The 57,671-nt window shown below is 42.3% G+C and carries 39 protein-coding genes (2 of these 39 only partly in view); 20 read left to right on the forward strand and 19 right to left on the reverse strand.

Translation table 11 applies throughout. The annotated features are described in order from the left end of the window. The 12 genes from B9Y69_RS08100 to rhaT all read right to left on the reverse strand — a co-directional run. Positions 1 to 976 carry the 5' portion of a hypothetical protein gene (locus B9Y69_RS08100; protein WP_085472427.1) on the reverse strand. 776 nt of this gene lie to the left of the window's left edge, so the window shows 976 of its 1,752 coding nt (coding positions 1-976); it begins with the start codon at positions 974 to 976; its stop codon lies off the left edge, out of view. A gap of 9 nt (positions 977 to 985) precedes the next feature. Continuing rightward, positions 986 to 2,797 (reverse strand): hypothetical protein, encoded by a 1,812-nt coding sequence (locus B9Y69_RS08105; protein ID WP_200811762.1) that lies wholly within the window; start codon positions 2,795 to 2,797, stop codon positions 986 to 988. A 12-nt stretch (positions 2,798 to 2,809) separates the two neighbouring features. Continuing rightward, positions 2,810 to 4,306: a hypothetical protein gene (locus B9Y69_RS08110; protein ID WP_144036526.1), complete on the reverse strand. Its 1,497-nt coding sequence runs from the start codon at positions 4,304 to 4,306 to the stop codon at positions 2,810 to 2,812. 41 nt (positions 4,307 to 4,347) lie between these two features. Then, a complete protein-coding gene (locus tag B9Y69_RS08115) occupies positions 4,348 to 6,624 on the reverse strand; it encodes a RagB/SusD family nutrient uptake outer membrane protein (protein WP_085472429.1) in 2,277 nt (758 codons plus the stop codon). A 13-nt stretch (positions 6,625 to 6,637) separates the two neighbouring features. Next, positions 6,638 to 9,709 carry a SusC/RagA family TonB-linked outer membrane protein gene (locus tag B9Y69_RS08120; protein WP_085472430.1) on the reverse strand — a complete coding sequence of 1,024 codons (3,072 nt, stop codon included), beginning with the start codon at positions 9,707 to 9,709 and terminating at the stop codon, positions 6,638 to 6,640. Between the two features lie 20 nt (positions 9,710 to 9,729). After that, the gene (locus tag B9Y69_RS08125; protein ID WP_085472431.1) at positions 9,730 to 11,550 is read right to left on the reverse strand and encodes a RagB/SusD family nutrient uptake outer membrane protein; all 1,821 of its coding nucleotides are present in this window, start codon (positions 11,548 to 11,550) and stop codon (positions 9,730 to 9,732) included. A gap of 20 nt (positions 11,551 to 11,570) precedes the next feature. After that, positions 11,571 to 14,705, reverse strand: coding sequence for a SusC/RagA family TonB-linked outer membrane protein (locus tag B9Y69_RS08130; RefSeq protein ID WP_085472432.1), 3,135 nt, complete (start codon positions 14,703 to 14,705; stop codon positions 11,571 to 11,573). A 526-nt stretch (positions 14,706 to 15,231) separates the two neighbouring features. Continuing rightward, positions 15,232 to 16,641: a sialate O-acetylesterase gene (locus B9Y69_RS08135; protein WP_234991140.1), complete on the reverse strand. Its 1,410-nt coding sequence runs from the start codon at positions 16,639 to 16,641 to the stop codon at positions 15,232 to 15,234. Between the two features lie 29 nt (positions 16,642 to 16,670). Beyond that, on the reverse strand, positions 16,671 to 18,026 hold the full coding sequence (locus B9Y69_RS08140) for an FGGY-family carbohydrate kinase (protein WP_085472434.1): 1,356 nt from the start codon (positions 18,024 to 18,026) through the stop codon (positions 16,671 to 16,673). A gap of 12 nt (positions 18,027 to 18,038) precedes the next feature. Then, positions 18,039 to 19,313, reverse strand: coding sequence for a sugar isomerase (locus tag B9Y69_RS08145; RefSeq protein WP_085472435.1), 1,275 nt, complete (start codon positions 19,311 to 19,313; stop codon positions 18,039 to 18,041). Positions 19,314 to 19,412: 99 nt separating this feature from the next. Beyond that, complete coding sequence (locus tag B9Y69_RS08150; RefSeq protein WP_085472436.1) at positions 19,413 to 21,527, reverse strand: bifunctional aldolase/short-chain dehydrogenase; 2,115 nt, start codon at positions 21,525 to 21,527, stop codon at positions 19,413 to 19,415. A 14-nt stretch (positions 21,528 to 21,541) separates the two neighbouring features. Then, entirely contained in the window at positions 21,542 to 22,615 is a 1,074-nt protein-coding gene (gene rhaT / locus B9Y69_RS08155) for an L-rhamnose/proton symporter RhaT (RefSeq protein ID WP_085472437.1), read from the reverse strand. 361 nt (positions 22,616 to 22,976) lie between these two features. Here rhaT and B9Y69_RS08160 point away from each other — a divergent pair, with 361 nt between their 5' ends. The 5 genes from B9Y69_RS08160 (at position 22,977) to B9Y69_RS08180 (ending at position 30,813) form a co-directional block, all read left to right on the forward strand. Then, complete coding sequence (locus tag B9Y69_RS08160) at positions 22,977 to 24,806, forward strand: alpha-L-fucosidase (RefSeq protein ID WP_085472438.1); 1,830 nt, start codon at positions 22,977 to 22,979, stop codon at positions 24,804 to 24,806. A 260-nt stretch (positions 24,807 to 25,066) separates the two neighbouring features. Further along, positions 25,067 to 25,981, forward strand: coding sequence for an AraC family transcriptional regulator (locus B9Y69_RS08165; RefSeq protein WP_085472439.1), 915 nt, complete (start codon positions 25,067 to 25,069; stop codon positions 25,979 to 25,981). Positions 25,982 to 25,988: 7 nt separating this feature from the next. After that, positions 25,989 to 28,541, forward strand: a complete 2,553-nt coding sequence (locus tag B9Y69_RS08170; protein ID WP_234991142.1) for a glycosyl hydrolase family 95 catalytic domain-containing protein — start codon at positions 25,989 to 25,991, stop codon at positions 28,539 to 28,541. A gap of 157 nt (positions 28,542 to 28,698) precedes the next feature. Next, on the forward strand, positions 28,699 to 30,237 hold the full coding sequence (locus B9Y69_RS08175) for a sulfatase family protein (protein ID WP_085472440.1): 1,539 nt from the start codon (positions 28,699 to 28,701) through the stop codon (positions 30,235 to 30,237). A gap of 75 nt (positions 30,238 to 30,312) precedes the next feature. Beyond that, the gene (locus B9Y69_RS08180) at positions 30,313 to 30,813 is read left to right on the forward strand and encodes a hypothetical protein (RefSeq protein ID WP_085472441.1); all 501 of its coding nucleotides are present in this window, start codon (positions 30,313 to 30,315) and stop codon (positions 30,811 to 30,813) included. Between the two features lie 90 nt (positions 30,814 to 30,903). Here B9Y69_RS08180 and B9Y69_RS08185 read toward each other — a convergent pair whose 3' ends face one another. Together B9Y69_RS08185 and B9Y69_RS08190 are read right to left on the reverse strand one after the other, a co-directional pair. Further along, on the reverse strand, positions 30,904 to 31,803 hold the full coding sequence (locus tag B9Y69_RS08185; protein ID WP_085472513.1) for an alkaline phosphatase family protein: 900 nt from the start codon (positions 31,801 to 31,803) through the stop codon (positions 30,904 to 30,906). Between the two features lie 157 nt (positions 31,804 to 31,960). Then, positions 31,961 to 32,542 carry a helix-turn-helix domain-containing protein gene (locus tag B9Y69_RS08190; protein ID WP_085472442.1) on the reverse strand — a complete coding sequence of 194 codons (582 nt, stop codon included), beginning with the start codon at positions 32,540 to 32,542 and terminating at the stop codon, positions 31,961 to 31,963. 184 nt (positions 32,543 to 32,726) lie between these two features. Between B9Y69_RS08190 and B9Y69_RS08195 the strand changes: the two genes are divergently transcribed. From B9Y69_RS08195 to B9Y69_RS08205, 3 genes are read left to right on the forward strand one after another with little or no spacing between them, the layout of a single operon-like run. Then, positions 32,727 to 33,812 (forward strand): zinc-binding dehydrogenase, encoded by a 1,086-nt coding sequence (locus B9Y69_RS08195; RefSeq protein WP_085472443.1) that lies wholly within the window; start codon positions 32,727 to 32,729, stop codon positions 33,810 to 33,812. A gap of 6 nt (positions 33,813 to 33,818) precedes the next feature. Continuing rightward, positions 33,819 to 35,069 carry an MFS transporter gene (locus B9Y69_RS08200; RefSeq protein ID WP_234991144.1) on the forward strand — a complete coding sequence of 417 codons (1,251 nt, stop codon included), beginning with the start codon at positions 33,819 to 33,821 and terminating at the stop codon, positions 35,067 to 35,069. Further along, positions 35,062 to 35,796, forward strand: coding sequence for an HAD family hydrolase (locus B9Y69_RS08205; protein ID WP_085472444.1), 735 nt, complete (start codon positions 35,062 to 35,064; stop codon positions 35,794 to 35,796). The genes B9Y69_RS08200 and B9Y69_RS08205 overlap by 8 nt, the downstream gene beginning before the upstream one ends. A gap of 186 nt (positions 35,797 to 35,982) precedes the next feature. Here B9Y69_RS08205 and B9Y69_RS08210 read toward each other — a convergent pair whose 3' ends face one another. The 5 genes from B9Y69_RS08210 to B9Y69_RS08230 form a co-directional block, all read right to left on the reverse strand. After that, positions 35,983 to 37,413 carry a c-type cytochrome domain-containing protein gene (locus tag B9Y69_RS08210; protein WP_085472445.1) on the reverse strand — a complete coding sequence of 477 codons (1,431 nt, stop codon included), beginning with the start codon at positions 37,411 to 37,413 and terminating at the stop codon, positions 35,983 to 35,985. Beyond that, a complete protein-coding gene (locus B9Y69_RS08215) occupies positions 37,413 to 38,291 on the reverse strand; it encodes a sugar phosphate isomerase/epimerase family protein (RefSeq protein ID WP_085472446.1) in 879 nt (292 codons plus the stop codon). Before B9Y69_RS08215 ends, B9Y69_RS08210 begins: the two co-directional genes overlap by 1 nt. A gap of 10 nt (positions 38,292 to 38,301) precedes the next feature. Beyond that, positions 38,302 to 39,789 carry a DUF1501 domain-containing protein gene (locus B9Y69_RS08220; RefSeq protein WP_234991145.1) on the reverse strand — a complete coding sequence of 496 codons (1,488 nt, stop codon included), beginning with the start codon at positions 39,787 to 39,789 and terminating at the stop codon, positions 38,302 to 38,304. 16 nt (positions 39,790 to 39,805) lie between these two features. Continuing rightward, positions 39,806 to 42,559 carry a DUF1553 domain-containing protein gene (locus B9Y69_RS08225; RefSeq protein ID WP_085472448.1) on the reverse strand — a complete coding sequence of 918 codons (2,754 nt, stop codon included), beginning with the start codon at positions 42,557 to 42,559 and terminating at the stop codon, positions 39,806 to 39,808. Between the two features lie 220 nt (positions 42,560 to 42,779). Continuing rightward, positions 42,780 to 45,026: an alpha-L-fucosidase gene (locus B9Y69_RS08230; RefSeq protein WP_085472449.1), complete on the reverse strand. Its 2,247-nt coding sequence runs from the start codon at positions 45,024 to 45,026 to the stop codon at positions 42,780 to 42,782. 338 nt (positions 45,027 to 45,364) lie between these two features. On the opposite strand from B9Y69_RS08230, the gene B9Y69_RS08235 reads away from it, so the two are divergent. The 12 genes from B9Y69_RS08235 to B9Y69_RS08290 all read left to right on the forward strand — a co-directional run. After that, on the forward strand, positions 45,365 to 45,961 hold the full coding sequence (locus B9Y69_RS08235; RefSeq protein ID WP_085472450.1) for a hypothetical protein: 597 nt from the start codon (positions 45,365 to 45,367) through the stop codon (positions 45,959 to 45,961). 224 nt (positions 45,962 to 46,185) lie between these two features. Further along, positions 46,186 to 47,688, forward strand: coding sequence for a F0F1 ATP synthase subunit beta (gene atpD / locus B9Y69_RS08240; RefSeq protein ID WP_085472451.1), 1,503 nt, complete (start codon positions 46,186 to 46,188; stop codon positions 47,686 to 47,688). Between the two features lie 9 nt (positions 47,689 to 47,697). Next, a complete protein-coding gene (gene atpC / locus B9Y69_RS08245; protein WP_085472452.1) occupies positions 47,698 to 47,946 on the forward strand; it encodes an ATP synthase F1 subunit epsilon in 249 nt (82 codons plus the stop codon). Positions 47,947 to 48,312: 366 nt separating this feature from the next. Continuing rightward, positions 48,313 to 49,203, forward strand: a complete 891-nt coding sequence (locus B9Y69_RS08250; protein WP_085472453.1) for a branched-chain amino acid transaminase — start codon at positions 48,313 to 48,315, stop codon at positions 49,201 to 49,203. Further along, a complete protein-coding gene (gene ilvD, locus B9Y69_RS08255; protein WP_085472454.1) occupies positions 49,187 to 50,887 on the forward strand; it encodes a dihydroxy-acid dehydratase in 1,701 nt (566 codons plus the stop codon). Before B9Y69_RS08250 ends, ilvD begins: the two co-directional genes overlap by 17 nt. A gap of 88 nt (positions 50,888 to 50,975) precedes the next feature. Further along, positions 50,976 to 52,718 (forward strand): biosynthetic-type acetolactate synthase large subunit, encoded by a 1,743-nt coding sequence (gene ilvB / locus B9Y69_RS08260; protein WP_085472455.1) that lies wholly within the window; start codon positions 50,976 to 50,978, stop codon positions 52,716 to 52,718. 27 nt (positions 52,719 to 52,745) lie between these two features. Further along, a complete protein-coding gene (gene ilvN, locus B9Y69_RS08265) occupies positions 52,746 to 53,336 on the forward strand; it encodes an acetolactate synthase small subunit (protein ID WP_085472456.1) in 591 nt (196 codons plus the stop codon). A 6-nt stretch (positions 53,337 to 53,342) separates the two neighbouring features. Then, positions 53,343 to 53,807: a DinB family protein gene (locus B9Y69_RS08270; protein WP_085472457.1), complete on the forward strand. Its 465-nt coding sequence runs from the start codon at positions 53,343 to 53,345 to the stop codon at positions 53,805 to 53,807. A 47-nt stretch (positions 53,808 to 53,854) separates the two neighbouring features. Further along, entirely contained in the window at positions 53,855 to 55,336 is a 1,482-nt protein-coding gene (ilvC, locus tag B9Y69_RS08275) for a ketol-acid reductoisomerase (protein ID WP_085472458.1), read from the forward strand. A 91-nt stretch (positions 55,337 to 55,427) separates the two neighbouring features. Further along, positions 55,428 to 56,825, forward strand: a complete 1,398-nt coding sequence (gene leuC, locus B9Y69_RS08280; protein ID WP_085472459.1) for a 3-isopropylmalate dehydratase large subunit — start codon at positions 55,428 to 55,430, stop codon at positions 56,823 to 56,825. Positions 56,826 to 56,950: 125 nt separating this feature from the next. Continuing rightward, positions 56,951 to 57,535: a 3-isopropylmalate dehydratase small subunit gene (gene leuD, locus B9Y69_RS08285; protein ID WP_085472460.1), complete on the forward strand. Its 585-nt coding sequence runs from the start codon at positions 56,951 to 56,953 to the stop codon at positions 57,533 to 57,535. Beyond that, on the forward strand, positions 57,535 to 57,671 hold the 5' portion of the coding sequence (locus tag B9Y69_RS08290; RefSeq protein ID WP_200811763.1) for an ATP-binding cassette domain-containing protein. Its footprint extends 1,336 nt past the window's final position; 137 of the gene's 1,473 nt are visible here — the first part of the coding sequence; it begins with the start codon at positions 57,535 to 57,537; the stop codon falls past the right edge of the window. The genes leuD and B9Y69_RS08290 overlap by 1 nt, the downstream gene beginning before the upstream one ends.

Below are 57,671 nucleotides of genomic sequence, written 5' to 3' on the forward strand. Positions count from 1 at the left end.
CATCTTGGCTGATTGCGAAATCCCATTGCTCCTGAATATTGTAACCATAGGCGATCTCCTTATCGGGATTCCCTGGGTTATTATTTCGGAAACTACGTCCCCAATTTCCAGCTTTACCATAAAATGCCGATCCTCCCATAGAGGCATCTAAATTAGGGTGTTGTGAAGCAGAAACATTGACAATCTCACGCTTTCCTTTGTTGTTGGTGTATACCTTTTGAGGCCTTTGAAACTCGATCCAAGGCCAGCCATCTACTTTCTCTGGCTCATTAGGCCATTGCGATTCACGGATCGTGAAAAATTTCTCGTAAGTACGGCCTTTTGCCTCTTTAGAGAGACCAATGATTAAAGGCTTCCCATCGAGATAATACCAATTGTCTGCCACTCTTTCTGCCGCATTCGGGCTATAAAAAGTATCATAGATTTCCTGCATTGCATCCCCTGATGCGGTATTGGTATAGAAAACAATTTTTGGCGCTGGTTTACCCTGCTTCCGGACGGTCATCATTGCCCGCATAAGTTCTTTAACTTGCTTCGGATAAGTTAACCGATTGGTTGCGTCCAAGACCAAAAAATCTACCTGAGCATCTGCTAGTAGCTGGATATTTTTGAGATGTACCCAATAATCATCTCCTCGATAATAACCATAGATCGGTTCGCCCCAAAAGTAATATTTCCCCGGCCCAGCAGCCCCTCCACCCCAATTAGGATGATGGAAATCGTGAAATACTTCTGGATAATCTTGGTATATCTTGGTGAGGTCCCAATTTTTTTCAGATGTTGGAGACCCAGCATCTCCTTGCCACAAAAAATAGAAAATACCGACCTGCTTATTTGCTTTCTTACTCCCAACTTCAGCCTGCTGTGTTATAACTCGACCTAAGTCATCAACACCACTAAAACTCTGTGCAGCAACACCCTGAATAAACAAAACGGAACCAACAACAAGAAATGATTTACAATATTTTAGTATCATCACATTTAATTAATTGACTTTGTATACAAAATTAAAACGCCCACCTGGCGCGGTATCTCCATTCACATAAAAATCCATGATATTGCCATTTTCTTGCATATTATCATTCCACTTAAACTCAAAGTCTAATGCCTCCCCCTTTACGCCAAGCCACTGCTTTGGCAGCGCAATTTCTAATTTATCGTGACGAACCTGCATCGGAGCCACCCCAACTTCAGCCCATTCCCAACGTCCACCGACATTTTTCTCTACAACAGCCTTGTTTCCTCGGGGATTCTGACGATTAATTATATAGTCATAACCATTCCAACCGGTCTCTTTATTTCGATCAATATCGATAAATAACATCATCCAGTTTCTATCCCCCGGGGAAGATAACTTTTCAGCCGTTTCCACATAAAAAAATAAAGTGTTGGCATCACGAGCTACTTTTGCACCCACGATATCATTTCTTCCTGTTGTATTCTTATAGTACGAGCTATAGCGTCCGCGATGATCACGATGCATCGTGTTACCTTTGTAATGGGTATAGTAAGGAAGCACATTATCCCATTCACCGACTTTACCCAACTTTATCGTTTTAACTGCGGAAACCTGATCGCGAGGCTCCATCCCCTTAAACTTGCGCACATTATCAATTAGCTGTAAATAATATACATCCCCCTTATCTCCCCATCCTTTATTGGGTTCAATATCTCGACTATGTTCCCAATCGTATTGGTCCACAAAAGAAAAAGGATCTCCCGTCCAGCTATGCACGGGAAGCCATTGTCCAGCAGTGTATTCATTCCACCCCGTGATAAACACCAGTTCTGGATCCAACTCAAAAGCTCGGTTCCACTGTTCTTGAAAATTCCATCCATAGAGGTAGCCATCGACGCGCGGGTCAAAACCATGTTGTTGACTATAGCTTCGCCCATATGTTCCCGGTAGGTTAAAGGCGCTACAATGGCCATTGGTCGAAGGTCCAGCATTTTGGGCAACACCTACGGTAACCTGTTCAAACTTACCTTCGTTATTCCGAACATATCCTTTTTGCGGATAATTTTCCAGCCATCCCCAATGGTCCTTACGAGAAGGCCCGTCGACATAGTCTGGCTGTCCAGGTCGAAAAGTGAAAAATTCTGCAATCTCCTTGTCTACTCCGGTTTTTTCCAAATTATCGGGGTAAGCCATAATACAGGGCTTTCCTTTCCAGTTAAACCATAGATTCTGATAGCGTCCGGGCTTATATAAATCCTGATATAATTGCCGAAGCGATACCGCAGAATGTGGCACTGGACCAAAAGGGAGCATGAACGCGATCTTAGGTACTTTTACGCCATCTTTTTGAGCCTGATCCCACGTTTTTAACAATGCTTCATAAGATTCTTGCCATGTTAAGCTTCCATTGGTACAGTCAAAAAACACAACATCTACCCCTGCATCGGCAAGCATTTCAGCGTGACGTCGTAGCACCCAGGTATCGGTCGTTTTATAATATCCAAACAAGGGTTCCTCCCAGAAAAAGAAACCAGGCTTTTTTGTACCCCAACCACGGTGGTTATAATCCTTCATGGCTTCCGGATTTTTGCGGACTATTTCGGTTATATTTTTTACCTGATAAGTCGTATCATCGTTACCCTGATGCCAAGTCCAGTAAAACATAGCCACCACCTTATCCCCCTTCTTTCCTGCAATCTCCTCTTGTTCAACCGCTTTTCGGCCCAATGCGTCGGTCATTGACCATTGATCACTATTAACCTTAGACACCTGTTGCGCAGATCCTAATTGACACAACAATCCGCCTGCGATTAAGGATATTAACTTCTTTTTTATCATCACTATAAATTCTTATTTACCGTTGGTGAGTTTTATGTTACTCACTTTTGCATGTCCGTCATTTAAAAACTTTATTCGTAAACTCTTCATCGCCCCGTTATACCCTGTAAGGGTTGATAGATCGATCCGGTATTTTTTACGTTCACCATCTGCAGAAAGCGTTTGCTGGAGGGAAAGAGCAGCTTTTTTCGAGAAAGAAGTTGCTTTGGCCTTATTTTCCGCTTCCACACTAGATGCCCCTTCAGACCAATTTAACCAATCCGTAAAATCCGAATTACTGACCGGTTGAATCTCCACCTCAACAAGCACCTGACCATCTGTACTCTTAAAAGTTCCATCAATTTCTAAATGCGAATGTGCCGTAGCATTCCAAAAAGTGACAGGGCCAACTAAGGCTGCATTTTTCTTAAATGAAATATCTAAACCACCTTGCAGCGGAAAACCACTGTCTTTAATCTCTCCGTGATAATACCAGTTGTTCCGATTTTGTAGAAAAGACCACTCCATAGCACCAGATTGCTGTCCATGTTTTTTGGCGTACCCTCGAATATCATTAAGCGTTCCAAGGATAAGAGCCGTTTCATAGGCCCATGTAATATTATAGTCTAGAATTTGTCTTCCTATGGGAGCTACGTGTCCTGTTTGTACGCCCTTCTCTCCACCGAATCCCTTGTGTGCATCATTGGGATGAAAACCGCCATTAAACGTCAATACTTCCGGTTGAAACACACCTATGCCATATCCCTTTTCGTCTAATAGCGCAACCCACTTTTCTGGTGTATAAAAGTGTACCCAAGGCCATCCCTTTTTATCATTTTTATCCACAATAGTCGTTACTGGTTTATCTTCAAAAGGCTTATCTCCAAGGTACGAGACCAACTTGTACCATTTCCCATTCGTATATACGGCAGGCATTTCCTGAGATCCTGCCATATATTGTGTCTTATCTGATCTATTGTTATGAATCGTTGCTTTCATATCGATTACATTATCCCTTAATGTATAGAGACATTCAAAGACACACTCGCCTGGGACACCCGTTTTATGCGGCCATTGCATGGGAATACTTCGCACGAGCATCGCATTTTTCCCTTTGTATTCGAAAGAAATAATTCGAGATCTGTGCCCACCTGCATCGCCCGATTGAATTGGATTCCATCCCAACCCTTCCCACTCCGGAGTTGGTCTCTCGCCATTGGGGCCAATGTATGGCCAAGGACCACTGTAATAAGACATCTGAATCTGGCGCCCCCAGTCATAACTATTTATCATATTCTCACCACCATTGGCTTTATCGCTGAGATACGTAACAGCTCCGCCCAAAGCGAGGTCTATCCCTAACTTTAATCGTCCGTTAGAAATGTAACGCATCGAAGTATCGGAACTGTACTGCTGTTTTCTGCCTGTATTCATCTTCTCCTTACTGCTTACAGTATTGGAGCAGCAAACGATTAGACATAGAAACAACAGCATATAGAGAGATAAAGATTTAGTGGCATTCATTTTCATAGCATAAATTGTTAAACAAGTATCAAGCGGACCGCAGCATTTTACCATCCTGGATTCTGCCAGTTCACTCCCGTAAAGGATAACATCTTAGAAACCTCTGATAATTTTATCGGCGATAATAGGTACTTATCGACATTCGTTCCTCTATCTTGGAGTTTAAAGCGGTTATAGATGTAACTATTCCCATTTTTTGTAATCCGCATTCCGCTTACAAACTTATCCGTTTCGCCAAGTATCTTCCAGCGCCTAACATCAAAGAAACGATGCTCTTCGAAAGCTAGTTCCACCTGTCTTTCATTACGATATCGGATTTGAAAAACCTCCTTAGAAAGCCCTGTCGGAAGGGCTGGCATACCCGCTCTTGCACGGATAATATTCACCGCTTCCCGCGCTGAAAGCGCAGCCGCTCCGTTTGCTTTACTCGCAACAGCCGCATCTGCCCCAACAGAATTAGAGGCTGCTTCGGCAAAGTTTAGATAGAGCTCCGCCAAGCGAAAAATCTTCATTAATCCGTCGCCGTCTACGTTGACGCCCGATTTATAGTTATTAAACTTCCGCAGGTAATATCCTGTACGTGTAAATCTAGTTTGTGTAATATTAGATGAAATACCACAATTCCCACCGACAAAGGTCTCCACCGCGACAGGCGCCGGAGGAGGAGTAAAAGATTCGATTTGGAAATTCCGGATCGTAATTTCATATCCTGCTCCACTTGTTAAATCAAAACGTAGGAAATGATTCTGGGGCGCTTGACCACCGTTGGAGTTTACTCCAAACCCCCACTTCGTAATTGCCGACGACAAGTCGTACTCAAACCTCGTCCATTCACCAGCTTGTTGGATGGTAATATTTTCTCCGGTAGATACGCCACCCTGAGGCCCCCCAGCTACACAAAAGAAAAACTCCGCGTTGTTCACCGTTTTATTACTCTTATACTCAAAACTTATTACCCGTTTCTGGCCGGCCGCAATTGCCTTTCCCAAAGTGGTTGTGTGGACCCAAGGATCACTACTTGTCGTAACAAGCTTTACCTCGTTCGTACCGCTAACTGTTACATTATTCTTTGTCGCCGCAAAATTTAAGGGATAAAGAGTCTTCTCAATAACTCCAGAAGTCAATGAACGTGGCGAATTATTGTAATAAACACTAGCGTAAAAGCGCGGATCGCGACCAACATAAGGATTCATCGGATCATATCCGGCAGCGGTATTGATAATCGGTTGTACGTGATCTCCATCCGTATAACCGAGTACCGGCATCTCACCCGTCGCCTGCATACCATACGCATCTACTAGTTCCTGCGATGGTCCAAAACCAGCCTTTTCTGCTCCTTCTGTAATAGGCGTCCCCGCAAATTTCCAAACATTTGTTCGTGCACTGAGGGATTCAAAAATCGTTTCTTTATCCACAGAACGACTTGGATCTGAGCGTAAAATAAAATAATACGCATAGGCATTTTGTGCAACATCTTCTGGTGGTTTGGTCGTAAACAATTGAAAACCGTGCGTCAAACACTGGTCTAATGCTTCTTTGGTTATCTCCGTTGCGCGCTCCCATGTATATTTTGTGCCTCCTGTGCTCCATAAAGGGCTCGCTGCATACAAAGCTGTTTGAGACTTTACCGCATACGCAAATGCACGTGTAATCACCCCTCGTTCGTTATCATTGATGTTCCACCGAAAGCCAGTGTTGGCCGATCCTCCCTCTGGCAAAGCTAAAGCAGCATCACAATCTGCAATAATAAAGTCCGCACACTCTTCGAAGGTCGCGCGACGATCTTTAGAAAAGTCGTGATTCACCTCATACGGTGTATTTATGATCGGAACACCTCCGTACTTTTTAATCAGCTGTAAGTAGTAATATGCACGCAACACAAGGACTTCACCAATCCATCCATTTTTTTCATCCTCATCAATGTATGCGGTAGCGATATTTGGATCTTTGATACTCGTTAAAAAAGTATTACACTTCCGTATGCCCTGAAAATAATGCGTCCAGCTGTAACTACCTTCTATTGGATTATTTGTTGCCGAAGTACGGTTATTATACCAGTCGTTCACCGCCCCATTCACCCCATCACTAGCATCGTGACCTTCATCCGTAAAGGAAGCCAACGGCGCCCTACTTCCTTGGTAGGTAAATCCCTTTTCGGGAAAAAAGGAACGACAGGAGTGATAGTAATTTCTTGTTCTTTGATAACTACTGAACATATCTTCTAACGTTAACCGACCATCTGATGGTAAGTCAAGATCGGCGCACGACTCCATGCTTAAGAAACATGCGGCCATTATTAAAACTCGAAAAACATTCTTTTTCATGATCTATATTTTATTAGAAGTTAGCGCTTAATCCAATGTTAAAAATTCGATAGGGTTGAAACGTGTTCATACTTCCGATTTCAGGATCTATATATTTTGACTTCATATGACTAACGGTAAACAGATTTTGTACACCCAAAGCGACGCGAATTCTTTCCGCTTTAATTTTTTGTGCGACAGCAGTAGGAAGACTATAGGCCAACTCCACATTTCTTAAACGGAGATAGGATCTGTTGCTCACGAAGAAGTCATTGGAGACGTGATTGGTTGACGGTAATAAAGACAAAGCAGGATAATTAATTTCTTCTCCGGCAGCATAGCGTTCAGGAGTCCAGGACGCCATATGTAAATCGGTAAAAATTCCTTTACCTTGATTCTCAAAGGCACCAATACCACTTAAAATCTGTGTGCTGCGAGCAACCCCGTGCAACAAGAAAGAAAACTCCCAACTCTTCCATGTCGTGCCACCGGCAATACTATACTCTTGCTGTGGTGCTCTTGTATATCCAATTGGCGCTACATCTTTCTCATTAATAATCTTATCCCCATTTAGATCTTGATATTTTAAATCTCCTACACGAGGAGTTCCAAATGAATAAGAAAGACCGGAATTAGTCAACTCCTCTTTCGAGTTAAACATGCCGTTGCCGTTGGAATAATCAACCAAATATCCCCACTGCTGCCCTAGCGCAAAACCTTGCGAACGGTATGGGTAGGCATAGTCTTCTCCCAACATAGCTTCGTTTATATTGATGACTTTATTCTTCACCTGCATAAAGTTTCCTTGCAGAAAAACAGAAAGGTTTTGATTGATGTGTTTATTGAACCCTAGTCCAATCTCAAAGCCCTTATTTTCCATTTCACCGCCATTGAGTTTCGGATAGTAGTTCAAAGGAATCCCTTGATATTCGGGAATCGTAGCACTTGTGTTGATCAACATATTGTTCACTTTGTTCGTGAAATAATCGAAGTCCACAGTAAACATATTCAAGAATCCCAAGTTTAGACCTAGGTTAAGCTTTTTGATTTTCTCAGCTTCCAAAAGCGGATTCCCGCGCGCTAACTCCGAACCATCTGAACGAATATTATCGAGGAATAAAAATCGTGCTCCACCTAACTGATCGCTCCCATTGATACCATACGAAGCGCGCAGTTTTAATAGCGTGAGAACCTCGGACTGAAGAAATTCCTCTTTAGAGGCGATCCACGCGGCAGATACCGCCGGAGTAAACGTGTATCGATGATCCTTATGGAATTGCTCTGAACCAGAGTATGCCATATCTGCCTTTAAGAAATAACGATCCTTATAGCCATACAATGCTGAAAAACCAAAGTTCTGACGCTTGTAAGGTAAGACGCTATTGGAGGAGCCTGACGCCTCTGTTTCTTGTTTCAGATAATAAGTATGTGCACTCGCATCAATGCTATGATCGCCAAAACGTTTATTGTAATCCAAACGAGCCAACAGGTTCAAATAATAGAAAAAGAGGGATCCCTTATTGTAACTTAGTGGGGTATTTTCAAATGTTTTATACTGCGTAAAATTAGTAAGACTTGAAAAATCGTCCCCTCGAATCAGACGTTTATAGGATTGATTCGTACCTGTCTCATTACGAACATAGGTTTGGTAAGCCATTCCACCGCTAGCGGAAAGACCATCGAGAAGAAAGCCCATATCCATTTTCAAACCCGCTTGAGCCAGGATATTCGTTTCAATAACATTTCGATATCCAGACCGGTTAAGCATACCATATGCCGTATTATCCATTCCGTCTACCGTTACGACCTGATTGCTTAACTCCGGATCCTCCTCATTAATTGGAGATAACGGACCATACATTGTCGGTGGTTGGTTAAGGATCTGGCTATAGATCGTCCAGCCCATATTTCCGCCAGCCAGCACTTCACGTTTGACATTACCCGCCAACCGCATATAGCCCGATAAGTATTTGTTGAACTTCACATCCATATTTGTACGGAAGTTTCCAATATTCACTTTAGGTGTAGGATCATACTTGCGATCAGGCTCATCAGCAATCTTAAAAGGTTGCGTCTGGTTAACAAAGCTTAGGTTCGAATAATATCGAAACTTATCTGTACCACCAGAAACATTCACCCCTGCGCGTTGTCTGTTCGCATAATCTTTCATAAACTGACTGTACCAATTGTTATTCGGGTAGCCCGCGTTCTCCCCTGATTTAAACAAGTCGATATCCGATTGCGTAAACTGTGAAAACTTACCTAATCCGCCACGTTCGCCAGCCTCATTCCGCAATTCTGCGTATTGACCGGAATTTACAAACAAAGGTTTACGTGTAAGTTGTTGCAAAGAGTAGTCGAGATAACCTTCCACATCTATTTTCCCATTATGCCCTCGCTTGGTGGTGATCACGATGACGCCCGAAGAACCTTGAATACCATATGCGGAGGTACTAGCTGCGTCCTTGAGTACTGAAATAGTTTCTATCTCTTTCGGAGAGATAAATTCAATATACTGGGTCGGCGCAACAACACCGTCAATAATAACCAATGGGCTACTACCGTTAACCGATGAGCTTCCTCGTATAGTTTTGGAATAGTTTCCATATCCAAAAAAGGTCAATTCAGCAATGTTATTTATCACAGTAAGTCCAGGTAGCCTTCCCTCATAAGTATCTGAAAGTACATTGGAAGGTGTCTTATCCAAAACTTTCCCCGTAACAGAAGAGACAGCTCCTGTTATAGATTCCTTGCTATACGACAGATAGCCGAAATCAACCTCTCCCCCCATGTTATGCGCATCAAATTGAAGAGTAAAATCTTTCTGATTTATAAACTGTTCCGGAGCAATACGTGCATTCAGGTAACCATCCGCAGTCAGGAGCACATGTCCCTTCAAATATTCGGTTGGAAACTCAAATGTACCTTCCCGGGTGGTTACCGTTTCGTACGTACCATCCTGGGAGCGAACCTTAGCATGCTCCACGGGTTGGTTATATATATTCACAATCCTGTACACCAGTTTATCTGCCTGTTGGGCGGAAAGAGGGTTATATATCATCAAGCAAATAATACATAACACGATATGTGTTGCTATTTTTTTCATTGTTTTAATCCTTGCTTAAATTACCAACCTGGGTTCTGCCATTTTTGTCCCGTTACAGATTCTAACGTGGCGGCCTCGTTCAACGGAAGAGGCAGTAGTAGATCTCTATTTTGCCAGCCTCCTCGAGCATTGTTCGAGATATTTCGGCGGGCGTAGCTGAATGTACCGTTGTTATTTTTCGTAATAACCATTGCGGTAAACCACTTACTCGTTTCACTCAGATCGCCTGTTGGAGCCTGCCATCTCCGTAGATCGAAATAACGCTGCTCTTCCCAAGCAAGTTCAACCCTTCTCTCATTTCGAATACGAAGAATAAGATCCGCTTGTGATAAGCTCGCAGATAAGGGCGGCATCCCCGATCGAGCCCTCACCTCATTGGCAGCGGTTCGTGCCTCATCAAGGTGACCCGCCTCAGCAGCAGCCTCAGCAAGATCAAGTAACGTTTCCCCTAAGCGGTAATACTTCCAGTTCGCGTTATTAATACCATTGTTTCCACTTGCGCCCGGTGTTACCATTTTCGTATGATAGTATCCCGTCCGTGAAGAAACACGGTTAGTAATATCAAAACTTGGGGCATGTGGTCCCCCGGTAAAAGTTTGTACTTCGACCGTTTTATTATCGAAAAGAATCTTACTACCATTATGTAGCACCGTTTGATAAAAACGTGGATCTCTATTTGCATAGGGATTGTTTTTATCGTACTGTGTATTCTCCGTATTGTAGTTCGGTTGTAAGTGCTTTTCATCTAAGTATGGTTTTTTGAGATCCAGCACTGGTAGTCCATTAATAGTTTCGAAGGCATCTACAAGTTCTTGTGTGGGGGTAGTTCCACACTTATACGTATTGGCCATGTTGCTACCGATGTATCCAATGTGCCACACAAACACGCCGCCGGAGCGCACCTGATAAAGTGTTTCTTTGTCTCGCGGGGTAGCGGAATAATCAGCACTCTGTGTAACCAACTGACGTAACGCCGCAGCAGGTCCTGTACCATAAAGATTGGGCTGTGTTGTTTTGGTAAACAGCTCAAACCCGTTTGATTTGAGATTTGTTACTGCATCCTTGGCTATTGTGTAAGCTTCCTCCCAATAGTTTTGTCCTTGATTATGCAATGGGCTCGCAGCAAAGAGCATAGCTTTCGCACGTAGTGCATGTGCCAATGCTTTAGTCACACGCATCGCATCATTCCCATTATCTAAACGCCAAGGGAGATTCGGTTCGGCCAAAGCAGCATCACAATCAGCAATAATAAACTTTGCGACGTCATAAACCGACGAGCGGGTTAACGTGGAGAAGTTTGCATCAAAAGGTACTGTTTCATTTAAAACAGGGACTTTTCCAAACCATTTAACTAACTCCATATAAAAGAAGGCACGCAACACTCTCGCTTCAGCCTTAAACCGTCCTCGATCCGTATCTCTATTGACTGCAGCCTTATCAATGACTTCAATAAACTGCGAACACAATCGAATCTGCTGCCAGGCCCGAGTCCAGTAACCGGTATTATTGCCTCCATGCCCATCATGTGCATCCCTTATATTATGGGAGCTTGCATTGTTATTATCTTGATAGATTGCGGTGGTCGGAACCCCTTGTCCTTCATCTGAGGTATAACCATCGTCGCTCGATGCAACGACAATATTATCAAAGAACCAATAGCTATATCCTTTCTGCGGAATATTATTGTAGCATCTATTTAATAATGCCTCTACTTTGTCGGGGTCAGCCAATACCTCATCCATTTGCATATTCCCATCCGGTGCCATATCCAATACATCAGAACAGGATGTAAACCAAAGGGACAAGGAAAGCATGATCAAACTTAAATATTGTATTTTCATGTCAAAGTTTTGTTAATTGGTTAAAAGGTTACGTTCAGTCCGAAATTATACATCCTAGTCAACGGATACACCAAGGCATCATTTTGTTCAGGATCGATTGTGTCAATCGGCAACTTCTTAAAAGTAAATAGGTTATTACCATTAACATACATACGTATTCTTTGAACGCCAAGAGGTTTCAGCAAACCCGCTGGTAAACTATATCCTAACTCCAATGATTTTAAGCGTAAAAAGGAACGATCCATAATAAAGAAGTCGTTTCGCACTTGACTTACACCACTAGCCATCCCTAGTGCAGGATAGCGGATCTCCTCTCCATTGGCATAACGATCGGCTGTCCACGCTTGGTGGTGCCAGTCACTGTAAAAACCAACCAGCGCAAACTCTGTGGCTCCCCAACCCGTGGTGTATCGACTCGTTTGAGCGACTCCGGCAAAAAGAAAAGCTAGATCTGCATTTTTATAGGTAACCGATCCTGACAAACCGTAGGAAATACGAGGAACAGACGGGTTACCAATTGGCACCATATCCCGATCGTTAATGATACCATCACCAGTAATATCGATATACTTCAAATCGCCCAGCCGCGGGTTCCCTCCCATCTGGTAAGCGGGTAAATTCGCTAATTCTTCCGCCGTATTGATGTATCCGTTCCCGTTACTGTAGTCGACCTTATAACCAAACTGCTGCCCTATACTATAACCTGTTGATCGATTACGGTACGCATAGTCTTCTCCATATTGTACCTCATCAAGGAACTTAACGACGTTTTTATTGTACGCGAAATTACCTTTAGCCAAGAAAGAAAAGTCTCCGTTTACCGCTTTTCTGTAAATAAGCTCTGCTTCAAACCCCTTATTATCCACCTCTCCAATATTCACACGAGGAATATTAGACAAGGAAACACCTTGCAACTCGGGAACCGTTTTTCTACTGATGAGAATCTTATCTCTATTCTCCTTGAAAACATCTACCGTCAAAGAAAGGCTTTTCATGAGCTCCACATCAAGCCCGATATTCATCTTCCGTGCAATCTCCCATTGGATCGCTTCATTTCCCATTCTTCCCTGCACAATACTCTGTCCTCTTCCCAATGTTGGAATGGCTCCTCCCGCCATATTTATAAAGCTTTGGTACAAAAAGCGCTCTCCCCCGAGCTTATCGTTTCCAGCCAAACCGTATGAACCACGAAGCTTAAGATTTGTAATCACATTGTTATTCTTTAAGAAACTTTCATTGCTAATTACCCAACCGGCAGAAAAAGCAGGAAAAGATCCAAAACGATTCGCTGGCGCAAATTGCTCTGACCCATTATAGCCATAATTAAATTCAGCTAAATAACGGTTGTCGTAATTGTAGGTAGCACGTCCGACCAAACCAACAATATTGTAAGGCAAATCTGCTCCATATTGATCCCAGTTATCGCGTTGGAATAAAAACATCCCCGTTACGTTATGTTTGCTAAATGATCGGGCATAATTTAAAGAGGCTTGAAAATTGGTGTAATATCGGGTGTTCATACCCTTGGAAAGCCTTATCGCCGCATCTTGATTTGTTCTAATAGGAGAATATCCATTGGTATCATCTTCATCTCGAGCTACCCGAAAAGCATAAGTATCCAAGGAACGAACACCTTGTAAAACAGTGCTTGCATGACTATCAAAAGCAATCATTCCTTTTGCCGACAAGCCCTTTGTGATAAAATCTAATCCCCAATCCAATACTAGCGAGGAGTTCAAATTATTCGTCATCTCCTGTCTATATCCCCTTCTATTAATCTCACCAAAGGTATTTCTATCCTGACCAGATTGTGCAACTACCTCATTTAAAGGCACACCATATCCAGGCATCGTTACCGGCCCCGGATCAGTAGGAGGTGTCGCCCATGTATAAGCAATCATATTCTGCACCATTCCGGCTACACTACCGGAAAAAAGATCTACTGTCTGTGGGGTATTCATCTTCTCTAAATAAGTGGCTATATTTAGGGAAGCTTTTAGATTTTTTGCAATACCATAATCAATGTTTCCACGAAAATTATAGCGATCCATTTTATAGCTAGGATCATAGCCAAGAAAGCTTTCTGGTTCCGTCTTAAAATTACCACCTTGCCCAATATATCCCGCATTTAAAAAGTATGTAAAACGGTCACCACCCCCATTAAAATTGGCGTTTACACGCGTTTGAGGGGCCCAATCTCTAAAATAATCATGAAAAACATCCCGATCCGGATAAAACACGGGATCCTCACCGCTCTTATACTTATTAATCATAAATTGTGTAAAAGGCATCTGATCTTCTTTCGCTCCCGGATTATCATTTAGATACGCCTGATTACGTAGTTCTGCAAACTCCCACGAATGAATTCTATCCGCCTGAGCCATGAACTTCTGGTAGCTCTGATCTACGGAAATATTTAATTCCGATTTACCGGGTTGACCACGTTTGGTCGTAATCAGAATAACGCCATTAGCACCTCGCACACCAAATACCGCTGTCGCAGAGGCATCTTTTAGGATACTTACAGATTCCACTTCATTCGGATCCAATTTGCTGATATTTGAGCGTGGCACCCCATCGATAAGAATCAACGGAGAAGCATCATTCACTGTCCCTAGACCACGTAAGTACAGGTTTACAACATCATTCCCGGGTTGCCCCGAAGTCTGCATAGCAGTTAAACCTGGAAGTCGCCCAGCAAGAGCCGCAGAAAGATTTGCTGCAGAGCTTTGCTTTAAGTCTTTCGTATCAATAGTTGAAATTGCAGCAGTGACAGAAACTTTCTTTTGCTTCCCATACCCCACAACAACAACTTCATCTATATCTTCTCCCTGTTTTACAAGTTGTATGTTAACAGCACCTTTACTCTTGACTGAAACCTCCTGAGGTTTGTAACCTATAAGGGTGAATGTTATACTCCCTCTTTGAGGAATCTCGAACTTATAAAAGCCCGCTTCATTCGTAGCCGTAGCAATTGAACTATTGCCATATCGTACCGTCACCCCCTCAATTGGTTCTTTTGTTTCTGCATCAACCACCGTCCCCTGAATCGTGAGTCCGCTTTGTGCATGCGTTGGTAAACTCCTAAATAATAGGAGCAGGAAAAGACAAAATGTCTTTACCGTTATATTCTTTCGGTAAATGTTTCCTTTCATTTTATTTCTTGGTTAGTATTTTTTACAATAAAAGATTTACAACAATCTAAAAGGCTTCACAAGCGGTTAGATTACATAGTTTAAATTGACTTTAGTTGCTTACCATAGGATCAATATTTTGGTTCAAATTGGCAAATAGGTTATCCTTTTTCTGTTTTTTAATAGAAAATTTAAATTACATTTTATATAAAAATGAGATGGCCTAAGCTAAAATAGTATGTGTAAAAATTCTTACCATAATTGGTTAATGCTTATCAAATACAATGGTTTATAAGTCTATACTCAAATATATAAAAAGCGCTAAAAAACAGCATCCTGCACTATCCTGTCAGGATTACGTGTTGCTAAAATACTTTTTTAAAATGCTAAAAAGATGGCTCTCGGCGCTCTAATCGGACGAAAGGATTAGCTAGCCCATTTTTTCGATACATATACATGGCAAAAAAACCGGTAAGATTTTTACATCATACCGGTTCAAAAAAATAAAAGTATACCCTTCAAATTTTAAGCAACGTAAATGCACTATTTAATCAACCCACGAATCTGTACGAAATGGTGAAACAGGAAGTCCTTTTTCATTAAACAAATTAGGCATAGCGGTATCCGTAAACCCAAACCGCACAGCAACTGGGCGCGCTACTTTACTACTAAAAACAAGTAGCTTATCTTTCTGTATCTTTCCAGATGCTTTATGAAATACCTTGTCTTCTCCAGCGATGTATAAGTCTGTTATTTCCTTCCCCCTAGTTACGAGATTTCCCGTTAGGTAGTGGAACGTTACTTCTACTTTATCACCCTTAATTTCGTGGGCACTATAAATCGGAGACTTATAATCAGGAGTTGGTATCTGATAAATCTCAGCAAGCGTGATTTTTGCTAACCGGCTGGCTACTTCCTGTTTTTGAATAGGGTGAATATCATGTACGTTATCCACTAAATCGGTCACCACGACCATGCCTGACCGAGGCAATTCCACAGCCGTTTTCGCCTGTTGCTCCCGTAGTAAGGCAGATTGTACGCCCCCCTTACTATTATAAGCATAAGGAGCTATTTGCACAAAATAGAATGGTAACTCCTCCTCCCAAGCCGATCGCCAACTATTTACCATAGTCTTCATCAATTTGTCATACCCGGCAGAGCTTCCCACATTACTCTCCCCTTGGTACCAAAAAAAACCTTTTAAATTAAAACCTACCAATGGAGCAATCATGCCATTCCATAGAACACCATTCTCATGTGGTCTGTAGTCATTAGCCTTTTGCATTTTCGAAAAAGCGAGTAATGCCTGATCCGCCTCCACCTGATCTTTTGGCGTCCACACTTCCGCAGCAGTACCTCCCCAAGAAGAATTAACAATACCAATCGGTACGCCTTGCTTTTTATTCAGCTCTTTTGCCAAAAAGTAGCCGATCGCTGAAAAAGGCTTCAACGCTTTTTCGTTGAGGGACGACCACCCATTAGATATATTCTCCTGTGGCGCTAACGCCCCATTTCTATTGACCTGCAGCAGGCGTATATTCGGGTTGTTTGCATGCGGCAGTTCGTCTAGGATTTCTTTAAGGTTTTGATTTCCGCCCCATTCCATATTGGACTGACCTGAACAAAGGAATACATCACCCAACAAAACATCGGTGAATTGTATAAGCTCTCCGCCCGATACTACGCTTAATTTATATGGCCCACCAGCTTGCACTGTATTTATCTTAAGCTTCCATTTACCATTCGCATCTGTTTTCACCGTGACGGTATCTTTATTCCACGAACCATGCACTTTAACGGTGCTTCCGGCGTAGCCCCATCCCCATAGATTCACAGCGGATTCACGCTGTAAGACCATGTGGTCCGAGAAAAAATTAGGCAACCGTAACTGGGCGTATATTAAATTTCCGTAAAGCAAAAAAACAAGCGTAACAAAAAGGAGTTTTAGATTTTTCATAAGGTAAGTTTAATGGTTGTATGTATGCATCAGTGTCGAAAAAAGCGTAACTCAATAATATTATTTGGTATTGACAGACTATTCCAATGTTCATGGATAACCAACGCAGCACCGATCGCAGTAGCTTGTGCCATAGACGCAGCATAGACTTCAACATCGCTAAATGCAGCGGCCAATAGATTCATATAAATATTGTTTTTGCTAAAACCTCCATCTACAAAAATGCGGGTCACTTTCGTATGTAAGGAACGCACTAAAGCAGTAGATGCAACCTGTGCCTCCACCAAATGCATCACCAAAGCATGGTAAGCTTCTTCCACATCTTGATACCGCTCCAGATCAATTGTTGAGAATCCCGATAAATCTGCGGAAATAGGCTCTCTTTTGAGTTCATTTACGATGTCCCAATTAATTTCCATATTCCGAAAACGTGCCGAGGTCGTACCAAAATGATCCGCGATGCGTTTGGTTTGCTGCTCATGTTCATAGCCCGCAAACAAACGGGAAGCCTTTACTGGAGTACCCGAATAGGTCATATAAAACAACGTGTCCTTATCAAGCTCTTCTTTCGTTAGTTCTTCGGCATTAAAAGGATTCATCGAGATACACCAAGTACCCGTAGAGATCAAGATAAAAGGTTCATGAAAATTCAACAGATATGGAATAAGGGCCGATGAGCTATCATGTAGCCCCGCTCCAACACGGTATGGGCTTCCGGGGAAGGCTGCATCAAACACCTCATTCCCTTGAACAATAGGAGCCAGTACATGATTCAGCCCCTCTTGTGTAACCCACTGATGATATTCTTTTTTAGTAAAATTCCACAACGCGGTATGGCAACCAATACTTGTCATATCCGAAAAAATCTTTCCAGAAACCAAGAAGCTCAAATATTGTGGAAGATGTACCGCGTACTTCACTTGACGAAAAACAACGGGTTGCTCTACTTTTAGACGTAATAACTGTAGCCCCGAATTCAAGCTTCCCAACGCCGGAGAAGCTGTCGCTAATGAAAAAGTATCCTCTCCACCTTGGTTTTCATACAATTGATTCTGAATTTCTTCCGGATATTCTTTAAGATAATTATACAAAGGAGTTAATGGTCTTCCATTCTCATCAAGGTACACGAAACTGGCACCATAGGAGGTAAAGTTTATCGCCTTAATATCAAATTCATCCCGACGAAAAACTTCATGGAGAGAATCAAAAACAGATAACCGAAGGCTTTCCAAATTTTCACAAGGAAAGCCGTCCTCATCTGTTGTTTCTAAAAACCTAGCCGATCGTTCAAATACAATCTGATAGTGCTCATCAAACAAGAACAATTTCTTGTTTGTCTTCCCCACATCAAAAATTGCAATGACCGGTATACGAACTTTACTCATATATAACAATCCCTATAATCCCGTTGCAACGGAATTCATACCACGTTCCGCAATCAATTTTTTTCTAACATCCAGTGCGCGGAACAAGCCAATGGGATCCAATGCAGCGCCACTTCGCAAACGTGATTCCGCCACGATAGCACGCACATCAGTTCGGTACGCTTGCTGAAGAATCTCTTGCGCACGCACAACATCATTCTGCTGTTGTGCCTCTTTTAGTGCTGTCCGATCCACCAATAAGGCTTGTGCATAGGCAATTTTTATGGCTTCAACAGACTGTAACAAATCGGCCAAAGGATCTTTAAGATTATGCGACGCATCAATCATCCAGCCTAATCCAGTTGCATGATCAATCCCTCGAACATCCATCCCATCAACTAACTCATTAAAAATAAGGAACAACTGATACGGACGAATAGCCCCTGCTGTAAGATCATCATCCGCATACTTGCTGTCATTAAAATGGAAGCCCGCCAATTTACCCTCCATCAGCAAGAGCGATACAATCTGTTCGATATTTGCATTGGGTAAATGATGGCCTAAATCGACTAAGGTATATGCTTTATCACCTAATTTGTTGGCTAAAAGCAAGGATTGCCCCCAATCAGCGATAGTTGTTGAATAAAAGTTCGGTTCAAATGCTTTATACTCTACAAATAATTTCCAATCCGCTGGCAAGTGCGCGTATATCTCTTTTAAGCTCTCTAATGTGTTCTGAAAAGCTTCTCTAAAATTCAATTGTCCCGGAAAAGAAGAACCATCAGCAAGCCATACCGTTAATGCCTTTGAGCCAAGCGCGATCCCATGTTTTATGACTTCGATGTTATGCGCAACAGCCTGTTTCCGCACATTGGGATCTACGTGCTGTAAGGAGCCAAATTTATAGCTATAAGCTTGCCCCGCTTGATCTTGAAACGTATTGGAATTCATGGCATCAAACTTCAATCCATAAGAAGTAGCCAACGCTTTTATTTCTTCTGCATTTTGAGGAATATCCCAGGGGATATGTAAGGAGATGGCACCGCTGGACTGATTCAATGCATGCAATAAACCTACATCTTCGATTTTTTGCTCCAAGCTTCCGGGCTCACCCTGACCGGAAAAGCGACCAAATCGCGTTCCTCCTGTACCAAGTGCCCAGCTAGGAATAGCAATCTGAAAACGTTGTAACTTTTCCAGGATATCGTCGATATTATCCACATCGGAAGAAACAAAATCAAAAGCGCGTTGATGACGTTCTTGTAGTCCCTGATTATGTTGATCTATAATTGATTTTTCTATTTTCATCTTTTCACATAAATAAGGTTAGGTAGATAGCGTTTTATCAGACACCCGTAAATATAAAAACTATACTTTATGATATTCGATAAAACGCCATGTAAAATATTAACGTACAAATGCCATGGCGACACCACCATCAACATTAAGCACATTACCTGTTGATTTGTGCAAATCCCCACCAACAAAGGCAAAACAAGCATTTGCGATGTCCTCCGGTAGTATTATTTCATTAAGCAATGTGCGTTTCGCATAATAGGCAGGTAGCTCCTCTACTGTGATACCATATGCTTTGGCGCGACCTTCCGCCCAACCGCCGGCCCAAATATTACTATCTGAAATTACCGCATCCGGATTCACCACATTTACACGGATTTTGGCCGCACCGAGCTCCGCAGCATTTAGACGACTTAGGTGCAGCTGCGCGGCCTTAGCACTGCCGTATCCTGCATTATTTGGTCCACTCACCAACGCATTCTTGCTCACAATGTTAACAATATCACCACCGATTGCTTGAGCTTTTAAAACTTTTGTCGAAGCTTGCGTCACCAAAAACTGACCTTTGGCCAAAACATCGTACAACAAATCCCAATCTTTCTGGGTATGATCTTCAATGGTTTTAGAGATTGAAAGCCCAGCATTATTAACAACAATATCTACGCCTCCAAATGCCAAAGCCGCCGCCGTAAACGCTCCTTCGATCTGCTCCTGATTCGTTACATCCAATGTTGCAGTTGTAACTGCATCCTGTCCAAATAGGCTAACAAATTCTGCTTTAGCATCCGCTAATCGATCTTCGTTAAGATCATTGAGTACCACCACAGCCCCCTCACTAGCAAAACGTTTCGCAATCGCCTTGCCAATACCTCCAGCACTCCCGGTTACCAATGCGACCTTACCCGATAGCGCTTTCGGTTTAGGCATTCGCTGTAGTTTTGCCTCTTCTAGCAACCAATATTCAATATTGAACGCTTCCTGACGTGGCAATGCTGTATATGTACTAACAGCCTCGGCTCCTTTCATCACATTAATAGCATTGATGTAGAATTCTGCCGCCACACGAGCCGTTTGTTTGTCTTTCGCGAAAGCAAACATCCCTACGCCAGGGAACAAAATAATAACTGGATTCCGATCTCGGATAGCGGGACTATTCGGGTGTTTACAGCTTTCATAATACGCGGTATACATCGCTCGATAGTCTTCAAACAATGGGTTCAACCGTTCTTTTATCGCTTCCACATCGGAAAGATCCTCACCTTTTTCCAGCGTTAGTACTAAGGGTTGGATTTTAGTCCGTAAAAAATGATCCGGACAACTTGTTCCAAGCGGTGCTAAACGTTCTAAATCATTGGAATTAATAAACTCCAATACGCGTTCATCATCGGTAAAATGACCTATCATATGTCGCTCACTGGAACAGAACCCACGCAAGATTGGCGCTAATTTAGCCGCTTGGCTCAACCGCTCCTCAGCGGATAAGCTCGTTTCTTTCGGACCACCGAAAACTGGACGTGTCTTTCCATAATTTTTCTCTAGGTAGGAAGCGCACGCTTCAATCACTTCTAGGGAATTAACATAGCATTCATATGCCGTATCTCCCCAAGTGAATAAACCATGAGAGCCCAGCATAATACCTCGTATCCCGGGGTTCTCTTCCAAACAGGACCGAAGTTGTAGCCCAAGATCAAAACCTGGTTTCTGCCAATCTACCCATCCTATTGTACCATGAAACAATTCCTGGGTTATCTTCTTCCCATCTTTAGCGGCCGCAATAGCGATAGCTGCGTCCGGATGTAAATGATCGATATGTTTAAAGGGTAAAAAGCCATGCAATGGCGTGTCTATCGATGGAGCCTTAGAACTCAAGTCAAAGATACAATGGTTAAAAAGTTCTACCATTTCATCTTCATGGTCCATGCCGCGGTACACTTTCTCCAAGCTACGTAACCGCTCGACATACAATGCCGCTAAGCCCGACTTCTTTAGTGTGCCAATATCACCACCTGACCCTTTAATCCACATCACCTCTACAGACTCGCCTGTCAAAGGGTCTTTATCATTCGTCTTGCAGGATGTATTTCCTCCACCATAATTGGTAATGCGTAAATCGGACCCCAATAAATTGGATCTATATAAAAGTAAAGCTACCTCATCACCTTCGAGCGACTTTGCCTTGTCCTCATCCCAGAGGTATTCAACATGTTTAAATGTATCTAATTGCATATATCTATGTGTTATTACTCTAATGTTTTTGCTAATCCTACGATACAAATCGACAGGATAATCGTTACAATACCCCATACAATAGCACGAGAAGTGGGCCTACTAACTCCTTTCCATTCCTTCAGGATAATCCCCCAAGCGTTGGATATCAAAATAATGAACGCCATGTGTAGAATCCATGAACTGGCACCATTGCCTAGTCGACTTTCACCCATGCCGTAGAAGAAAAATTGGAGATACCACGTTGTTCCTGCCAGCGCACTAAAGAGTAAATTCTTACCGTTTGGCGCCGACGGTTTGCCATAGTCAGCGTATGTTTTGTTCTTAATAAGAAGATAGGTACACCATATAAAATTGGTCGTAAAACCACCCCATAGTATAACCACGTAGGTAACGTTGTTTTGGTAAAGAAACTCTCCCTGTCCCGGATTCAGACTCTTCCATAATTGGTTCGCAACATCGGCCATCGGTTTTCCGGATTCAATACCAAAATTGAAACAAGCACTCAACATCCCTGACACAATCGCTACAACGATACCTACGCCAAAATTGTACTCTGTTTCCGCTTTTCCAGACAGCTTACTCAAACCTTTTTCTTTGAGCATCCCGGCTTTACCACAGAGATACACCCCCAAGAGACAGACCAAGAGACCAACCATCACACAAAGGCCTGATGTCGTGGAGAAAAAATAATCGATACCATGCTTTCCGGGGGATGGGTTCACAAAGTAATAGAAAGCCGGCATGAGCGCACCCAATACCATACTCAAACCCAACATAATGCTGCTACCCAAAGAAACACCGAGGTAACGGACACCCAAGCCGTAGGTCAATCCGCCAATCCCCCATAGCAGACCAAACAGGAAGGTATACCCGACAACGGACACATCCGTATCTCGAATGATGTCCATGAAGTTAGGAATGGTAATATAAGCGGCTAAGGGAGGAACAAGGATCCAAGAAAATAATCCGCCCAGAATCCACATGGACTCCCAGGACCATCCTTTAACTTTTTTATAAGGAACATAAAAACTTCCAGAGGCAAACCCTCCAATGAAATGAAACAAAACGCCCGCTAATGCATTCATAAAAAATAAACTAGGTTTAATACGATGTGAAATCGAAATGAAAATTAGAATTTATAAGCCAAATAACTGTTATGTACTGTCATGTAGATATCGTCACGAAATACATAAAAAAACTACTTATTTTTCATAAAATATGGAAGGCCTTATACCGAACAGCTCTATATCTATTTAAAACTTAAACAATCGATTGCTTTTAGGCGTATCTTTTGTCAATAAATATAATCTCCTATCTTGTAAATATTTAGAACAGTCTCCATCCTCGTTTTCAAATAGAAACACTATTTAATCGAAAGGCAGGCCGTTGTCTAAACCTAATTAATCATGGCTACTTGCTTCACTATTAAAACCGAGATCTTAAAACATGAACCTATTAAAAAAAATTACGCTAGCCACCATCTTTACAGGACTCTCCTTTTGTGCCAATAGCCAAGAGACTTCGGTACCATACGAAGGTGTCCCAGGGTGGGAATCGACCAAGAAAGAACGGTTGGAATGGTTTCGCGAAGCTCGTTTCGGGATGTTCATCCACTGGGGGCTATACAGTGCGGCGGGAGGAAGCTGGGATGGCAAACAATATCCACAACACTATGCAGAGTGGATACAAGCCTGGGCGAAAGTAGAGAGCAAACCATATGCACAGGTATTAAAGCCTAAGTTTACAGCTTCAAAATTTGATGCCAACGCTTGGGCATCACTTGCTGAAAGAGCGGGAATGAAATATGTAATTATTACCTCGAGACATCATGAGGGTTTTTCAATTTTCAATAGTCAGCAGCCCTATTCCGTGCACAATGATGTAACGGGCGGAACAAATATATCACCAGCAGGACGTGATCTGTATGGAGAGGTCGTCAACGCCTTCAGAACAAAGGGACTGAAAGCGGGCGCATATTATTCCTTATTGGATTGGCAGCACCCTGACTCGTATGAAGGTCTCTCGTACCTAAACCCAAACCCTACCGGATACAAACCGGACCACGAAGCATACAAAAAATACCTTTATGGACAAATCAAGGAATTAGCAAACAACTATGGTGGACTAGATGTCCTATGGTTGGATTTCAGTAGTAAAAAACATCAGGGTGAGAGCTGGGGTACTAAACAGATTCTTACCGATCTTATAACATGGCAGCCCCAAATCATCGTAAACAATAGATTTTGGGATGGCCTGGAGAATAAAAATGGTGATATTGGCACACCCGAAAAATATATTCCACCAACGGGTCTACCCGGTATGGATTGGGAGGTTAGCCATACCATGAACGAAAGTTATGGCTATAGCGCGCATGATCAAAACTGGAAATCGTTTGACAAAATGATGCGTCTATTTATTGAAACAGTTAGCAAAGGTGGTAATTTCTTGCTCAATGTTGGTCCAGATGCAGAAGGAGCAATTCCGCCACAGGCGACTAAATTACTAACTGAGATTGGACATTGGATGGATGTTAACCATGATGCCATATATGGCAGCGAAGCAAGTCCATTTCCAGCTTTAGACTGGGGATATTGCACCCAAAAAGCGGGTAAACTATACTTCCATGTGTTTGATATCCCAGCGAATGGAAAGATTGAAATACCGCTAAAAAGTCCGATCATGAAGGCTCACCCCCTCGCGAGCAAGAAAATACTCCAAGTAACAAACGGTAAAGCGGGGAAAACAATACAATTGCCAAAGGATCTGCATAATATCAAGATGCCTATGGTCATTGTGGCCGAAATAGAAGGAATGCCTATAATACTCGAAAGCCAAGTACAAACACAAAAAGATGGACGTATTATTCTAACCGCCAACAATGCCAAATTAGTCGGCACAAACGGGATCAAGTTGATCGGCGCACATACACACGATCCAAATCGTCCAAATGCAATTGGCGCTTGGTCACAAACTTCGGATCATGTATATTGGGATATTAAGGTACAACGTCCAGGCCAATATAAGGTTGTTGTGAATTATCTTCCTCATCAGGAGAAATCCGGGACTATCACCATCCAATTCGGCAATAATACGGTTCCTTCCAAATTGGAAAAAGATAAAAATGGAAAATTCATAGATCTTGAAATCGGTCAAGTAGAAATTTCGCAGCAAGCGATAGGAGAAACAGCTGTACGCCTCACATTAAACGCTCAGACTATCGAAGGTGGAGCACTGCCTGAAATAAGCTCCATCAGTCTTGTTCCAATACAAAAATAAATAGAGAGACCTGCCTTACTGTGTCCATCATCAAGGCAGGTCTCTCTATTTCAACGGATCAAAATATACGGGTAACAGCGACATCTCCAAAACCCGCACTTTCTCCAGCACAAAATTCCTAATAACGTTTTTTTTCAGCCCAACGAAATTTAACAGCACGCAATCGATTGACCAAAAACACGCCACCCCTTTGTACATACAAAGACTTGCGCTATATTAGCTTCATTATAACCAAAATATAAAAAAATAAACCAATTTTGATGAAACCGATATTTGCGAAAGTTCTCGAAGGATTGGAGAACAATGTATTTGAGACACGAAAAATAAATCGTCCCTATTTCTCTACAGAGTTTCATTTCCACAAGGAATGTCAAATCACATATATTGTAGAAAGCGAGGGGCGTCGCATCATTGGTGATAATCTAGACACTTTTGAAAGCGATGAATTAACCTTTATAGGCTCCAATTTACCTCACGTATGGCATAACGATCGTCGTGACGCCTCCCCCTTGCATAACGCTTCATCATTATCCTTATTTTTTGACCCGGAAAGGCTTCTTCACATCTGTCAATCATTATTCAACACCAAAAGTATGGAAGAATTCATTGCCTTATCAAAACAAGGGTTACTGTTTTATGGACAAACAAAACAGCAGCTAAAAACGCTGTTACAGGAAATGGTCGATGCGAATGATTTTCAGAAGACAATTTACTTGTTCCGTCTAATTGAAATACTGATCAATACCAAAGAGTACAAATTACTGTCCAGTTCGAGCTATGTGAATACGTATGTCAGCAAAGACAACGATGTGATTGATCGAATCTTCAGACATGTGTTCAATAACTATCAAAATGAAATCACCCTGGATGAGGTAGCACAAATTGCCAACCTTACAAAAACTGCTTTCTGTCGTTACTTTCGCTCTCGCACGCAAAAAACATTTATACAGTTCGTCAACGAGGTTCGGGTGAGTCAAGCGTGCAAGTTGATTGCAAGCAACCAAGAGCAAATAACCAACATCGCTTATGCATGCGGTTTTAATTCCATATCGAACTTCAATAAAATATTTAAATCCATCAAAGGGGAAACACCCTCGGAATATAAAAACAAACTATACACCGGCATCAATTTAAACATTCCTTCGATATCCCAGTTCAACTCTATTGCTTACTAATAGGTTCATGACCGTTAGAAATCATGCTTTATCGGACAATAGGAATACGCAAGTATCGCCGATTACAGATACTCCATCTAAAAAAGCGTTCGATACGCCCCCTATCGTTCCATTCCTGTATCCGAAAACGGAAGCTGACATAGACGGGCATCAGCCTCGTTACCATGGGGTTTCATTCGCACCCGCAACGCAATCAATAAACAAACGAAACCAAAACCTTGATAATTTAGTAGCAGAAATTGGAAAAATTGTTGTAGTCAACAGATTCTATATAAGGTATATTGTCTCACTTTTACAAAATCTAATCATGAAATCTATCTTTCTGTCTTTCGTATTGTCTATAATAGGTCTTTCTCTTTTCGCACAGAAATCAAAAACCTATAACCTTTCCTTTAAGGATCTTGCTAAGCAATGGGACGAAGCAATCCCACTAGGCAACGGCATGATAGGCGCCCTTATCTGGGATAAAGAAAACACCATTCGTTTATCATTGGATAGAGCCGACTTATGGGACGAACGGAAAGCTTTTCCTATAGAGGAGCATACTTTTGAATGGGTGACCGAACAAGTAAAAAACAAAACCTATGCTGCAGCTCAAAAATGGGGAGACAGTCCATATGACACCTACCCTTACCCAACTAAGCTTCCGGCCGCAGCATTGACATTCAACTTACCTTCCCTAGGCAAAGTTATTTCTAATACCCTAGATATACACACCGCAACACATACTTTAACCTTTGATAACGGCACCATCTTCACCAACTTTGTGCATGCAACACAGCCCATTGGTTACTTTGAGATCGAAGGCCCCACAGCCACCTTAGCCACTCCAACTTTGGTACCCCATACGTATCAAGCTGCAAACGATGATGGTAAAGCGGTAAGCGTGGTAAGTGGACAGAGCCTTACACGCCTAGGTTATAAAGGGGGACAAATAGAACGTTCCGCCAATCAGCAACGCATTCACCAAACAACCTATGATGGTCGATACTTTGAAGTGCTCCTGGAATGGCGCATGATATCCCCGACTAAAATAATTGGACTATGGACCATCGCTAACAACAATAAGGCAGACCTCTCCCAAGAAATAAAACAGATCAGTGCCCCTACGTTGCGCCGCACGCATGAGAACTGGTGGGCAAACTATTGGTCAAAATCCGGCATCCAAATTCCAGATGAGCTCTTGGAACGTCAATATTATCTCGAACTTTACAAGTTGGGCTCTTCCGCACGAAACGGTGCTCCCGCTATTACACTACAAGCCGTTTGGACAGCTGATAATGGCGGACTCCCTCCTTGGAAAGGAGATTTCCATAACGACTTGAATACACAACTGAGCTACTGGCCAGCGTACACTGCCAATAGACTTGAAGAAGCCAAAACCTATACGGACTGGCTTTGGAAAGTACGTCCAGCGAACTTGGAATACACCCAACAGTATTTTGGTGTAAGCGGCCTAAATATTCCCGGCGTATTAACGCTCAATGGCTACCCAATGGGCGGCTGGATACAATATTCGCTTTCCCCTACGGTAAGCGCATGGACGGCACAGCACTTCTACTGGCAGTGGAAATACAGCATGGATTCCGAATTCTTAAAAAAACAAGCTTATCCCTATATCATCGAATCTGCCACCTTCCTGAAGAATATTACATTCCTTAAAAATGGGAAACGCTATCTCCCGTTGAGCAGCAGTCCTGAATACAATGATAACAGTATCAACGCCTGGTTTCCGGACTGGACTAATTTTGATTTAGGTTTAGCACATTTTCTTTTTTCTGCAGCAGCCGAAATCAATGAAGCAGTTGGCCAACAGGAAGAAGCAAAAAAGTGGTTAATTACAAAAGCCGAGTTACCGCCATATGCACTTAACCAGACAGGTATGCTCGTGGCCGTTGATAAACCAATGGAACACTCGCACCGCCATATGTCTCCCTATATGGCTATATATCCACTTGCTCAACTGGATATAAACAAAATAGAAGACAAAACGATAATAGAACAGTCACTTACTCACCTCGAAAAGCTCGGAACACGCGCTTGGGTTGGCTACTCTTTTTCGTGGATTGCCTGCCTACATGCTCGTGCTAAACAGAGCCAACAGGCTGTCGCCAACTTACAGAAATTTGCTAGCAACTTTTGTTCGGTTAACTCCTTTCACCTAAATGGGGATCAAAAAGGTGGAGAATATTCTGGTTATACCTACCGTCCATTTACCTTAGAAGGAAATTTCGCCTTTGCACAAGGTGTACACGAATTACTGATCCAGAGTAAACCAGGATACGTAGAAATCTTTCCCGCAATCCCGTCACAATGGGAAAATGTTGCGTTTGAAAACCTACGGACACAGGGCGGCTTTCTGGTAAGCGCTGCTCGCATAAAAGCTCAACGAACCCACATTGAAGTGCTTGCCACAGCGCCAGGAACCTTCACCCTGATGTATCCCGGAAAACTTCAAGCTAAACAAGGAAAGAAAATAAGTCTCCACAAAAATGGGCTATTATATATCCAACTTAAAAAGGGGGAAAAAATAGTCTTAGAGGAGGAGCTCAAGGTTTAATTCTAAATGCGTATCGCTACACATTGATATAAACAGACACGTAAAGATTGACTTTAAACCGGTGCAATCGTTTGGCTAAAAATAGCTAAGATGGAAAGATAATCCAAAGAGACACATCTAAATACGTAACTTAGAACACCCTAATACATCTAATATTATGACCCAGAACAGCATATTTCAACGTCGACTTTTCCCTATCTGGATACTTGTATTTTTCAATATATCGATCGGCTCTGCACAGCAGAAAACGAATACCCCAAATGTTATAATTATCTACGCAGATGACCTTGGTTACGGTGATGTAAGCAGTTATGGTGCAAAGAAAATACAAACTCCAAACCTAGATCGGCTAGCTAAATCCGGTACGCGCTTTACAAATGCCCATAGCACCTCTGCCACTTGTACACCCTCTCGGTTTTCACTCATGACGGGGCGCTACCCATGGCGGCAGCAAGGCACCGGTGTACTCCCGGGCGATGCTAAACTGATTGTTCCAACAGACAAACCAACATTACCAAAAATCTTTAAACAAGCCGGTTATCGAACAGCAGTTGTTGGCAAGTGGCACCTAGGTCTGGGAACACAAGTAGAAAAAAACTGGAACGAACCCATCAAACCTGGGCCTAATGATGTCGGTTTTGATTACTCTTTTATCTTTCCTGCGACGGCCGATCGCGTACCGACCGTTTTTATGGAAAACCACCGTGTAGTAGGGCTAGATCCTAATGACCCGATACAGGTCAACTACCAGAAACAAGTGGGCAACGACCCTACGGGCAAAGAACATCCGGAGCTCCTTAAAAAGCAGTCTTCCCCCGGTCAAGGGCATAACAATACCATTGTAAACGGTATCGGACGCATCGGTTATATGACGGGAGGAACTAAAGCGCGATGGGTTGACGAAGAAGTATCCACCACATTCTTGTCCGTAGCACAACAGTTTATTGAGGATAATAAAACACAACCATTTTTCTTGTTTTTTGCCTTAACAGAACCACATGTACCACGTATGCCAGCAACATTCTTTAAAGGGAAGAGCGACTTAGGTTATCGCGGTGATGCCATTCTTCAATTAGATTGGACGGTCGGAAAAATCATGGATCAATTGGAGTTATTAGGTATTGCAGACAAAAGCATAATCATTTTTTCTAGTGATAATGGGCCGGTTATTGATGACGGTTACCAAGATGAGGCCGTCGCCCGCGGCGAAGGACATCGTGCAGCAGGCCCCCTTCGAGGTGGGAAATATAGTATATTCGAAGGCGGCACACGCGTCCCTTTTATTGTCAGCGGACCTGGTGTTAACAGGAATCATGTATCGGACGCCTTAGTTTGTCAGATAGACTTATTAGCATCTATGTCTCAATTACTTGGACAATCTGTACCGAAAGAAGCGATCGATAGTAAACCAATCGTTCCAGCACTTCTAGGGAAGCATGAAAAAGGTCGTGATTATTTAATAGAACATGCGGGCACATTAGCCGTTGTTAAAGATCACTGGAAGTATATTGCCCCCAGCAATGGTCGCGCTTACGATGCATCTACAGACACGGAATTGGGCAACAACCAGCAACCACAGCTTTACAATCTCAAAGAAGATATCGGAGAAAAGGTAAATCTAGCGGATAAACATCCTAAAATAGTAAAGGAATTACAGGATCTATTAGAACAGGAGAAAAGCAAAGTGACACCTTAAGCCTAGATTTTAAAATATGATTTAAAATTGGACGAAATTTTGCTGAACTGATTAAAATACTTTAAATACAGTAAAATGAACAGATTAAAAACACTAGCCTCAATGGGCCTTTTGTTGGCGGGGTTGATCAGCTGCAACCAACAATCTGGGAAAGAAACGACTTCCACAACAAGTACCTACGACCTGGCAGACAGTAATATGTCACAATCTGTCGAACCTACACAAGCTGTTAATGGAAATTATGTAAGCGAAGGCTACCAGAACAGAAGCAAAGGATATGATTGGGTAGGGATTTCTGTGGAGACGACAACAGATAGTACGATTTCCGTTTATGTTCACTCAAGAACCGATGTAAAAAAACCGACATGTACACTGGATCCCACACCGGCTAAACGTGTAAAAGCAAATGTTTATCAAGCATTGCTACAGGAAAAACCGGTACTATTCACTTTCAGTGATACATCCGTTACGATATCCCCTTTGAACCAGCAAGATGAGGGAATATTACATTATTATTGTTCCGGAGGAGCAACGTTAGCGGGCTCATACCATAAAACCTCAGATCAAATAAAGTAAGCATACCATAAAAAAAGAAGCGACCACCTACACAAACAAGGGCGGTCGCTTTTTTTATGGTAACAATGGTCTACAGATCTTGTCGCTTTTCTATTTAAAGACAGATAATGGTACCTGACCGGTCCATGCTAAGGGTTGTTTTACGCCTAGCAGGTATAAAATTGTCGATGCCGTGTTGACCGTATTATTGGGTTGCTCGATTTTAAAACCTTTTTTGATTCCTGGTCCGGTAATACCCCAGGGAACGATCATTTCATCCACCGTAACCCCACCGTGACCAAACTCAATTCCTCCATGGTCTGACAAGAACATAAAATGCGTATCTTCATATAGGTTTTCTTTTTTTAATTTATCTAAAAACAGACCGATTTGTATGTCAGCTTCTTCAATAGATTTAATATATTCTGGGGACATCCATTTATGTTTATGCCCCGCATGATCGGTATGCACAGAATAAAGAAATACCAATGTTGGGTCTTTTTTGTTCTTTACAATAAAGTCAAATGCTTTCGTATAATTTTGGATATAGGCATCGTCTTCTAAATAGCTTACCTCATCAAAATTTTTCTTATTATGGGGATAGAATAGGTTTATCCAGTTATAATAAAAAGCCGTTTTAATCCGAGGCACCTCTTTTTTAACAACAGTAAACACCGATGGATAATACCCTTGCTCATCTTTAACAACAGATGGAAGCTTAATCTTGTCGATCTGCCATCCATTATCAACAATGCCATGTTGCTCTGGTCCACTACCTGTAAGATGACTCGTCCAATTGGGAAGCGTCACGGACGGCATCACAACTCTAGTGCTCATGGAAAGCGACCCTTCAGCAATTAACCGATCCAAGTTAGGGGTATGTGCCTTTTCAAAACCTGCGACAGAAATACCGTCCAGCGAAATCATAACGATTCGTTTACCTTTAGGTGGCGCACCAAAAACAAAAAATGCAGCGCATAAAAAGGTGATAGATGTAATTAGTTTTTTCATTAATGCTTTTACAATTAGGTTACGCACATTACCGTGCGCAGTATCAAAAGTATAAACATATTTTTAATATAAGTAAACTTAAGTGTTAATTTTGCATTAATTATAGGACTAAATCTTAGAATTCGTTAATTTTTGTTTACAAATCTTAAACAACGACTTATTTACGGTTTTGCTCGAAGAAATACACGATCAGCATTAATGCATTCGTGCGGCCGATATTTCGGGGGGTGTGCGAGAGACGGCCATCAAAGAAAATAGAGTCTCCTTCTTCCAAAGTCACCGTCTTACCATTGAAGATATATTCGACAGTGCCTTTAACAATATATTTATATTCAAATGCCTCCGTTTCTACCATAGGTCGAACCGCATCAGGAACTAGTTCTAATAAAACAATATCCAACATGGAGCTGTCCATCGATGTCGTTAGAATACGATTGTAGTGAAAGCCTACCGCTTGCTCCTTTTCAAAAGGTTCATAATCTGTCTTCTTCCGTACGACAATAGGACCTGCCTCCTCTCCCGATTTAAAATCTTTGAAAAAATCATTTAAATCTACATGCAACGAGCTAATAATATTTACCAAAACCAGTAGTGAGGGAACAGTCCGATTGTTTTCAATTTGGGAAATCAATCCTTTACTAACACCAGCCCTATCAGCCAATTCCTGAATAGTAATACCCTTTTCCTTACGGATCTCCTTAATTTTTGAACTGATCTTAAATATTGTATTATCTTCCATACCTATTTCAAACTTAGATAAATTTCTTTTAAATGTCCGAAAGATAACCAAATTATTAAGTCTCCTTATATTAACTTTACGATAACATCGGGTTTAAAATTTAACAAAAACTTAATCTCAATAAAATATAGCATAAATAAACATTGTTTAGTATTGCATAACTTTTATATCTTTACTAGACAGAATGGAAACAACAGGAACATATTACGTATTCGACCGGGCAAATACCCCGCTTAGAAAACAAATAACGACTTTACCTTCGCTAGCAGATAGTGAAATTTTGGTGCGTATCTCATATGCTGCTTTATGTGGTAGTGATCTCCACACGTACTGTGGTTTGCGTCAAGAGCCCTGTCCTACCATTCTTGGACACGAAATCGTTGGTACAATTGCGGCTATATCACCAACACATCCCGGTAAAGATGCACGTGGTGTTCCGCTTAAGGTTGGCGACTTAATTACCTGGACCGTATTTTCTAGCGACCCAAACAGTAAAGAATACCAGACCGAAACACCACAAAAAAACAGTAACATCTATAAATATGGGCATCGGCAAATTACAGAGACTGATAATTTCCACGGAGGTTTGGCGACTCATATTATACTTCGGAAGTATACCTATATCCGGATCCTTCCATCAGATTTCCCACAAGCTATTGCAGCGACAATAAACTGTGCCATAGCCACTTCCGCAGGAGCCATTCGACTAGCGGGATCGCTCTCCGGAAAAACAGTCCATGTGGCAGGTATAGGATTGTTAGGCTTAACGACGATAGCCATGTGCAAGGAGCTCGGAGCTGATGTTATTATCGCCTCTGATATTGACGAGAATCGTCTTACGCTGGCCAAAGAATTTGGTGCTACACATACCGTCAACAATAAACTATCCGATCCATCCCCCTTATTCAGCGAGCATCCCGTAGATCGATTCATTGATATGAGCGGTTCGCCGCAGGCTATGGAAAATGGTGTGGATAGCTTGACCTTATACGGCCGAGCAGTATTTGTCGGCGCTGTTTTCAAACAGCCAAAAATCGGCATTAGCGCAGAGCAGGTGATTCGAAAGATGTTGACCATCCAAGGACTTCATAACTATAACTATGCAGACTTTGATTTCGCTGTAGACTTTATTTTAGCACATGTAAAAAAGTATCCTTTTGCCTCCCTTATTGAGCAGGATTTTCCACTCGATGAAGCAAATGAAGCCTTTCACTTTGCGTTGCAGAAGAAACCTATTCGCACGGGCATATACATCCCAAAAGCACAGTAAACAAACATGGAAACCAATAAATTATTTCGAAAAGATCAATGGACGATGCTTTTCGCCACCATGTTTTGTTATTTATTCTTTTATACAGGCCGTCACAATTTCGGATGGGCGGCAAAGGGAATGTCGGCTGAACTGGGCATAAACTTTGAACAAATCGGTTGGATTAGCTTCTCCATGTTACTTGGCTATGCATTAGGACAGCTTATCAATGGAAACCTGGCAGACCGACTACAGCCTAAAATGATGATATTAACGGGTGGCACTCTATCGATTTGCTGCAATCTAGCGATAAGTTTTTCATCATCATACGAGTCTATTCTTGTTCTTTGGACTTTAAATGGCTATTTCCAGTCAATGGCCTGGGGAGCAGGCAGTAAATTGATTGCAAACTGGTGGGGGCCCGCTGAGCGGGGGCGAGCGTTTGGTTTTTACACCATGGCCGCAGGAAGCTCCTCGGTATTAACGTTCTTAATGGCTTTGCTCCTTGTACAGCAAGATCAAAGCTGGCGCACCCTATTTAGATATCCTATACTTTTTTTACTTGCGGCCTTGGTTGTCTTTCTCCTTATTGCATACAGTCACCCACGTCTAAAAGGTTACGACCTAAAAACACATAGCAGCGCAAAAGATCAAGAAGAGAAAATTGGATGGAAAGATGCATACAAAAGAGTCTTTCAAACAAAAAGTTTTATGATCGCCTCACTCGCGATCGGCTTCCAAAGTATGGCTCGATATGGGCTCATTTTCTGGGTCCCAATCCATTTTCTTGGCAGCAACTACAAAGAGTCTAATGGAAATCTGTGGCTTACTTTATTGATTCCCATTGGCATGGCATTCGGAGCTGTTTCATTCGGTTACATTTCGGATATTCTATTTCGTAAAAATAGAAGTAAATCGATTCGTGCGGGGATGCTAATCAGTTGCGGTTTAGCGTTCCTCATCTACCTCACCCCGATCCACAACCATGTGCTTATCGGAACCCTCATGTTTGCCTCAGGTTTCTTTGTCTATGGGCCCCAAGCTAACTTCTGGACCTTTAGCCCCGATCTATTAGGCACTCAACTCGTAGGGACCGGAACTGGCGTTATGAACATGTTTGCCTATGTCTTCGCGGCAATAGGAGAGCCACTTTTTGGAAAACTTATTGACCACACCGGGAACACCAACAACATTTTTCTGCTGGTTGCGGTCATCTGTTTGACCTGTGCTATTATCATTTCATTTGTAAAACATAAAGAATCTATACATCATGAGTAAAATTAAATTAGCCGTCTTTGATATGGCCGGAACCACCGTACGTGATGAACGTGAAGTTGAAAAGTGTTTCTTTGAAGCTATTCAAGCGACAAACCTATCCATCTCAACAGAAAAGATAAACAGTATGATGGGGTGGTCTAAAATACTCGTTTTTGAGACCATTTGGAGAGAAGAATTAGGTGAAGATCACCCCGAATATTCCGCTAAGGTGAAAGCCTCTTACGATTTTTTTTGTAACACGTTAGAAGCACACTACAATACCCATGGCGCACAACCGTATGACGGTGTTCTGGACGTTTTCGAATTTTGCCGTAGCCAAGGCATTAAAATCGCGCTAACCACCGGATTCTACCGTAAGGTAACCGACATTATCCTAGCAAAACTCGGATGGGATAAAGGTTTGGATGGATCGTATATGAGCCTTATCAATACACCGGAAAATATCATCAACTGTTCCATCGCTAGTTCAGACGTTAAAAATGGACGACCTGCTCCCGAAATGATTCAATTAGCCATGGCAAAATGTCTGATTGACGACCCTAAAAGCGTCATTAACTTAGGAGATACACCATCAGACCTACAATCTGCAGCAAGTGCAGGCGTATTGTACTCCGTAGGTTCTTTATATGGTACACATACCGAAGCCGAACTGGCGTCATACAAATTCGATCAGCTAATCAATCAACCTAAAGAAATGATCGAAATAATTCGTCGTTTAAACGACTAATTAAAACGTATAAGAAGGTATCTAAAAACGCTTCTTTTTGCGATCCTCCGGAACCGCTCCAGATAAGGTCGGCGGTCGAAGGATAAGTAACACTTTTGGCAATAAATTGTGTGTTTCGACGAGCCTGCCTACCGCAGGCATGCTCAACATAACAATTTATTGCCTTTTTGGATACCTTCCTAACGTTTAATATTGAATTGTATCTGAAACTAGAAAAGGGAGTTGATATTTCCCGGAATCGACATAAGCTTCCACATGACTCTTTCGCAACCCTTCAATTCCCACAGGTGTTATCTTTGTTTGGTATGCATATACTTTTTTAAGACTTTTAATCTCCGCCAAATAATCTAACCCGGCGTCACTAATATTTGTCGCGAATAGATTTATATACGCGAGTGAAGGACTACTTTTCAGTTGTTTTAGGCCTTCATCCGATATCTTGGTATGTTCCAAGTGTAATTTTCGGAGATACGGCATTTTTGTCATACTCGCTAAATCTTGATCTTTAATTGCCGTTTTACCCAACTTCAACTGTACGATATGTTCTTTTATATGCAACAAATCAGTCATATCTTTCGCAGAAAACTCGGGATAATTTATAGCATTAATTACCACATAATTGCTATTTGCAGCTACAGGCAACACCTTTATGCCTCTTGCTTGAAGACTTTTCACTAGATCTTCAGGTAACGTCGGAGCTTCGGGTAGCTCGGCATACTCCATCGTAAGTTCAGCTGCTTTACCTTTTTCCAGGTTAGCCAAGACTTGTTTCATTTCCGCTGGCTGTTGCATGGTACTTACCTTTCCAGAGAAACTTGCTCCTTGCGCTATCCACCAGCCAATGAGTTTAATCTGATCACCCGATATTGGCGTTCTCCCTTTGGGGGGCATCCGTCCTTCATGCCCCTCTGGCAGCACTAATCGCGCATACAGTTCGCTCTCCGTCATCTTACCCGCCAGCAGCACCTTGCCTCCATCGCCCCCCGTAAGAATAGCCTCCTTCGAATGCAGTGCCAAACCTCCTTCTTTCTTACGTTCCCCATGACAGCTTTGACACCGTTGCTTCAAGATCGGGGCAACGATAGCTTCATACACCAAAGCTTCTTGAACGTTTTCAATGGGTGCCAGTTCCACGTCTGCAACTTTATACCCTAAAAAATCCTTTACCGCCGTAGGCAAAGCATCCGTAAAATAACCAGCTCCATGTGTTAACGTCCCTCCAAAATGTCCTGTCACTCCTACGAGCAGCATCAACACGCTAAACACGGCAAATCGATATCGCTTAACCCGACCTTCGGTTGCAGCGACACGATAAAGCCTATATAAGAATATGGAAATCACCGCAACGGCTATTCCAAGCCATTGATGAAAGCCCAATATCTTCACATCATAACCACCACGTAACGATAGTAAATATCCCGTGATCGCGGCTACGAACGCGGCGATACTCCCTAAAAGTAAAACAAACGGAATGGCCGGTTGTATAGATTGATACTTTTCCTGTCGGCCAAAAAGAGCCATACAAAAAGCAACCACTAACATACCTATCGGCAAATGCACAAATATCGGATGGGATCGCCCGATAAACTCCCTTAGTTCCTCCAAAAACAGTTCCATTAGTTATATCGTGCTCTCAAAATTTTTAACATCGCTACATTAATATTCCACTGACTGGCGACAGGTTGCTGGGTATAGGGTAAAGTAGGCAGATAACCCGCTGGCCCGAACTCCGTAGTTATCGTCAACACCTTTTGTCCCTTTTCTCTATGAATGCGGACCACTTCATCCCACCATGCAAGGTGCTGCTCCAGCGTACTCTTCCATTCTGGTGCCATAGGATCGTTAACCTGCGGTCCCTGCGGATGACCAACACGGGCATGAATATGCCCTGTTCGCTGTAGTGCCTGCTCCATCGTCTCTTTCTGATCCGAAAGTAAGGACTCATGAACATTACACCAATGCGAAATATCCAAGGCAAGACGCAGCTTCGGAAGTTGATCTAAGAACGTTTTTGTAACATGTGCGGCAAAGCTAAACCGCCCACGATGCGTCTCGTGGTAAACAGGCAAATCATATTTTTCACTCAGTTTTGTTGCTTCATCAATTAGCTTTTTGTTCTCTTCAAAGGTATAATAGTCTTTCCCTGTATGACAGTTAACATAATCGGGCTTCATAGCTAACGCCGTCTCTAAGTTTTTGGAAAAACTAACGAGATATTCACTGTAGGTTCGACCTCCACCCCCACTCAACAAACCTAAGGATAAGTCATGTTTTTTTAGTGCCGCTTTCATGTCACGGAGTTCAGACTCCGAACCGGGCAACCAGGTTTCAATGCCATCAAATCCGGCATCTTTTACCTTCGCACAAAAGCTATCCCACGGCTCTGCCATTCCCCAGTTGGTGCAATAGATTTTGACTTTCAATCGGTCTTGATTCTGCGCACTACTTGTCATGCACAAGAACAACATCAAGAGTATAATAAAGGAATATTTCATTGATTATTTTTTAAACAACAGCACTAATTAAATTTCCTTCCACGTCGGTTAAACGGAACGGACGCCCTTGAAAATCATAGGTAAACTTCTCATGATCAAAACCAAGCAAATGAAGCATGGTAGCATGTACATCATGCACCGAGGCTCTTCCTGACACGCCAGTAAAACCAATCTCATCCGTTTCACCATACGTAATCCCGGGCTTTACCCCTCCTCCTGCCATCCAAATGGTGTACGCATCGGTATGGTGATCGCGACCTAGAAACGGCATATCACTATTATCGCGATTCTCTTGCATCGGTGTACGTCCAAACTCACCGCCCCAGACCACAAGTGTTTCCTCCAAAAGGCCCCGCTGTTTGAGATCCATAAGTAACGCCGTCATGGGACGATCGATTTCACGACACTTATTCCGAAAACCCAGATCAATCGATGTGGAAGAATCGGTACCATGACTATCCCATCCCCAATCAAAAAGTTGAACGAAACGAACACCTTGCTCAACAAGTTTACGTGCCAACAAACAGTTATTTGCAAAAGATTCTTGTCCTGGTTGTGTACCATACAGCTCATGGATATATTCGGGTTCGCTGCTTATATCCATCACTTCCGGTACTGCAACCTGCATCTTATATGCCATTTCATACTGCGCGATACGCGATAAGGTTTCCGGATCTTTATAGGTATTATACTCCTCTTTATTAACTTCATTGATCGCATCGATTGCCTGCTTCTTTAAATCTCTTCCCATACCCTCTGGATCGGCAATATATAATACAGGATCGCCTTTAGATCGACATTGCACACCTTGATAAACGGATGGTAAAAAGCCGGATCCCCAAACACTTTTTCCCGCATCAGGTGTTTTTCCGCCCGAAGTGAGGACGACAAAACCGGGCAAATTGCTATTCTCTGAACCAAGACCATAAGTAACCCACGAACCAATGCTTGGTCGACCTAAACGTGCGCTCCCCGTATGCATAAAAAGTTGCGCTGGCCCGTGATTAAACTGGTCCGTATGGATTGCTTTTAAAAAGCTTACATCATCGGCAACCTGACTGAAATGTGGCAAGTGATCCGAAATCCAAGCCCCACTTTGCCCATATTGCTTAAAAGTTGCTTGCGGACCTAACATCTTAGGTACACCCCGAATAAATGCAAATGTCTTTCCCGCAAGCAAGGATTCCGGACAGGGCTGATTATGTAATTTATGCAGCGTCGGTTTATAATCAAACAGCTCCAGTTGTGAAGGTGCTCCTGCCATATGCAGATAAATCACGCTCTTCGCTTTTCCGGGGAAGTGGGGTGCCCGTGGGATCAACGGATTGAGTGCATTCAGATCAAAAGCATCTCCACCTCCCATAGTATTTCCACCGCAACTGGCCAAAAAGCTTCCTAAGGCGATACTCCCGATACCCGCTACACAATCTTTTAGGAAATGGCGGCGCGTAACCGCTTGTAACTGCTGCCGCTCAAGCTCCTTAAACAACTTATCCATGTTTTTCATCGCTCGCTTATGATTTGGTTAAAAATTCATCTAAGTTCAACAGGGCATTCGCCACCACCATAAATGCCGCCTTTGGAATTAACTTCTCCTTAGACAGGCCACGAGAATCATCTCCAAAGAACAAGGCCGCTGCTTCGGGTCTTTTCCCAAAATCTTTTACCGCATTTGCGTACAGCTTTTCCAACGCTTGGACTTTTTCCGTAGTGGGCGTCTTCAGCATGATACGTTTATACCCTGCCTCGACAGCACGTTTGGTATCTCCATTTCCATCTTGTTCCATCAATTGCGACAGATCTTTGGCCGCCTCCAGATATACCGGATCATTCAGTGTTGTGAGCGCCTGCAATGGCGTATTTGTACGGATACGATCCACCAAACAAACCTCTCTGCTGGATGCATCAAAGGAAATAAAAGAAGGATACGGACTGGTTCGCTTCAAGAAGGTATAAATTCCACGCCGGTATTGATCCTCCCCTTCGCTTTTCGTCCAGGATTCTCCACTAGATACTGTCATCCAAACCCCATCTGGTTGAAAAGGCATAACCGAAGGACCATACATTTTCTGGCTCAGCAAACCGCTTACTGCCAATGTTTGATCACGAATCTGTTCCGCTGATAACCGAAACCGAGGACCACGGGCGAAATACATATTTTCTGGATCCTTTTGCGCATCCTTCGTCTGCATATTCGAAGATTGTTTGTATGTTGAAGAAAGGACTATTTCTCTTATCAGACCTTTTACTTGCCACTTCTTGGCCTGCATAAAATCAAAAGCGAGATAATCCAAAAGCGCCCGATGAATCGGCGGATTACTTTGCGTTCCCATATCCCCTAGCGGCTCCACCAAACCTCGCCCAAATAATTGTGCCCAGACCCGATTAACCAAGGTACGCGCCGTTAACGGGTTCTCTTCGCTCGCAATCCACTTCGCAAAACCCAGTCTGTTATTAGGCTCGCCTTTCGGAAAGTCATTCAATATAGCAGGCACGGCCGGAGTGACTTCTTTGCCTGGCGTCAATCTATTCCCGCGTTCAAAAATATGGGTCTTCCGTTTCATCTCTTCGGGATTCTCAATCATAACGGGTACGGACTCTGGGTGGGTATTGATTAAGCTCAAAAAAGTCTGTTGCATCTTTAATTGCTCTTGTCCCGGTGGCAATGCCTCCCGAAAAGCAAACCACTCGATCATACAGACAGGTTGATCTTTTCCAGCTGTTGCATTTTTAAAAACCAAATAAAGATCACCTCTACCTTGCGCAACGTCGGTCAAATCAAACACCACCGCTTGTCGACCATTCGTAGGCGCTAACTCCGTGTGTAGTACCACAGGTCCATGGAGGTCGCCTTTACGTATTTCCATAAAGCCTCCCGACAGAGAAGTCCAGTAGTTTAAGTACAATTGTTTTTTTCCGGTCAGTGTCACATCACGCAGTCTCGCACTGCCTCCATGCCGCACCCCCAGCCATTTGGTATCATAGAGCGCCGCATTAACTAGTTTATCGCTATAATGTGCATGAATCTTTGGCTCCAAGGTATGCAGAAACAAGTCGGCAGAATGCCGTAGATCCTTGGCCCCACTGTGCCCTAACCAATTTTTAATACTATCCACTCGCTTTTCATCCTCGGCTTTATAGAACCGCAACTTCGGATGATCGCCTTGTGTATCTTCGTCACGGGTATTATTGAAATAAGCAACTGATTTATAATACTCTTCAAATTTAAACGGATCATACGTATGACTGTGACATTGTACACATTCAAATGTTGTACTGAGCCATACCTGATATGTGGTATTAACCCGATCCAGTACAGATGCCACACGAAATTCTTCACTATCTGTTCCTCCTTCATCATTGTTCATGGTATTACGATGAAAAGCTGTAGCAATTAACTGATCCTTAGAAGGATCCGGGAGCAAATCACCGGCCAACTGCTCAATGGTAAATTGGTCAAAAGGCATGTCTTTATTAAAAGCTTTGATCACCCAATCCCGGTAAGCCCAAATCTGTCTTGATCCATCTTTTTCATATCCCTTCGTGTCCGCATACCGGGCCATATCCAACCACCAGGCAGCCCATTTTTCGCCATATTGACTACGTGTCAACAAGCTATCAACGCGACGCTCATAAGCATCATCCCGATCGTCGTTCACGAAAGCGTCGACTTCAGCGAGCGTAGGCGGTACACCAATTAAATCTAAATACACCCTGCGCAAAAGCGTTGGCTTGTCCGCTTCTTCGGCAAAGGAAACTTTTTTTTCATCGAATTTATCTTGAACAAAATAATCTATGTTATTGCTGATTCCGGTGGGATTCATCCCCAACAATCGGGCAAAAGAAAAAGGCTTGGGTACCGTCACTTCTTCCGGCAAGGTATAAGCCCAATGCTCGCCCCACTTGGCCCCTTCATCAATCCATCGTTTCAGAATATCAATCTCCTCAGGAGCTAGTGCAGGTGCATTGTAAGGCATCCTCAACTCTGGATCATCACTCAACAAGCGCTTGTAAAACTCACTGTGTTCAGCATCCCCTTTAATAATCGCCGGTTTTCCAGATTCCGCTTTTGCAAAAGCTTCATTTTCAAAAAGCAAACTAAAACCACCGCTTTTCTTCACCCCGCCATGACAAGAAATACAATGCTTATTCAAGATAGGTTTTACATCAGCGCTAAAATCAACTGGCGTCTCACTTTGCACGAAAAAAAATCCAGCAAAAACAACCAGAATTGAAATTATAACAATAACTAAAACTCGTTTTTTCATTCTTTTTATAATTGGTCAAAGGCTTACCTATCCATTTTTCCCTAAACACCACTGCCGTGTCAATTTCAAAAAACCAACACATTATCATAAATAGATAAGGTTTAATTCACGATGTTTAGTAATGCTAAAAATAGTTTATAATTTCTTTATAAACTAACACTGGATTAACAAGATTCCTAAACTATTTTACCTGAACAGCGCTAAAAAGGTCATAATATCACTATGGATAAAAGTCCAGCTCTGCCATACTCAATGAATTTCCGTTCCCCGTAATTTCTGTCGACACTAAACGAACATAACGAGCTCTTACTTTACCTGAAAACACATGTTTTCGTTTCGAAGGGTCATTAATCAGATTTCCGAACTCGAAACTCCCCGTCTCACTCCACACCTTACCATCAACACTGGTAAACAACTTTCCTTTAGCCATCATACCTTCGGGGTGTTTTCGTTGTGGCGTATAGCTAAAAGCCGAAAAATCGCACATAGCACCTAAATCTATTTCAATTGATTGCGTTGCTCCAGTCGCGGAAGAATGCCAATATGTGTCAGGATCCTCATCAATAGCCATTGCGGCTGTTGCCTTTGCACGTTCGCTACTGTTGGAAATCACCTTCCATTGTTTTTTGGCAAAACCGATTGTCTCATCGACCATCGGACCTAACATACCTGCTCCATCCACAGCAACCGCTTTAATACGCGATGCTTGCGGTACAAATGCGCCTGTATATTGTTGCGACTTCGATGTAGGGTTTGTTCCATCCTCGGTATAATAAATAGTAAAGCTAGATTGTTGGTTGGCAACCGCATCCTCACCGTGTGGCTTCCATCCGAATTCATGTCGCTGTGGAGCGATCGTTACCTGCCCATTAACATCTTTTCGGATCGCCAACTGAGGAGGTCTTACTGGCACATAAAAAGCTCCTATATTTGACAAAACAGGAATAGCCCTGCTCTCAGAAACCCGCACCCTAAACTTACTTCCCTCAATTACCGGAAAACGTAAGATCCTTTTATACCCGACATTGGTTCCTTCCGCAACTTGTTCCCATTTCCCATCTCTCCAAACATCGAGAGCATGTTTTTCAATACGCTCCCCATGTGTCTGGATTGCCTCTTGAAGCACAAAACGATTAATCCGAATCGGCTTCTTCGTCACGAACTCGATATGACCTCGATCCAACACAAAAGTGGTCGATAGATTACTTCTAAGTTTCAGTTGTAACTGTATCGCTTCCTCAAGCAAATTAGTCGAATAACCTTCCTTAATCCGCTGTCCAACTTCGGTCAGCACTTCTACATCTTCTGCGGAAAAAAGTCCATCCCGATTTGGCGGAATATTTAAGAGAAACGTTGAATTTCCACCCACCGAACGCTCATAGATATCAAACACATCATCAGCACTACGCACCTTTTGATATACATCATCTCGGTAAAACCAGCCCTCTCGAATTGAAGTATTGGTTTCTGCTTGTTGATAATGTAGATATTTTGCCGTATATAATTGTGCTCGACTACCTAGATCATCCTCCGTTAAGTCCCGGAAACCTTCTAAATTATGAGGATCGGCATCATAAGGTATAACATTCCATTCCGTCTTACGGGTTCCGCCAGCCTCATTACCGCACCAACGAATGTCTTCTTTACCAAAAATAACCGCCTCGGGCGCTAGGGTATGAATTAATGTGCGCCAGGCCGCGTAATTGTACTTTTGCCCACCTTTTGTTTTTGGATGTGCACCATCAAACCAAACCTCATGTACAGGACCATACTCCGTAAGTAATTCAAACAATTGATTTAAGAAGTATTCATTGTAGTCATCGACATCGAATTCAAAAGTCTTTTTATTTTGAAAAGAGCGCCCTTCAACACGTCGGGGAATAGTTCGTTTACTATACGTACTCAAATTTCCATACAATCCCTTCTCGTTTTCAATTTGGAACAAATCTGCTGGGGATAAATAAATCCCAAGTTTCAACCCATACTTTTGACAAGACTGTGAAAGATCCTTTAAAATATCTCCCTTTCCTTGCCGAAAACCTGTTGACATAATACCATGATCTGTATACCGGCTCTGCCACAGCACAAAACCATCGTGATGTTTTACTGTTAGAATCACTTTTTTCATTCCCGCATCCCTCATGGTAGCGCACCATTGATCGGTGTCCAGATTTTTTAAATCAAAAATACGAGGGTCTTCTTTTCCATTTCCCCACTCCATTTTGGTAAATGTATTCGGTCCAAAATGAATAAAGGCGATAAATTCATCTTGTAATGCGGCATACTGCTTACTCGTAGGCACTACACGAACGGCCTTTGCCAAAATATCTTGTTCGGTATCTCCCTTAGAAATAGCATAGGTGTTTTTTACAGGAAGAACAGTCTGTGAGCCGGACTGTTGTGCAAAAAGTGGGCTTGCTATCAATCCACTAAAAGCGGCCAGCAATAATCGATTACAACGTGTCATTTTAAATACGGGCTATGGTTTAAATTCGGAAAGATAGAAGATAATGGATAACAAGACCTAAACTATATTATCGCATATTAAGACTATATTATCTAACAGCAATTAACCTTGCTATGCTTCCTAAATTCGTGAAATACATCCCGATACCAGATACGCCAGTAAATTAAAGTAGATAAAAAGGCCAACGGCAAAAACTAATTGATACAAAAATTGGTTTACTTAATAAGAGTAAATTTAATTAATGATTAACGGCAAATATGTCCGTAAAAAACAATAACTTTACCATATTCGAGTTTTTATAGATAGAGATAACAACCCTTTAGAGACAAAAATTTTTTATGTTACAACGTTTTTTCCTACTTGCTTTCACTTTTTTATCCTTGACATCGTTTGCGCAGAATAGAATGATGCTCCCTTATGCCATACAACAAGGCACCCTGAATGATCAATTCACCAACCTCACTAATTTATCCCGATCGCAGGATGTAGATTTTAAACTCGTGCGGAAAGCCAACATCGAGATTATACGTAAAAATGTATTAGACTCTATTTCTAAATATCAGAAGGAGATTTCCGACTTGAAGCAAAACTCCTCTTCTTCGGTGAGTACAGTTAAAAATTTGAAAGACTCAGTAAGCAGCTTAAGCACACAGTTGGAAACGGAACAGAAAAGAACAGATAGTATAAGCCTGTTGGGCATTGACTTCGCTAAAACCACCTACCATATGGTGGTATGGGCCTTAATAATTGTATTCGCATTGGCCTTCCTAGCAACGCTTGCCTCCTTCCGTAAAGCAAAAGTAGACACTAATGAACACCGCAAGAGCGTAGACGAACTACAAGAAGAGTTACAAACGTTACGAAAGAAATCAATGGAACGTGAGCAGCTGTTGAAGAGACAATTACTCGACGAACAGATGAAAGGTAGTTCGTAATTTAAAAACATACCCGAAAGCCTCTTTACAGAGGCTTTTTTATGTTATATACTTATTCTAAATAGACATAAAGTTTGGCAGACATACTGTTTCGTGTAAAAAATGAAATAATTATCAATAACCGTTTTGCTTTTAAATAGATATAACTTATTTTTGCATTCCAAAATCCAGGTGCTAATAAGCATCTGTTTTAAATTGATTAATAAATATTTAGTCCCTATAATATGCCCAATATTGGTAAAATAGCGCAGATTATCGGCCCAGTAGTTGACGTCAACTTCGCCGACAATGAAAATCTTCCTAAGATTTACGATGCATTGTACATTGAAAAAGACAATGGTCAGCGTATCGTTTTAGAAGTTCAACAACACTTAGGTGAGGACCGTGTACGTACAATCGCCATGGATGCAACCGAAGGTTTAGTTCGTGGAATGAAAGTTGTTGACACTGGTGCTCCTATTAAAATGCCTATCGGTGAAGAAATCAAAGGTCGTGTATTCAACGTTGTTGGTGACGCTATCGATGGTATCCACAATTTGGACAAAACTAATGGACGTCCTATTCACAACGTTCCACCAAGATTTGATGAGCTTTCAACAGAATCTGAGGTATTGTTCACAGGTATCAAAGTTATCGACTTACTAGAGCCTTACGCTAAAGGTGGTAAAATCGGTTTGTTTGGTGGTGCTGGTGTAGGTAAAACAGTATTAATCCAAGAGTTAATCAACAATATCGCTAAAGGACACGGTGGTCTATCTGTATTTGCAGGTGTAGGTGAGCGTACACGTGAAGGAAATGACCTTCTTCGTGAGATGTTGGAATCCGGCATTATCAAATACGGTGAGCACTTCATGGAAGGCATGGAAAAAGGCGAATGGCCTTTGGATAAAGTGGACAACGAATTGATGAAAGAATCGAAATGTACGTTCGTATTCGGTCAGATGAACGAGCCTCCTGGGGCACGTGCTCGTGTAGCTTTATCGGGTCTTACTGTAGCGGAATACTTCCGTGATGGTGAAGGTGATGGCCAAGGTCGTGACGTACTTTTCTTTATCGATAACATCTTCCGTTTTACACAAGCGGGTTCTGAAGTATCAGCTCTTCTAGGTCGTATGCCTTCAGCAGTAGGTTACCAACCAACATTAGCAACAGAGATGGGTCTAATGCAAGAGCGTATTACATCAACGAAAAACGGATCTATTACTTCTGTACAAGCGGTATACGTACCTGCCGATGACTTAACTGACCCTGCACCGGCAACAACATTTGCCCACTTAGATGCAACAACAGTATTGTCTCGTAAAATTGCAGAGCTTGGTATCTACCCTGCGGTGGATCCATTAGATTCAACTTCACGTATCTTATCACCAGCAGTTTTAGGTGACGAGCACTACAACACAGCACAACGTGTGAAAGAAATCTTACAACGCTATAAAGAACTTCAAGATATCATTGCTATCTTAGGTATGGATGAGCTTTCTGAAGAAGATAAATTAACGGTACACCGTGCACGTCGCGTACAGCGTTTCTTATCTCAACCTTTCCACGTAGCGGAGCAGTTCACAGGTTTGAAAGGTGTACTTGTTGATATTAAAGATACAATCAAAGGTTTCAACATGATTATTGATGGTGAAGTTGATGAGTACCCAGAGGCTGCATTCAACCTGGTTGGTAACATCGACGAAGCTATTGAAAAAGGTAAAAAACTATTAGCTGAGGCTGTTTAAAAAATACACATGAAATTAACGATCATTACACCCGATAAATTAGCTTACGATGGCGTAGCAACTGCGGTCACTGTACCAGGCAGTACTGGCTCTTTCCAAATTTTGAAAGACCACGCCGCTATTGTATCTACTTTAGAGGACGGAAAGATTATTATTCAAAATGGCAAAGACGAAATCGTTCTGGTCATTAGAGGCGGTGTCGTGGAAGCTAAGGACAATGTTATTACCGTATTAGCAGAAGGAATCGTGGAAGAATAACGAATCATAATACGAAAAGCAAAAGCCCTTAAGACTTCAAGTTTTAAGGGCTTTTTTTGTAGGTTATTTTTCAACTTTTTGTGACCAAAAGCACTTTTCAGGAAGAATTTTGAGATAAAACCTAGAAAATCAATTTTTCAAAAAATATACCAATTTTAATTTTAGTCTACATTGATAAAAATTAAAAACCAAAATTAAGCATATTGACAAAATAAAATACTATAAATTATGAATATTCAAAACATTAAACTTTTTCAAAATACTTTCTTTTGCTATTGTAAAGAATTTTTAATAGACCTAACTTAACAAAAGTGATTTAAATCTATGTAAGGAAAACTTTTTCGTAAGGAAGAAAATCAATTTTATATGCAATATTACAATCAAGACACTTTCATCTATCTGGATGGCGAGTTTGTGAAAGCAGATCAAGCCGGGACAGACTTATTTGGGCAATCGCTACATTATGGGTATGGTGCTTTTGAAGGACTACGCGCATATAGCACACACCATGGCACCCGTATATTTAAGGCAGAAGAACATTTCGAACGACTGGCCTATTCGTGTAACGCCATCAATCTTCCTTACCAATGGAATGCTCGGCAATTAGTTGCGGAGACCTATCAGCTACTAGAGATGAATAATTTACGGGCGGCTTATATCCGACCGTTGGTATTCTCTGGATCCAATATGCATCTTACTTCCGCAACGACATCCAAGATTATGATCGCCGCTTGGGAATGGGGGCCATACTTAGGTCAGAATCTTTTGCGCGTATGCACGTCCAAAATTCAACGCCCAAACCCTAAATCATTCCGTATCGATGCAAAAGTATCGGGGCAATATATCAATGCTATCTTAGCAGCGAGCGATGCCTTAAAGAATGGATATGATGAAGCATTGTTGTTAGATCAAGAAGGACATATTGCACAAGCATCCAGCGAGAACCTATTCATTGAAAAAGATTTCAAATTATATACGGCGCCACTGGATCATGTATTCCCTGGGATAACCCGAGAAACAGTTATCGATATCTGTAAAGCGCTACATATCGAGGTTATTGAAAAAAAGCTAACCTTACAAGATGTACATGAGGCCGATAGTGCTTTCCTCTGTGGAACAGCGGCCGAAATAATAGGTATAAAAGAAGTAGATCATATTACATACAAAGAAGATTGGGAGCACACAATCGGAGCGACCATTCAACGGAAATATAAACAACTCGTATTAGAAGAAGAGAATTATGAAGTCATCATCTGACCAAGGAAACGCCTTAAACAAGTACAGTAGAATCTTTACGCAAGATGAAACCCAACCCGCTGCCAAAGCCATGCTTTACGGCATCGGCCTTACCGACGCCGACATGGATAAAGGGCAGGTCGGTATTGCCAGCATGGGTTATGATGGGAATACCTGCAACATGCACCTGAATGATTTGGCGCAAGTCGTCAAAAAAGGCGTCTGGGAGCATGATCTGGTCGGCTTGACTTTCGGTACGATCGGTGTCAGCGATGGTATGAGCAACGGAACAGACGGCATGCGCTACTCTTTAGTGTCCCGCGATGTTATCGCAGACAGTATCGAGACCATTTGCGGCGGACAATACTACGACGGTTTAATTGCGATCCCTGGTTGTGACAAGAATATGCCGGGCGCTATTATGGCGATGGGACGTTTAGATCGTCCAGCTATTATGGTATACGGCGGCACAATTGCCCCAGGACACTATAAAGGGCAAGAACTTAATATAGTATCTGCTTTTGAAGCATTAGGTCAACGCGTATGCGGAAACCTTTCGGATGAAGACTACGAAGGGATCATTAAGCACACCTGCCCTGGCGCTGGCGCTTGTGGAGGTATGTACACGGCTAATACTATGGCTTCTGCTATTGAAGCACTGGGCATGAGCCTTCCCTACTCGTCGTCCAACCCGGCTATCTCAGCAGAGAAAAAAGCAGAGTGTTTAGATGCTGGAAAATATATCCGCGTTCTATTGGAGCGCGATATCAAACCTTCAGATATCATGACACGCAAAGCTTTTGAAAATGCTATTCGTGCTATTATCATACTAGGAGGAAGTACCAATGCGGTTCTTCACTTTATTGCCATCGGTAAATCTGTAGGCGTAGACATCACACAGGATGATTTCCAAAAAATGTCGGACGAAACACCAGTACTAGCCGACTTCAAACCATCCGGTAAATACTTGATGCAAGACTTACAACAATACGGCGGGACACCTGCAGTTTTACGTTACTTGCTTGATCAAGGCTTATTACATGGCGATTGTCTAACGGTAACAGGAAAGACAATGGCAGAAAACCTGGCGGATGTTAAATCGATCATGGACTACAACCAACCTATCATAAAGCCCCTTGAGAATCCTATCAAAGCAACAGGGCATCTACAGATCCTTTACGGCAATTTAGCCGAAAAGGGGTCTGTGGCGAAAATCTCGGGTAAAGAAGGAGAGAAATTCACCGGACCAGCACGCGTATTTGATGGCGAGCATGAACTTGTAGCTGGCGTATCGTCAGGACGCATCAAACCGGGCGATGTAATCGTGATTAAAAATGCCGGACCTATCGGTGCCCCAGGTATGCCGGAAATGTTAAAACCGACATCCCTAATCATCGGTGCAGGCTTAGGCAATTCTGTCGCACTAATCACCGATGGAAGGTTCTCTGGTGGTACACATGGCTTTGTGGTTGGACACATCACACCAGAGGCATATGCCGGTGGTCTAATCGGCTTGGTTGAAGACGATGACGTCATTGAAATCGATGCAGTCAACAACAAACTCAACTTGCAGGTGGATGAAGAAACCATCGCTAAACGTCGCGCGAACTATGTACAACCAGCGTTAAAAGTAACCAAGGGTGTTTTATATAAATATGCCAAAACGGTTGCTGACGCTTCAGAAGGCTGCGTAACGGATCTATAAAAAATTAAAAAGAGAAAAATTAAAAATTAAAATGGTGGGACTTCAATAGGCTTATTGACTTTTTACTTTTGACTTTTTACTTAAAACAATGAATACACTGGAAAAAACGGAGACAAAGGCCGAAACAACAACACAGACGACAACCCAACTAACGGGTTCACAAGCTGTCTTGGAGGCTTTGATCCACGAAGGCGTAAACACCATTTTTGGTTACCCTGGTGGTGCCATAATGCCCATTTATGATGCGTTGTATGATTACAACGAAAAGCTAACCCACATCCTCGTCAGACATGAACAAGGTGGTATCCACGCGGCACAAGGTTATGCGCGCACTTCCGGCAATGTCGGTGTTGCCTTTGCAACGAGCGGGCCTGGCGCGACGAACCTGGTTACCGGGCTGGCAGATGCGATGATTGATAGCAACCCGATCGTGTGTATTACCGGACAAGTCTTTGCTTCCCTACTCGGAACGGATGCTTTCCAAGAGACGGATGTCATCAATATTACGACACCGGTAACCAAGTGGAACTATCAGGTGACTGATGCGACAGAAATTCCTAGCGTTTTAGCGAAAGCTTTCTACATCGCACAAACGGGACGTCCAGGACCAGTACTTATTGACATTACTAAAAATGCACAAATGCAGTTGTTCGACTACGAAGGTTACAAAAAATGTGACCACGTACGTAGCTATCGACCAGCTCCAATTGTCCGCAAAGAATATATTGAACAAGCAGCAGAACTGATTAATAGCGCGAAAAAGCCATTCGTCCTTTTCGGTCAAGGTATCATTCTTGGAAAAGCTGAAGAAGCGTTTAAAGCATTTATCGAAAAAGGAGGCTTCCCTGCCGCTACTACTGTGATGGGATTAAGCGCATTGGAAACCGACCACCCGCAACATGTGGGGATGCTTGGTATGCATGGTAATTATGCTCCCAATGTCATGACGAATGAATGTGATGTACTGATTGCTGTAGGTATGCGTTTTGATGACCGTGTAACGGGACGTCTTGACAAGTATGCGAAACAGGCTAAAGTAATACACTTAGATATTGATCCCGCAGAGATTGATAAAAATGTGAAGACAGCGGTTCCCGTATGGGGCGATTGTAAAGAAACGCTTCCGTTGCTGACCTCTTTAATAAACAAAGCAGATCATAGCGCTTGGTTGCAAGCATTTAGAGATCTTGAAAAAGAAGAAATCAAGGAAGTTATCCATGACGAGCTGAATCCTACATCAGATATGATGACAATGGGCGAAGTGATCAAAACCTTAAACGAGTTATCGGGTGGTGATGCAGTCATTGTAACCGACGTAGGTCAGCACCAAATGGTAACCTGTCGCTATGCTAAATTCAACACATCTAAATCCAACGTTACATCGGGCGGTTTAGGAACGATGGGCTTTGGTTTACCAGCAGCCATCGGTGCTTGGTATGGCGCACCCCATAGAGATGTTGTAGCCATTATCGGTGACGGTGGGATACAGATGACCATCCAAGAACTAGGAACCATCATGCAGTTTGGTGCGAAAGTAAAAATCCTTATTCTGAACAATGAATTCCTAGGCATGGTACGTCAATGGCAACAGTTGTTCCACGACAAACGCTATTCTTTTGTGAATATCACAAGTCCGGATTTTGTTGCAGTAGCCAAAGGATACTACATCGATGGAAACAAGATTTCGAAACGCGAAGAGTTGAAAACAGCACTTAAAACGATGTTGGATCACGATGGAGCTTACTTATTAGAGGTGATGGTCGGAAAGGAAAATAATGTCTTCCCGATGGTAGCACAAGGCACATCAGTATCTGAAATACGTTTGAAATAGGTTTCAAATTAAAAGGTTAAAATTAAAATGGAAAAACAAGAATATACGATTACCCTATATACAGAAAACTCCATCGGTATGATTGGCCGTATTTCAGGGATATTCTCACGTCGTAAAATCAATATAGAAAGTTTAAATACTTCCCCTTCCGAAGTGGAAGGAATACACCGCTTTACCATCCTCATTACAGAATCAGAGGAAGTAGTGCGCAAGTTATGTCGTCAGATCGAAAAACAAGTCGAAGTCTTGAAAGCCTACTACAATACCGATCAAGAACTGATTTGGCAAGAACAAGCGTTGTATAAAGTACCGACGGACGTTATCGCAGAGAAAGCACCTGTGGAGCGTTTACTTCGCGAGTATGGTGCTTCCGCGGTTGTAATACGGAATGATTATACTGTTTTCGAAACAGCGGGACATCGTGAAGAGATCGATAAACTGACTGCCGAGTTAACAAAATATGGGCTGATCGAGTTTGTACGTGGTGCGCGTATCGCCATCATCAAAGATAGTGCAGGCTTCCACTCCAAGCTAAAACAGTTTGAACGCGAAGAACCAGCTCCTGAGATTGTTGAAAATGAATTTTTGGATCAAGGCGGCAACGTCTTCACGATGTAATCAAGAATGGATAGCACACTAAAATTCATAAAGCAAGCGCGGACAGCCTTCATCGAGCTTCTCGATGGCTTAACACTGGAGCAACTAAATACAGTTCCCGAAGGATTCAATAACAATATCATATGGAACTTTGGGCACATTGTAGTCAGCACACAGACCTTGGTCTATGTGCGCACCGGCATTCGTCAGGACGATAGTTTTGTGGAATACCTGGACGCTTACAAAAAAGGCTCCAAGCCAACTTATGAAGTAACCGCTACAGAAGTTGCTGCATTAAAAACACTAGCGCTGTCTACCATTGATCAAATCGATGCAGACTATAAAGCGGGAACATTTGCAGTAATTACACCGTACGGCACGGCTACATACGGCGCTACGCTAGAAACCATCGAAGATGTCTTTATCACGACAGCAGGTCACGATAATGTACACTTTGGCTATGCTTTAGCACAACGAAAAGCACTTAAATAATTAACAAGTAATCAACCAAAACAAGAATAGAATTTAATAATAAAACAATGGCAAATTATTTCAACACATTACCACTTAGAGAACAATTAAACCAACTAAGTCATGCTGAATTCATGGATTCATCCCAATTCGCAGACGGTGTAAACGCTTTAAAAGGTAAAAAAATCGTAATCGTAGGCTGTGGTGCACAGGGTTTAAACCAAGGATTGAACTTACGTGACAGTGGCTTGGATGTATCCTATACATTACGTAAAGAAGCTATTGAACAAAAAAGAGACTCTTGGAAAAATGCAACAGATAACAACTTTACTGTTGGTTCATACGAGGAGTTAATTCCTCAAGCTGATGTTGTCATCAACTTGACACCAGATAAACAACACACATCCGTTGTAAATGCGGTAATGCCTTTGATGAAACAAGGTGCTACCCTTTCCTATTCACATGGTTTTAATATCGTGGAAGAAGGGATGCAGATCCGTAAAGATATAACCGTAATCATGGTAGCGCCAAAATGTCCAGGATCGGAAGTTCGTGCCGAATACTTAAGAGGTTTCGGTGTACCTACATTGATCGCTGTACACCCGGAGAACGACCCAGAAGGTAAAGGCTGGCCTTATGCTAAAGCTTACTGTGTTGGTACAGGTGGTCATCGTGCTGGGGTATTGAAATCATCTTTCGTAGCAGAAGTAAAATCTGACTTAATGGGTGAGCAAACAATCCTTTGTGGTTTATTGCAAACAGGATCGATCCTATCGTTTGACAAAATGGTAGAAAAAGGTATCGATGCAGGCTATGCTTCTAAGCTTGTTCAATATGGTGTTGAAGTAATCACCGAAGCGTTGAAACATGGTGGTGTAAGCGGTATGTTGGATCGTTTATCTAACCCGGCAAAGATCAAAGCCTACCAAGTATCTGAAGAATTGAAAGACATTATGCGTCCATTGTTCCAAAAACACCAAGACGATATCATGTCAGGTGAGTTCTCCAAAACAATGATGGAAGACTGGGCAAATGGTGATGCAAATTTATTGAAATGGCGTGCCGAAACAGGTGAAACAGCTTTCGAAAAAACACCCGCTGGGGATGTTAAAATTGCCGAGCAAGAATACTTTGACAACTACTTATTGATGGTTGCCTTTGTACGTGCTGGTGTGGAATTAGCATTCGAGACTATGGTTGAAGCCGGTATCAAACCTGAATCCGCTTACTACGAATCATTACACGAAACACCTCTTATCGCAAACACGATTGCACGTAAAAAATTATTCGAAATGAACCGTGTAATTTCGGATACTGCAGAATACGGTTGTTACCTTTTCGATCAAGCTTGTAAACCACTATTAACTGACTTTATGAAGAAAGTAGATACCGATCTTGTGGGTAAAAACTTCAACGAAGGTAAAGACGGCTCAGTAGACAATACACAACTTGTACAGGTAAACGAAATCTTACGTAACCACCAAGTTGAAGTTGTGGGTAGAACATTGCGTAAAGCAATGACTGCAATGAAAACTATAAAAACTGTTTAAATTTTCGTAAATTAGGCAGTAAAGTAGCGGGTAAAATTATGAATATCAAAATTTTACCCGCTATTAAAATGAAATTAAGAGAAAGAGAAAAATGGGAAAAACATTAGTAGAGAAAATCTGGGATGCGCACGTCGTTAAGAGTCAAGAAGGCTTCCCAGACGTATTGTATATCGACACACATTTAATCCATGAGGTAACATCACCACAAGCTTTTGACGGTCTACGGAAAAGAGGACTACCGGTTTTCCGTCCAAACCAAACCGTAGCGACGGCTGACCATAATGTTCCAACGCTGGATCAACACCTTCCGATCAAGGAAGAATTGTCGCGTTACCAGGTTGATATGCTGACCAAAAACTGTAAAGAATTTGGTGTAGAATTATACGGCTTAGGTCACCCTTATCAAGGTATTGTGCATGTTATCGGTCCTGAGCTTGGGATTACTCAACCCGGGAAGACGATGGTTTGTGGCGATAGCCATACCTCTACACACGGTGCTTTTGGTGCCATCGCTTTCGGAATCGGTACTTCACAGGTAGAACAAGTTTTTGCAACACAATGTCTTTTGTTGCAAAAACCGAAAACCATGAAAATCGAAGTCAACGGAGAGCTTGCCAATGGTGTCGGTGCCAAAGACATTATTCTCTATATCATCGCTAAAATATCTGCGGCTGGTGGTACAGGGTATTTCGTAGAATACGCGGGATCCGCTATTCGCTCTTTGAGTATGGAAGGCAGAATGACCGTTTGTAATATGAGTATTGAAATGGGTGCTCGCGGAGGGCTGATTGCGCCAGATCAAACAACATTTGATTACGTGAAAGGTCGTGAGTTTGCACCGAAAGGCGAAGAATGGGATAAAGCTCTCGCCTATTGGGAAACACTATACTCCGATGAGGATGCGACATTTGATGCTGTATTAGAGTTTGATGCAGCCGATATTCAACCGATGATTACCTATGGTACCAACCCAGGAATGGGAATCGGCATCACAGAACATATCCCGGCAACTCAAGCACAACCAGAATCCGAGAAACCATCGTACCAAAAAGCATTAAGCTACATGGGCCTTCAAGATGACGAATCTCTCTTAGGGCATCCTGTAGACTACGTTTTTATCGGCTCATGTACCAACTCTCGAATTGAAGACTTACGCGAGGTTGCGGCTTTTGTGCAAGGTAAAAAGAAAGCGGAAAATGTCGAAGTATGGATTGTCCCTGGATCAAAACAAGTAGAAGCACAAGCCAAAGAAGAGGGTATCGATAAAATATTTGAGGAAGCAGGTTTTGTTTTACGTGAGCCAGGTTGTTCTGCTTGTTTAGGGATGAATGAAGATAAAATCCCCGCAGGAAAATACTGTATTTCTACCTCAAACCGAAATTTTGAAGGTCGGCAAGGGCCAAATGCGCGTACTATGCTGGCAAGTCCATTGACAGCTGCGGCAGCTGCGGTAACAGGAAAAATTGTAGACGTAAGGGAACTAATATAAAAAATTTAAAAAAGCAGAAGGAAAAATTAAAGAGAAGCCGATAGCGTGCTCCTTTTTCAATTGAACACATGGTTAGAAACTAGCTGTTTTTTCCCTTTTTAATTTTTACTTTTTATTTTGAACACATGAAGAAATTTGAAAAACTAAGCTCATCGGTCGTACCACTACCGATTGAAAATATTGATACCGATCAGATTATTCCTGCGCGCTTCCTTAAGGCTACAACCCGCGACGGCTTTGGCGACAATCTATTCCGTGACTGGCGCTTCGATAGCGACAACCAGCCTAAGGCAGATTTTGTGATGAACGATAATACCTACAGTGGGAAGATTCTTGTTGCGGGTAAAAACTTCGGCTGTGGATCATCCCGCGAACATGCGGCATGGGCCATCCAGGATTATGGCTTTGATGTAGTAATCAGCTCCTTCTTTGCGGATATCTTCAAAGGTAACGCATTAAACAATGGCGTTCTTCCGATTCAGGTACCAGAAAGCTTTTTGGAGAAAATTTTTGCGGCTGTTTTTGCAGATGCAAATACGACCCTTTCTGTTGACCTAGAAGCGCAAACGGTAACCATTGATGCGACAGGTGACAGTTTTGAATTTGAGATCAATCCCTACAAAAAATCATGTCTAATTAACGGTTACGATGATATCGATTTCATCTTAAGCCAAAAGACATTAATTGAAGAATTCGAACAAAATAGATAATGACAAATCCCGTCGTCCATATCGCCAATCTAACGCTACAATATGCTGGTCAAAGCATACTGTCGGCTTTAGATTGGCGTGTGCAACGGGGTGAACATTGGGTTATTGGAGGAAAAAGTGGCTCCGGCAAATCCTC

Source organism: Sphingobacterium psychroaquaticum, from assembly GCF_900177625.1.
Lineage (GTDB): Bacteria > Bacteroidota > Bacteroidia > Sphingobacteriales > Sphingobacteriaceae > Sphingobacterium > Sphingobacterium psychroaquaticum.

What these genes read in the sequence shown, in the direction of transcription:
- B9Y69_RS08140 (WP_085472434.1), bottom strand. Translation starts at nt 18,026, where the DNA reads ATGAGTAAAGTTCGTATACCGGTCATTGCAATTTTTGATGTGGGGAAG.
- B9Y69_RS08130 (WP_085472432.1), bottom strand. Translation starts at nt 14,705, where the DNA reads ATGAAAGGAAACATTTACCGAAAGAATATAACGGTAAAGACATTTTGT.
- rhaT (WP_085472437.1), bottom strand. Translation starts at nt 22,615, where the DNA reads ATGAATGCATTAGCGGGCGTTTTGTTTCATTTCATTGGAGGGTTTGCC.
- B9Y69_RS08170 (WP_234991142.1), top strand. Translation starts at nt 25,989, where the DNA reads ATGACCGTTAGAAATCATGCTTTATCGGACAATAGGAATACGCAAGTA.
- B9Y69_RS08235 (WP_085472450.1), top strand. Translation starts at nt 45,365, where the DNA reads ATGTTACAACGTTTTTTCCTACTTGCTTTCACTTTTTTATCCTTGACA.
- B9Y69_RS08145 (WP_085472435.1), bottom strand. Translation starts at nt 19,313, where the DNA reads ATGAAAATAGAAAAATCAATTATAGATCAACATAATCAGGGACTACAA.
- B9Y69_RS08230 (WP_085472449.1), bottom strand. Translation starts at nt 45,026, where the DNA reads ATGACACGTTGTAATCGATTATTGCTGGCCGCTTTTAGTGGATTGATA.
- B9Y69_RS08185 (WP_085472513.1), bottom strand. Translation starts at nt 31,803, where the DNA reads ATGAAAAAACTAATTACATCTATCACCTTTTTATGCGCTGCATTTTTT.
- B9Y69_RS08120 (WP_085472430.1), bottom strand. Translation starts at nt 9,709, where the DNA reads ATGAAAAAAATAGCAACACATATCGTGTTATGTATTATTTGCTTGATG.
- B9Y69_RS08160 (WP_085472438.1), top strand. Translation starts at nt 22,977, where the DNA reads ATGAACCTATTAAAAAAAATTACGCTAGCCACCATCTTTACAGGACTC.
- B9Y69_RS08200 (WP_234991144.1), top strand. Translation starts at nt 33,819, where the DNA reads ATGGAAACCAATAAATTATTTCGAAAAGATCAATGGACGATGCTTTTC.
- ilvD (WP_085472454.1), top strand. Translation starts at nt 49,187, where the DNA reads ATGAAGTCATCATCTGACCAAGGAAACGCCTTAAACAAGTACAGTAGA.
- atpD (WP_085472451.1), top strand. Translation starts at nt 46,186, where the DNA reads ATGCCCAATATTGGTAAAATAGCGCAGATTATCGGCCCAGTAGTTGAC.
- B9Y69_RS08210 (WP_085472445.1), bottom strand. Translation starts at nt 37,413, where the DNA reads ATGGAACTGTTTTTGGAGGAACTAAGGGAGTTTATCGGGCGATCCCAT.
- ilvN (WP_085472456.1), top strand. Translation starts at nt 52,746, where the DNA reads ATGGAAAAACAAGAATATACGATTACCCTATATACAGAAAACTCCATC.
- leuD (WP_085472460.1), top strand. Translation starts at nt 56,951, where the DNA reads ATGAAGAAATTTGAAAAACTAAGCTCATCGGTCGTACCACTACCGATT.
- B9Y69_RS08220 (WP_234991145.1), bottom strand. Translation starts at nt 39,789, where the DNA reads ATGGATAAGTTGTTTAAGGAGCTTGAGCGGCAGCAGTTACAAGCGGTT.
- B9Y69_RS08250 (WP_085472453.1), top strand. Translation starts at nt 48,313, where the DNA reads ATGCAATATTACAATCAAGACACTTTCATCTATCTGGATGGCGAGTTT.
- atpC (WP_085472452.1), top strand. Translation starts at nt 47,698, where the DNA reads ATGAAATTAACGATCATTACACCCGATAAATTAGCTTACGATGGCGTA.
- B9Y69_RS08205 (WP_085472444.1), top strand. Translation starts at nt 35,062, where the DNA reads ATGAGTAAAATTAAATTAGCCGTCTTTGATATGGCCGGAACCACCGTA.
- B9Y69_RS08175 (WP_085472440.1), top strand. Translation starts at nt 28,699, where the DNA reads ATGACCCAGAACAGCATATTTCAACGTCGACTTTTCCCTATCTGGATA.
- B9Y69_RS08270 (WP_085472457.1), top strand. Translation starts at nt 53,343, where the DNA reads ATGGATAGCACACTAAAATTCATAAAGCAAGCGCGGACAGCCTTCATC.
- B9Y69_RS08125 (WP_085472431.1), bottom strand. Translation starts at nt 11,550, where the DNA reads ATGAAAATACAATATTTAAGTTTGATCATGCTTTCCTTGTCCCTTTGG.
- B9Y69_RS08135 (WP_234991140.1), bottom strand. Translation starts at nt 16,641, where the DNA reads ATGAAAAATCTAAAACTCCTTTTTGTTACGCTTGTTTTTTTGCTTTAC.
- B9Y69_RS08190 (WP_085472442.1), bottom strand. Translation starts at nt 32,542, where the DNA reads ATGGAAGATAATACAATATTTAAGATCAGTTCAAAAATTAAGGAGATC.
- B9Y69_RS08215 (WP_085472446.1), bottom strand. Translation starts at nt 38,291, where the DNA reads ATGAAATATTCCTTTATTATACTCTTGATGTTGTTCTTGTGCATGACA.
- B9Y69_RS08195 (WP_085472443.1), top strand. Translation starts at nt 32,727, where the DNA reads ATGGAAACAACAGGAACATATTACGTATTCGACCGGGCAAATACCCCG.
- leuC (WP_085472459.1), top strand. Translation starts at nt 55,428, where the DNA reads ATGGGAAAAACATTAGTAGAGAAAATCTGGGATGCGCACGTCGTTAAG.
- B9Y69_RS08105 (WP_200811762.1), bottom strand. Translation starts at nt 2,797, where the DNA reads ATGATAAAAAAGAAGTTAATATCCTTAATCGCAGGCGGATTGTTGTGT.
- ilvB (WP_085472455.1), top strand. Translation starts at nt 50,976, where the DNA reads ATGAATACACTGGAAAAAACGGAGACAAAGGCCGAAACAACAACACAG.
- B9Y69_RS08115 (WP_085472429.1), bottom strand. Translation starts at nt 6,624, where the DNA reads ATGAAAAAGAATGTTTTTCGAGTTTTAATAATGGCCGCATGTTTCTTA.
- ilvC (WP_085472458.1), top strand. Translation starts at nt 53,855, where the DNA reads ATGGCAAATTATTTCAACACATTACCACTTAGAGAACAATTAAACCAA.
- B9Y69_RS08180 (WP_085472441.1), top strand. Translation starts at nt 30,313, where the DNA reads ATGAACAGATTAAAAACACTAGCCTCAATGGGCCTTTTGTTGGCGGGG.
- B9Y69_RS08110 (WP_144036526.1), bottom strand. Translation starts at nt 4,306, where the DNA reads ATGAAAATGAATGCCACTAAATCTTTATCTCTCTATATGCTGTTGTTT.
- B9Y69_RS08165 (WP_085472439.1), top strand. Translation starts at nt 25,067, where the DNA reads ATGAAACCGATATTTGCGAAAGTTCTCGAAGGATTGGAGAACAATGTA.
- B9Y69_RS08150 (WP_085472436.1), bottom strand. Translation starts at nt 21,527, where the DNA reads ATGCAATTAGATACATTTAAACATGTTGAATACCTCTGGGATGAGGAC.
- B9Y69_RS08225 (WP_085472448.1), bottom strand. Translation starts at nt 42,559, where the DNA reads ATGAAAAAACGAGTTTTAGTTATTGTTATAATTTCAATTCTGGTTGTT.